Source organism: Picosynechococcus sp. PCC 7117, from assembly GCF_001693275.1.
GTDB lineage: Bacteria > Cyanobacteriota > Cyanobacteriia > Cyanobacteriales > MRBY01 > MRBY01.
In genome coordinates, this window is sequence record NZ_CP016477.1 from 1,605,362 (window position 1) to 1,661,995 (window position 56,634).

61 protein-coding genes and 1 pseudogene (2 of these 62 only partly in view) are annotated in these 56,634 nt (G+C 47.9%); 42 read left to right on the plus strand and 20 right to left on the minus strand.

The genetic code is table 11. From position 1 onward, the window contains the following. Positions 1-394, plus strand: partial view of a phosphoadenosine phosphosulfate reductase gene (gene cysH / locus AWQ22_RS07690; protein WP_198166549.1) — the 3' portion only. 356 nt of this gene lie to the left of the window's left edge; 394 of the gene's 750 nt are visible here — the last part of the coding sequence; the start codon falls outside the window, past its left edge; the stop codon is at positions 392-394. 157 nt (positions 395-551) lie between these two features. On the opposite strand, the gene rplI is transcribed toward cysH, so the two are convergent. The 4 genes from rplI to AWQ22_RS07710 all read right to left on the minus strand — a co-directional run bounded on the left by rplI (position 552) and on the right by AWQ22_RS07710 (position 6,688). Continuing rightward, entirely contained in the window at positions 552-1,010 is a 459-nt protein-coding gene (gene rplI / locus AWQ22_RS07695) for a 50S ribosomal protein L9 (protein WP_012307112.1), read from the minus strand. A 57-nt stretch (positions 1,011-1,067) separates the two neighbouring features. Next, a complete protein-coding gene (locus AWQ22_RS07700) occupies positions 1,068-2,627 on the minus strand; it encodes a diguanylate cyclase (RefSeq protein WP_065710700.1) in 1,560 nt (519 codons plus the stop codon). A gap of 354 nt (positions 2,628-2,981) precedes the next feature. Continuing rightward, positions 2,982-5,243: a polysaccharide biosynthesis tyrosine autokinase gene (locus AWQ22_RS07705; protein WP_065710701.1), complete on the minus strand. Its 2,262-nt coding sequence runs from the start codon at positions 5,241-5,243 to the stop codon at positions 2,982-2,984. A gap of 47 nt (positions 5,244-5,290) precedes the next feature. Then, positions 5,291-6,688 carry an SLBB domain-containing protein gene (locus AWQ22_RS07710; RefSeq protein ID WP_232321316.1) on the minus strand — a complete coding sequence of 466 codons (1,398 nt, stop codon included), beginning with the start codon at positions 6,686-6,688 and terminating at the stop codon, positions 5,291-5,293. Positions 6,689-7,134: 446 nt separating this feature from the next. Here AWQ22_RS07710 and AWQ22_RS07715 point away from each other — a divergent pair, with 446 nt between their 5' ends. The 27 genes from AWQ22_RS07715 to AWQ22_RS07835 all read left to right on the plus strand — a co-directional run bounded on the left by AWQ22_RS07715 (position 7,135) and on the right by AWQ22_RS07835 (position 29,200). Next, positions 7,135-7,626 (plus strand): hypothetical protein, encoded by a 492-nt coding sequence (locus AWQ22_RS07715; RefSeq protein ID WP_062434080.1) that lies wholly within the window; start codon positions 7,135-7,137, stop codon positions 7,624-7,626. A 416-nt stretch (positions 7,627-8,042) separates the two neighbouring features. Further along, on the plus strand, positions 8,043-9,350 hold the full coding sequence (locus AWQ22_RS07720; protein ID WP_065710702.1) for a glycosyltransferase family 4 protein: 1,308 nt from the start codon (positions 8,043-8,045) through the stop codon (positions 9,348-9,350). A gap of 234 nt (positions 9,351-9,584) precedes the next feature. Continuing rightward, the gene (locus AWQ22_RS07725; protein ID WP_315862406.1) at positions 9,585-9,890 is read left to right on the plus strand and encodes a hypothetical protein; all 306 of its coding nucleotides are present in this window, start codon (positions 9,585-9,587) and stop codon (positions 9,888-9,890) included. Positions 9,891-10,008: 118 nt separating this feature from the next. Continuing rightward, positions 10,009-10,440, plus strand: a complete 432-nt coding sequence (locus AWQ22_RS07730) for a DUF29 domain-containing protein (RefSeq protein WP_065710703.1) — start codon at positions 10,009-10,011, stop codon at positions 10,438-10,440. Positions 10,441-10,511: 71 nt separating this feature from the next. After that, positions 10,512-11,075 (plus strand): Uma2 family endonuclease, encoded by a 564-nt coding sequence (locus AWQ22_RS07735; RefSeq protein WP_065710704.1) that lies wholly within the window; start codon positions 10,512-10,514, stop codon positions 11,073-11,075. A 21-nt stretch (positions 11,076-11,096) separates the two neighbouring features. Beyond that, a complete protein-coding gene (locus AWQ22_RS17270) occupies positions 11,097-11,222 on the plus strand; it encodes a hypothetical protein (RefSeq protein WP_256376208.1) in 126 nt (41 codons plus the stop codon). Positions 11,223-11,327: 105 nt separating this feature from the next. Then, positions 11,328-13,211, plus strand: a complete 1,884-nt coding sequence (locus AWQ22_RS07740; protein WP_232321317.1) for an ABC transporter ATP-binding protein — start codon at positions 11,328-11,330, stop codon at positions 13,209-13,211. A gap of 98 nt (positions 13,212-13,309) precedes the next feature. Continuing rightward, positions 13,310-14,134 (plus strand): glycosyltransferase family 2 protein, encoded by an 825-nt coding sequence (locus AWQ22_RS07745; protein ID WP_065710705.1) that lies wholly within the window; start codon positions 13,310-13,312, stop codon positions 14,132-14,134. Positions 14,135-14,154: 20 nt separating this feature from the next. Next, entirely contained in the window at positions 14,155-14,808 is a 654-nt protein-coding gene (locus AWQ22_RS07750; RefSeq protein WP_157094596.1) for a sulfotransferase family protein, read from the plus strand. Positions 14,809-14,836: 28 nt separating this feature from the next. After that, positions 14,837-15,778: a glycosyltransferase family 8 protein gene (locus AWQ22_RS07755; protein ID WP_065710707.1), complete on the plus strand. Its 942-nt coding sequence runs from the start codon at positions 14,837-14,839 to the stop codon at positions 15,776-15,778. Positions 15,779-15,797: 19 nt separating this feature from the next. Next, complete coding sequence (locus AWQ22_RS07760; protein ID WP_065710708.1) at positions 15,798-16,565, plus strand: FkbM family methyltransferase; 768 nt, start codon at positions 15,798-15,800, stop codon at positions 16,563-16,565. Between the two features lie 13 nt (positions 16,566-16,578). Continuing rightward, positions 16,579-17,091, plus strand: a complete 513-nt coding sequence (locus AWQ22_RS16715) for a hypothetical protein (RefSeq protein ID WP_157094597.1) — start codon at positions 16,579-16,581, stop codon at positions 17,089-17,091. Further along, positions 17,079-17,666 carry a glycosyltransferase family 4 protein gene (locus AWQ22_RS07765; protein ID WP_065710709.1) on the plus strand — a complete coding sequence of 196 codons (588 nt, stop codon included), beginning with the start codon at positions 17,079-17,081 and terminating at the stop codon, positions 17,664-17,666. Before AWQ22_RS16715 ends, AWQ22_RS07765 begins: the two co-directional genes overlap by 13 nt. A gap of 8 nt (positions 17,667-17,674) precedes the next feature. Then, on the plus strand, positions 17,675-18,685 hold the full coding sequence (locus AWQ22_RS07770; RefSeq protein WP_065710710.1) for a hypothetical protein: 1,011 nt from the start codon (positions 17,675-17,677) through the stop codon (positions 18,683-18,685). Between the two features lie 55 nt (positions 18,686-18,740). Beyond that, the gene (locus AWQ22_RS07775; RefSeq protein WP_065710711.1) at positions 18,741-19,151 is read left to right on the plus strand and encodes a hypothetical protein; all 411 of its coding nucleotides are present in this window, start codon (positions 18,741-18,743) and stop codon (positions 19,149-19,151) included. Beyond that, positions 19,120-19,788 carry a polysaccharide pyruvyl transferase family protein gene (locus AWQ22_RS07780; protein ID WP_157094598.1) on the plus strand — a complete coding sequence of 223 codons (669 nt, stop codon included), beginning with the start codon at positions 19,120-19,122 and terminating at the stop codon, positions 19,786-19,788. The genes AWQ22_RS07775 and AWQ22_RS07780 overlap by 32 nt, the downstream gene beginning before the upstream one ends. Before the next feature lie 165 nt (positions 19,789-19,953). Next, positions 19,954-20,895 carry a hypothetical protein gene (locus AWQ22_RS07785; RefSeq protein ID WP_065710713.1) on the plus strand — a complete coding sequence of 314 codons (942 nt, stop codon included), beginning with the start codon at positions 19,954-19,956 and terminating at the stop codon, positions 20,893-20,895. Between the two features lie 13 nt (positions 20,896-20,908). Then, positions 20,909-22,036 carry a glycosyltransferase family 1 protein gene (locus AWQ22_RS07790; protein WP_065710714.1) on the plus strand — a complete coding sequence of 376 codons (1,128 nt, stop codon included), beginning with the start codon at positions 20,909-20,911 and terminating at the stop codon, positions 22,034-22,036. 62 nt (positions 22,037-22,098) lie between these two features. Next, on the plus strand, positions 22,099-23,157 hold the full coding sequence (locus AWQ22_RS07795; protein ID WP_232321318.1) for a glycosyltransferase family 4 protein: 1,059 nt from the start codon (positions 22,099-22,101) through the stop codon (positions 23,155-23,157). A gap of 13 nt (positions 23,158-23,170) precedes the next feature. After that, entirely contained in the window at positions 23,171-24,544 is a 1,374-nt protein-coding gene (locus tag AWQ22_RS07800; RefSeq protein WP_084448974.1) for an O-antigen ligase, read from the plus strand. 7 nt (positions 24,545-24,551) lie between these two features. Further along, entirely contained in the window at positions 24,552-25,748 is a 1,197-nt protein-coding gene (locus AWQ22_RS07805) for a glycosyltransferase (protein ID WP_065710717.1), read from the plus strand. After that, positions 25,741-26,532 (plus strand): glycosyltransferase family 2 protein, encoded by a 792-nt coding sequence (locus AWQ22_RS07810; RefSeq protein ID WP_065710718.1) that lies wholly within the window; start codon positions 25,741-25,743, stop codon positions 26,530-26,532. The genes AWQ22_RS07805 and AWQ22_RS07810 overlap by 8 nt, the downstream gene beginning before the upstream one ends. Before the next feature lie 36 nt (positions 26,533-26,568). After that, positions 26,569-27,210: a YdcF family protein gene (locus AWQ22_RS07815; protein WP_065710719.1), complete on the plus strand. Its 642-nt coding sequence runs from the start codon at positions 26,569-26,571 to the stop codon at positions 27,208-27,210. Further along, a complete protein-coding gene (locus AWQ22_RS07820; protein ID WP_065710720.1) occupies positions 27,204-27,593 on the plus strand; it encodes a hypothetical protein in 390 nt (129 codons plus the stop codon). The genes AWQ22_RS07815 and AWQ22_RS07820 overlap by 7 nt, the downstream gene beginning before the upstream one ends. A 33-nt stretch (positions 27,594-27,626) precedes the next feature. Next, entirely contained in the window at positions 27,627-28,079 is a 453-nt protein-coding gene (locus AWQ22_RS07825) for a hypothetical protein (protein WP_065710721.1), read from the plus strand. A 33-nt stretch (positions 28,080-28,112) separates the two neighbouring features. Further along, on the plus strand, positions 28,113-28,523 hold the full coding sequence (locus AWQ22_RS07830; RefSeq protein WP_065710722.1) for a hypothetical protein: 411 nt from the start codon (positions 28,113-28,115) through the stop codon (positions 28,521-28,523). 98 nt (positions 28,524-28,621) lie between these two features. Continuing rightward, on the plus strand, positions 28,622-29,200 hold the full coding sequence (locus AWQ22_RS07835; protein WP_084449042.1) for a putative colanic acid biosynthesis acetyltransferase: 579 nt from the start codon (positions 28,622-28,624) through the stop codon (positions 29,198-29,200). Here the strand turns inward: AWQ22_RS07835 and obgE are convergent. Beyond that, complete coding sequence (gene obgE, locus AWQ22_RS07840) at positions 29,163-30,227, minus strand: GTPase ObgE (RefSeq protein WP_065710723.1); 1,065 nt, start codon at positions 30,225-30,227, stop codon at positions 29,163-29,165. The two genes, AWQ22_RS07835 and obgE, sit on opposite strands and share 38 nt — an antisense overlap. Before the next feature lie 153 nt (positions 30,228-30,380). Between obgE and AWQ22_RS07845 the strand changes: the two genes are divergently transcribed. The 6 genes from AWQ22_RS07845 to mreD all read left to right on the plus strand — a co-directional run bounded on the left by AWQ22_RS07845 (position 30,381) and on the right by mreD (position 34,667). Beyond that, positions 30,381-30,839, plus strand: a complete 459-nt coding sequence (locus AWQ22_RS07845; protein ID WP_012307136.1) for a hypothetical protein — start codon at positions 30,381-30,383, stop codon at positions 30,837-30,839. After that, positions 30,829-31,704 carry an ABC transporter permease gene (locus AWQ22_RS07850; RefSeq protein ID WP_065710724.1) on the plus strand — a complete coding sequence of 292 codons (876 nt, stop codon included), beginning with the start codon at positions 30,829-30,831 and terminating at the stop codon, positions 31,702-31,704. Before AWQ22_RS07845 ends, AWQ22_RS07850 begins: the two co-directional genes overlap by 11 nt. Before the next feature lie 51 nt (positions 31,705-31,755). Beyond that, the gene (locus AWQ22_RS07855; protein ID WP_030008139.1) at positions 31,756-32,025 is read left to right on the plus strand and encodes a TIGR02450 family Trp-rich protein; all 270 of its coding nucleotides are present in this window, start codon (positions 31,756-31,758) and stop codon (positions 32,023-32,025) included. Between the two features lie 236 nt (positions 32,026-32,261). Further along, a complete protein-coding gene (locus AWQ22_RS07860; protein WP_012307139.1) occupies positions 32,262-33,311 on the plus strand; it encodes a rod shape-determining protein in 1,050 nt (349 codons plus the stop codon). A 32-nt stretch (positions 33,312-33,343) separates the two neighbouring features. After that, positions 33,344-34,144, plus strand: a complete 801-nt coding sequence (gene mreC, locus AWQ22_RS07865) for a rod shape-determining protein MreC (protein ID WP_062434141.1) — start codon at positions 33,344-33,346, stop codon at positions 34,142-34,144. Continuing rightward, complete coding sequence (gene mreD, locus AWQ22_RS07870; protein WP_065710725.1) at positions 34,125-34,667, plus strand: rod shape-determining protein MreD; 543 nt, start codon at positions 34,125-34,127, stop codon at positions 34,665-34,667. The genes mreC and mreD overlap by 20 nt, the downstream gene beginning before the upstream one ends. On the opposite strand, the gene AWQ22_RS07875 is transcribed toward mreD, so the two are convergent. Together AWQ22_RS07875 and AWQ22_RS17275 are read right to left on the minus strand one after the other, a co-directional pair. Beyond that, positions 34,640-35,470 (minus strand): HAD family hydrolase, encoded by an 831-nt coding sequence (locus AWQ22_RS07875; RefSeq protein WP_099237296.1) that lies wholly within the window; start codon positions 35,468-35,470, stop codon positions 34,640-34,642. The genes mreD and AWQ22_RS07875 overlap by 28 nt on opposite strands. 185 nt (positions 35,471-35,655) lie before the next feature. Next, on the minus strand, positions 35,656-35,778 hold the full coding sequence (locus tag AWQ22_RS17275) for a hypothetical protein (protein WP_257784295.1): 123 nt from the start codon (positions 35,776-35,778) through the stop codon (positions 35,656-35,658). Between AWQ22_RS17275 and AWQ22_RS07880 the strand changes: the two genes are divergently transcribed. Further along, a complete protein-coding gene (locus AWQ22_RS07880; RefSeq protein WP_065710726.1) occupies positions 35,777-36,184 on the plus strand; it encodes a hypothetical protein in 408 nt (135 codons plus the stop codon). The genes AWQ22_RS17275 and AWQ22_RS07880 overlap by 2 nt on opposite strands. Here AWQ22_RS07880 and AWQ22_RS07885 read toward each other — a convergent pair. Further along, positions 36,181-36,702 (minus strand): annotated as a pseudogene (locus AWQ22_RS07885) (Uma2 family endonuclease); the annotation flags it as partial. The gene AWQ22_RS07880 and the pseudogene AWQ22_RS07885 sit on opposite strands and share 4 nt — an antisense overlap. Positions 36,703-36,813: 111 nt before the next feature. Between AWQ22_RS07885 and menD the strand changes: the two are divergent. Then, positions 36,814-38,541: a 2-succinyl-5-enolpyruvyl-6-hydroxy-3-cyclohexene-1-carboxylic-acid synthase gene (gene menD, locus AWQ22_RS07890; RefSeq protein WP_065710727.1), complete on the plus strand. Its 1,728-nt coding sequence runs from the start codon at positions 36,814-36,816 to the stop codon at positions 38,539-38,541. A gap of 8 nt (positions 38,542-38,549) precedes the next feature. On the opposite strand, the gene glgA is transcribed toward menD, so the two are convergent. The 6 genes from glgA to AWQ22_RS07915 all read right to left on the minus strand — a co-directional run bounded on the left by glgA (position 38,550) and on the right by AWQ22_RS07915 (position 43,804). Further along, positions 38,550-39,986, minus strand: a complete 1,437-nt coding sequence (gene glgA, locus AWQ22_RS07895) for a glycogen synthase GlgA (RefSeq protein WP_030008132.1) — start codon at positions 39,984-39,986, stop codon at positions 38,550-38,552. A 71-nt stretch (positions 39,987-40,057) separates the two neighbouring features. Further along, positions 40,058-40,906, minus strand: coding sequence for an alpha/beta fold hydrolase (locus tag AWQ22_RS07900; RefSeq protein ID WP_065710728.1), 849 nt, complete (start codon positions 40,904-40,906; stop codon positions 40,058-40,060). 5 nt (positions 40,907-40,911) lie between these two features. Then, positions 40,912-42,243, minus strand: a complete 1,332-nt coding sequence (gene clpX / locus AWQ22_RS07905) for an ATP-dependent protease ATP-binding subunit ClpX (protein WP_012307148.1) — start codon at positions 42,241-42,243, stop codon at positions 40,912-40,914. Between the two features lie 41 nt (positions 42,244-42,284). Continuing rightward, complete coding sequence (gene clpP, locus AWQ22_RS07910; protein WP_030008130.1) at positions 42,285-42,941, minus strand: ATP-dependent Clp endopeptidase proteolytic subunit ClpP; 657 nt, start codon at positions 42,939-42,941, stop codon at positions 42,285-42,287. After that, the gene (locus AWQ22_RS16940) at positions 42,904-43,152 is read right to left on the minus strand and encodes a hypothetical protein (protein WP_198166477.1); all 249 of its coding nucleotides are present in this window, start codon (positions 43,150-43,152) and stop codon (positions 42,904-42,906) included. The genes clpP and AWQ22_RS16940 overlap by 38 nt, the downstream gene beginning before the upstream one ends. After that, positions 43,139-43,804, minus strand: a complete 666-nt coding sequence (locus AWQ22_RS07915) for an MBL fold metallo-hydrolase (RefSeq protein ID WP_065710729.1) — start codon at positions 43,802-43,804, stop codon at positions 43,139-43,141. The genes AWQ22_RS16940 and AWQ22_RS07915 overlap by 14 nt, the downstream gene beginning before the upstream one ends. Positions 43,805-43,965: 161 nt before the next feature. Here AWQ22_RS07915 and AWQ22_RS07920 point away from each other — a divergent pair, with 161 nt between their 5' ends. Beyond that, complete coding sequence (locus AWQ22_RS07920) at positions 43,966-45,480, plus strand: site-2 protease family protein (RefSeq protein WP_065710730.1); 1,515 nt, start codon at positions 43,966-43,968, stop codon at positions 45,478-45,480. On the opposite strand, the gene AWQ22_RS07925 is transcribed toward AWQ22_RS07920, so the two are convergent. After that, the gene (locus AWQ22_RS07925) at positions 45,477-47,990 is read right to left on the minus strand and encodes an O-antigen ligase family protein (protein ID WP_232321320.1); all 2,514 of its coding nucleotides are present in this window, start codon (positions 47,988-47,990) and stop codon (positions 45,477-45,479) included. The two genes, AWQ22_RS07920 and AWQ22_RS07925, sit on opposite strands and share 4 nt — an antisense overlap. A gap of 118 nt (positions 47,991-48,108) precedes the next feature. Here AWQ22_RS07925 and AWQ22_RS07930 point away from each other — a divergent pair, with 118 nt between their 5' ends. Genes AWQ22_RS07930 through AWQ22_RS07945 form a run of 4 tightly spaced genes read left to right on the plus strand, consistent with a single transcriptional unit; the run spans position 48,109 to position 50,446 of the window. Next, the gene (locus AWQ22_RS07930) at positions 48,109-48,561 is read left to right on the plus strand and encodes a M48 family metallopeptidase (RefSeq protein WP_065710732.1); all 453 of its coding nucleotides are present in this window, start codon (positions 48,109-48,111) and stop codon (positions 48,559-48,561) included. Positions 48,562-48,581: 20 nt separating this feature from the next. Further along, the gene (locus AWQ22_RS07935; RefSeq protein WP_065710733.1) at positions 48,582-49,250 is read left to right on the plus strand and encodes a hypothetical protein; all 669 of its coding nucleotides are present in this window, start codon (positions 48,582-48,584) and stop codon (positions 49,248-49,250) included. A 49-nt stretch (positions 49,251-49,299) separates the two neighbouring features. Continuing rightward, a complete protein-coding gene (locus AWQ22_RS07940; RefSeq protein ID WP_065710734.1) occupies positions 49,300-49,713 on the plus strand; it encodes a DUF1824 family protein in 414 nt (137 codons plus the stop codon). Positions 49,714-49,756: 43 nt separating this feature from the next. Next, a complete protein-coding gene (locus AWQ22_RS07945) occupies positions 49,757-50,446 on the plus strand; it encodes a hypothetical protein (protein ID WP_232321321.1) in 690 nt (229 codons plus the stop codon). 85 nt (positions 50,447-50,531) lie between these two features. Here AWQ22_RS07945 and AWQ22_RS07950 read toward each other — a convergent pair whose 3' ends face one another. Next, positions 50,532-52,805, minus strand: a complete 2,274-nt coding sequence (locus tag AWQ22_RS07950; protein ID WP_065710736.1) for a ribonuclease R family protein — start codon at positions 52,803-52,805, stop codon at positions 50,532-50,534. Between the two features lie 697 nt (positions 52,806-53,502). On the opposite strand from AWQ22_RS07950, the gene AWQ22_RS07955 reads away from it, so the two are divergent. Further along, positions 53,503-54,165, plus strand: coding sequence for a hypothetical protein (locus AWQ22_RS07955; protein ID WP_065710737.1), 663 nt, complete (start codon positions 53,503-53,505; stop codon positions 54,163-54,165). A gap of 86 nt (positions 54,166-54,251) precedes the next feature. On the opposite strand, the gene purQ is transcribed toward AWQ22_RS07955, so the two are convergent. The 4 genes from purQ to AWQ22_RS07975 all read right to left on the minus strand — a co-directional run. Continuing rightward, positions 54,252-54,944: a phosphoribosylformylglycinamidine synthase subunit PurQ gene (purQ, locus tag AWQ22_RS07960; protein WP_065710738.1), complete on the minus strand. Its 693-nt coding sequence runs from the start codon at positions 54,942-54,944 to the stop codon at positions 54,252-54,254. A 57-nt stretch (positions 54,945-55,001) separates the two neighbouring features. Continuing rightward, positions 55,002-55,256: a phosphoribosylformylglycinamidine synthase subunit PurS gene (purS, locus tag AWQ22_RS07965; protein WP_012307160.1), complete on the minus strand. Its 255-nt coding sequence runs from the start codon at positions 55,254-55,256 to the stop codon at positions 55,002-55,004. Positions 55,257-55,348: 92 nt separating this feature from the next. Then, complete coding sequence (locus tag AWQ22_RS07970; protein WP_030008153.1) at positions 55,349-56,368, minus strand: permease; 1,020 nt, start codon at positions 56,366-56,368, stop codon at positions 55,349-55,351. A 22-nt stretch (positions 56,369-56,390) separates the two neighbouring features. After that, positions 56,391-56,634 carry the final stretch of a response regulator gene (locus tag AWQ22_RS07975; RefSeq protein ID WP_198166478.1) on the minus strand. Its footprint extends 896 nt past the window's final position, so only the last 244 of its 1,140 coding nucleotides appear in the window; its start codon lies off the right edge, out of view — the gene reads right to left on this strand; the stop codon is at positions 56,391-56,393.

The following is a 56,634-nucleotide window of genomic DNA, read 5'->3' on the forward strand; positions in this document are numbered from 1 at the left end:
CCGCTACGATTACATCCGCAAAGTCGAACCCATGCAACGAGCCCTCAAGGAGTTAAACGCTAAAGCCTGGCTCGCCGGACTCCGCAAAGGCCAAACTGACCACCGCAAGACCCTCGGTTACGTCGCCAAACAAGGCAAGCAGTACAAAATTCACCCAATTTTGACCTGGACTTCTAAGGACGTTTATGAGTATCTAATAGCCCACGATCTCCCCTACCATCCCTATTTTGATAAAGGCTATGTCACCGTTGGGGATTGGCACTCTAGTCGGCCCTTGATGGCAGGCGATGAAAGCGAACGGGATACCCGTTTCCGGGGCCTAAAACAAGAATGTGGCTTACACCTTCCCAGCACCTCTGAAGAAGCCCAGAGTTTAGACTCCAGCGGCCTCTAGACGGTAGTCGAGTTTGCCATGGCAAGCCCTAGACAACAGAGCAATTGTCCATCCCAAAGACTAAAAAAAAGGCGAATCACTATTGATTCGCCCCTGGGGTTAACAATTTGATTGAATGACAAAAAATAAATGCCGCAATCCTTTGGTTTAAAGCTATCTAGAGGGGGATTACGTCGAATTGAACCGTTGCGGTCACTTCGGGGTGCAATTTAACCTGGGCTTCGTAGCTACCAGTTTTGCCAATTTCAGGGAGCGTAATGCCACGACGATCCACATCTTGGCCTGCTCTTTCTTTGATGGCGTCGGCCACATCCTGGGTGGTTACGGTACCGAAAATTTGATTTTCTTCACCAACTTGCTTGCGGATAATGAGTTTACCCACGGTTTTGAGGGCAACTTTACGCGCTTCGGCGTCCTGGAGTTCTGCAAGCAGACGTTGACGTTCTTTTTCGCGGCGCTGTTCAACTTGGCGAAGAATGCCGGGGGTGGCGAGGGAGGCAATGCCTTGGGGGAGGAGGTAGTTACGGGCATAGCCGGGGGCAACTTCAACGAGGTCACCATTGTTGCCTAGCTTGCGCACGTCCTGATTTAGGACTACCTGTAAACGCTTACTCATAATATTGACAGAATAATTTTTTCTATAGAAATCTGTTAGCTTCCAGAACTTTAAATTCTACAAGTTAAGGGATTGTTTAGGCAAATAGTCCGGATCTGTGTTCTGTTTTGTGGTATTGGGGCGGGGGTTGTCGTCACAGGCAGATTGTCGCCCTTGTTTCCGCTGCCGCTTATTCCGATACATTTTCTCGTCAGCCTGTTTCAACAGGGTGCGTAGGGAAGCATTGGCTGGAAATTCGGTATAACTGGTGTAACCAGTACTAATAGAAAGTTGGTAGGGGCGCTGTTGTTGTTGGTTGAAGTTGGCGATCGCCGTTTGGAGACGTTGGCAAATCAGATCCGCTTCTGCCTGGTTTACCGGCGCAAAACAGGTAAATTCATCGCCCCCCAGCCGGGCCAGAATATCTGCCCTCCGGAAGCTGTCCCGCAGAATCTGGGCTGCATCGACAATGACGCGATCGCCTACCCCATGGCCCAGGTGATCATTAATCATCTTTAGATTATCCACATCGAAGAAAAAGAGCGAAAAAGGCAACTTTTGGCGCTCCAGCAAGGATAATTCCTGTTCGACGAGCATAAAGAAACCCCGACGATTGTAAACGCCTGTCAATTCATCCGTAAGAGACAGTTGACGAATGCGATTTTCAGCTTTTTTCCGTTCCTGCACCTCTTGACGAAGTTTTTGATTGAGGCGGTCTAGTTCCTGGGTACGCTCTTTGATCTGCTGTTCTAAAAAACTCACAAGCCCGTACATCTCATTTTGGTTCATCGCCTCCAGCAAATTCGATTGGGTCACCAACCCCAGGAGCTCGTGGTGCTCCCCAACCACAATCAAGCGGTGGGTTTGGTGCCGTTCCATCAGTTGTTTAGCCTCGATCAAAGAACGGTGCACCGCAATTTTGGTCGGCCGGGTCATGGTCTGTTCCGCTGTGATTTTTTTCAAATCCACATCCAGGGAACGTAAATGTAAAATATCCTGTTCCGTGACAATTCCCAGGGGAAACCAAGCCTGTTCGAGGGTCGGATGGGGTTTAACAATGACAATTGAACCCACACGACATTCCATCATCACCTTAGCCAAGTGCCACATGGATTGTTGGGGGGCACCATAAACCACGCGACTCACCATCACTTCTGTGACAAATCGCAGGCGCAGCAAATGCACCGGTTCAATGACACCGCGCAGTAAGCGGTGGGTGATTAAACCAAATAGCTTACCTTCTGTGTCTAGAACTGGTAAGTGACGAATCCGATGTTTTTGCAACAGTTGAGAAATATGCAGAGGCGTTAAAGACTGATCCCAAGTTAGGGAGATGACAGAGGTCGTCATAATTTGCTTTAGGGTGATCTGCTGCCAATTTTGATCTAGGATGACCCATTTCAAGAGGTCGCGTTCGGTCACAATCCCCTGTAATTGTTGGCCTGCCATCACGAGAATACAACTGGCGCGGCTACTATTGACCTCTAGGGCATCGCTTGTTTTGTCTTGTAACTCACAGGTGCGCTTTAAACTCGCCATGGTGTTTGCCGCTTCAAGCAAGGTGGTCTCCGCCGCGAGCATAATTGGGTCTTTAATGAGGCATTTTTCAACGGATTTGTAGGAAGTGAGATCAAGCATAGGTAAAACGCGACAAAAGTTTGCCCTGAAGAAAAAATGACCTGTTGCAATGGGCCACAACGACTAAAGCAACTGGAATGAAGATGCCTAGAAGTATTTATGACTCTTTTGTCCATCATAGGCGGGCCATGGATCAGTTGGGGGTTTTCAGCAACGAATCTTGAGCGCTGTTGAGTAGTACCCTGTTTTGTGAATTGCTCTGCTTGGGTGTTGCTCAAGTGTAAGTGTAGAACTTTCCTCGGTCCAAACTGTTCCCTAGAAAAAAGCTGGAAATATAAATTTCCCTCCTGGTGCGAGAGGGTTAATGCAGAAATCAAACGATCAGTGGGCGATCGCCTACTAACCATTTAATAATTAACTGTTTTTGGACTTGTAGCCGTAGTAGGAGTAGGAATTACCGGACGTCCCTTTGGTTTGACTATTGGCAACGAGTCCTAAAATTGGAATATTGGCTTGCTTAAAGGTGGCGATCGCCTGGGAAACGGCTGAACGCGTAGTTTTATTCAAAGTGACCACTAAAATCACACCATCAGTATGTGAGGCCAACAGACTGGCATCCGCAAGTCCAAGCACTGGCGGCGTATCGTAGACAACGAGGTCGAAGGTGCGCTCAAAGTCCTTAACCAAATGCTGCATCTTTTGAGAGGCGAGTAATTTTGCCGGATCAGGAGGCAGATCTCCCGCTGGCAGCACCGAAAAATCCACCAAAGGCATCGGTTTCTGTAAATAGTTATCAATTTCAGTCTCGTTGCTATTGTTTGTAATTACAGTGCTGAGACCCCGCTTTTGATTTAAATTGAGACGTTGAGCAACCTGGGGACGCCGCATATCAGAATCAACGAGCAATACTTTCTGACCGAGAATCGCCGCCGTTGGTGCCAAGTTCAGGGCAATTGTTGATTTGCCATCCCCCGGCAAAGCCGAAGCAATAATCACCGAACGTAAAGGGCGATCGGCACTCAGTAATTTTAGATTGGTATGTAGCACCCGTAGGGATTCAGAAAAGGCAGACGCACCATAATAGCCATAGCCATAGGGCTGATCTCCACCGGTCATTTTTTGCCATGTCCGAGTCGTTGAAGCCGGAATCAAAGAAGCTAGCCAACGTTGGACACGCAGCATTGGTTGCAAAGATGATGCCGCTGTCCCGGCCATTCCATGTTGTTCTTCGTAGGGAATATTGGCTAAGAGTGGTAGCTTTGTTCGATTCTTCAGATCATCTGGAGAGTAATAAACATCAGTGAGCTTGTCGAGCAGCAAAGCAGCGCCAACACCCAAGACCGAACTAGCAATAAAGCCCAGCATCAAGCTCCGTTGAATATTGGGGGAGATCGGCAAGTTAGGACGGGTGGCATCTTCAATGACTTCCCATGGAATCTCCGTTTGTGCCGCTTGTACTTGTAGAGCTTGGCGTCTTGCTAGGAGCTCTGTCAGTGCTTCCGTTGAAATTCCGAGTCGCCGCTGGAGATCGGTATATAGCCGATTTAGGACAGCGAGATTCTGAAAAGATTGCTCGACTTCGGCTTGGGCTTGATTAAGGGATGGAATCCGAGCTTGTAAGATGCGGAGTTGATTGGCGGCATTTGTCACTTGGGTTGCCCCCACCCGTTCCGCCTCCTGTTGCAGAATCGGCAGTAAATTCTGGCGTTCTTCCCTCAACACTTGAATATTTAAGCTCCCCTCTTGGAAACGTGTCGATTCTTTGGCAATGTTCGCCTCGATCGACCGCAGTTGACCAAGAACCTGCTGATAGGCTGGTGAATCTTCTAGGGCCGCTAAAGCTCCACTGTCCCCTTGGAGGGATTGGAGGCGGGTTTGGGCCTGGGCCATCTCTTGTTGCAACTGGAAGCGCTGCTGCTCTAAGGTTGCTGCTTTCTGGGCAAGCTGATTGAAATGAATTTCCGGCTCGGTGAAATTGTAGTTTTGACGAAACTGTTGAAGCTCTGCCTGCAGAGTATCCACTTCCTGTTGGAGGTCGGGTAATTGTTCATCGATGAACTGCAGACCTTGTCTAACGTTGGTTTGGCGATCGGCCAAGCTGTACTCCAGGTACACCGAGCTAAGCTGTTCTAACACTGCTTCAATTTGATCAGGGTCTGGATTTTGATAGCTGACTTCGAGAATTTTTGTCTCTCCCGGTCGGGTAATACTGAGATTACTGAGTAGAGTATTGTAGTTAAGGTTAGGATATTGTTGCTGCAGTGGTTGAATCACTTTTTGCAGTAATTCGGGACTGCGTAAAACCTGAATTTGAGTGGCGTAGTCTAATTCACCGGATCCGCTACCAAAGTTTCCGGGCAGGCTCCGGGCTAGGTCAGAAACACTATTGTCGGAATTGACGGGTTCAACTAACAAACGAAACTTCGATAAGTAGATTTTTTCTTGGGAAAATGTGTTGAAGGTAACTGCCCCCATGCCAACGGTTATCACCCCCAGAATTAACCAAGCTCGCCGCCGCATCACGGATAAAAATTGGCGGAAATCGAAGTCATCGCCGTAGTCTACTGGTTGCAATAGAGGAGAGACAGGATACGGTATTGGGGCGACTGCGCCATTTTTTTTATGGCCGTTATTTTGATATTCGAGAACAGCGTTATTGGTATCTTGTTTATCCATGGTAGTTTCGCGCTTAATTTATAAATTTAATTCTTAAAAATTCATCCTTAAAATAAGAAACCGAAAGGCAGAAGATTACGCAGTGGACTTAAAATGCGTGAGAGTCCATCTGTAAAGCTAGCCGTTGCATTACGATCCACGATGATGACATCGTTGTTCCAAAGAATTGGGTTGGATTCGGCATTGACGTTTTGAGAAAAATCAATTTCAAACTGCTGCTGGACAATGGTGCCATTGGGATTGAGACGGATTAATTCCACATCGTTGCGGGCGCGATCTGTCAGTCCTCCAGCGGCCAGCACGGCTTGGTTTAATGTTGTATTTGCAGGAACGCGAACAGCACCAGGACTCTCGATTTCACCGACCACATTAACGAGAATTTGATCGGGGGACAAGTTAGTGGCCACAATTTGGGCCGCCTCGGCATCGGATGGGGCCGCAGCGGTGGCGATAGAAATGGTATCCCCCTGTTGGAGGGCTAAGTCTTGGGTCAAATCCCCCGATTGAAACAGTTCCCAAAAATCAATGTCAATGGTTTGGGATGTGCCACTGCGGGTCAGACGTCGCACTTGAATTTGACGAATATCAGCGGAGGGCTTGATCCCACCCGCTTCCCGAATGGCTTGGGAGACGGTGGGGTTGGTTTGGGATGCGCCGCCCGTTAATCGATAGATACCTGGACGAAATACTTCGCCAACAACACCAATGTCTAAGGTTTCAGGGGTACCAATTAGATTTGAGGCTGCTAGTTGAGCCGACTCGGTTAAGTTCACCGTTTCTACTGCGGGTACAAAAACTGCATCCCCATCTCGCAGGGCGATGTTTTGGCTTGCATCGCCGTTTTGTAACAGTTCCCAGAGGTCAACGGCGACGGTCTGCCTTGCGCCAGATGGGTTGAGGCGACGAATTTGCACTTGTCGTAAATTGGCGGCATAGGTGAGCCCTCCCGAAGCCTGAATGGCTTGCACCAGGGTGGGAAACTGGCCTCCGTCTAGGGTATAGGCACCGGGACTATTGACTTCTCCGGAGAGGGTCACTTGGAAAGAACGGGGTTGCTGCAGGACAAGGGTAATTCTGGGATAGCGTAATTCTGACTGGTAGCGGGTGGCGATCGCCGTTTCTGCTGCTTCGATGGTTAAACCCGCAACCGGCACCTTACCAATGGCCGGGAGATTAAGGGAGCCATCGGCCAGCACCCGTTGACTACCGCTATATTCAGGCACATTAAAGACTTCAACCTCTAACTGATCGCCCACACCGAGAATGTAGTTTCGATCAACGCCCATTGCCGGCAAAGCACTCGACAATAGGTTGATCCGTTGTGGAGTTTGCGCTTGCATCGCCCCATCTTCTGAAAAATCAGACCTGTCGGCAGCAACGGCAGCGCTGAAACTACCAGGAATTAGGATGAAGACTGACGTACAAAACAGGATAAAAAATTGCATTGAGCAAGGCTCCTGGAATTTATATTCTGACCCAAGGATTCAGAACCTACTAACAACACAGCTATCTACAGACGACCCCAAATTAGGGGCAGGCTAATGCTGATCGATTCAAAAGGGAGAAAATTTATTTAAATCCTATTGTAAAGTTACCGTAAAGTGTCACTACCATAGGGCACAGGTTTAAAAGTGAGCAACCGATGACAAAAAGAAAGCAAATTCAATCCAGACGCCAGACATTATAGGTGCTTATTCTAAAATTGTCAGTATAACAGTTAGATGAGCCAGGCTAATGTTAATGGTTGAGACTGATACCAATCTCTAAATTAGACACTTAGGAATAGTGTCGATGAGTAGTATGTGTTAAGTGGCAAGCAATCACTATCCTTTTAGCGTTTTGTTTACCAATCAAGTTGTCTCGGCAATTGGGTCTACATTCATTCTGCGTCATGAAACCAATCAACCGGAATTCTCATCCTGTCTCCCCAGACAATAGAAGTTCAGGCAAACAATCATCGACCAAGCGCCGCGATCGCCACCGTAAGCGTTCCAAGCGCCGTGCTATCTTTTGCCCCATTCACCAGTGCTACTTAGATAGTGTGAGTCAGAAACACCGAATTTACGCCGACCAACCGGATCATCTCCAGAGCCGGGGGCTAAGTCGGCGCAAGGCACTTTTACTCGTTGCAACAAAAACGACTGTGCCCTTAGATGGGGAGTGGCTAGAAGCCTTTTGGTGTAAGTGTTGTCAAGAAACGAAATGGTACCATGTCCGCAAATGCGATCGCGAATATCAGTTATCGTTGGCCTCCCCTGAACTGTGGCAACAGGCAACTGGCGTAATTTCTGTTCAAGGCAATCCTTCTGTCAGCGAGTTTACGCGCCGTCAATCGCAATGTCAGGGTTCTACCACAATCAAAGATTTCCGCTTCGTAAATTGACCTCGACCAATTAGCGTAGATAGGATACAGTTTGAAGAAATTATGAAGAAAGCATGAGGGAGCGATGAAGGCTTCCCACCGTAGAGTGAGCTTCGATGGTCTATTTGATCTCAGTTTCTCTACCCTGCTTCTACTACTAGCAATGCCATCAGTTCGGCATCCAGGGTAGAACAGTCCCAGGATTCGTCTGTCTATTTTTTTCACAACCCAAGCTTGCTGCATTGCCGCGCAACGATCTCCCAGCTACAAGGGGATCACTAAAAGCGTTGCCTAGAAAGCTTTGCGTGTAGGGCGATCGCCTTTTTGGTTAACGGTTCAGCGATCACCGAATGGTGAAGATGAAGCAAAAGTGCATGGGTTCATTGCTTCGCCGATCCAAATCTTTAGCTTTATCTCCCCTTTAAAAAAGTTTATCTATGTTGTTTGTTCATTACCTCAAGCGCTTGGTTTCTAGCCGTTCCCAGCCAACTATTGATCAGTCTTCTGGGGCTACGAATGAACCGCAACTCCGCTTAATGGTGCTTACCCAGTTTTTCCCCCCTGATTTTGCCCCGACAGGTCAGCTCATCGAGGAATTGACGCGGCACCTAAGCCAGCAAGGTTTAGATGTTGATATCTTTACGGGGCAACCCGGATACGCCTTTCAAGCGACAGATGCTCCACGCCTTGAGCAAGTAGATAGTCTGAAAGTCAGGCGATCGCGGACAGCCCAGCTCTGGCCCCAGCGGATTCGCGGCAAAGCGATCAATGGCATTTTGTTCCTATTGCGGACAGTGCTCCATCTCGTCGGATGTGGGCGCAAAACAGAACTGCTGTTGATTACGACGGCCCCTCCCTTTTTACCCGTCGTGGGTTACTTTGCGAACCTGATTTTCCGAGTGCCCTATGTTTGTCTGCTTTATGATCTCTACCCCGATATTGCCGTTAAGCTTGGCGTGATCCCAGAACAGCACTGGTTAGCGCGATTTTGGCAAAATATGAACCTCAGGGTGTGGCGACGGGCGAAGGGCATTGTGGTATTAAGTCCGGCGAAAAAACAACACATTACCCAACTCTGCCCGGGGATCGAATCAAAGGTCAGCGTGATCCACAGTTGGGCAAATCCGGACTTAATCGTGCCGATCCCCAAACAAGAGAATTGGTTTGCCCTGCGGTACGGACTGATTCAGCCATTTACGGTGCTCTATTCTGGCAATCTGGGCCGTTGCCATGACGTTGAAACCTTCCTCGAAGCGGCCATTTTACTCAAGGATGAACCGATTAAGTTTGTCTGTATTGGCAATGGTGCCAAGCGGCAGGTGTTAATGGAAAAGCGCGAACAGTTGGGGTTATCGAACCTGCTGCTGCTGCCTTACCAAGATAAAGAAGTGCTGCCCTACTCTTTGACGGCCTGTGATTTGTCGTTGGTGAGTTTGAGTCCGGGGATGGAACGCCTGTTAGCACCGAGCAAGCTCTACTCAGCCTTGGCAGCGGGTCGGCCGATCGCTGTGGTCTGTCCGCCTAAGAGCTATTTAAAGGATCTAGTGCAGAAAACAAATTGTGGCCGGGCGATCGCCAATGGGGATGGCCAAGGGCTAGCAGATTTCATTCGGCAGTTGGCAGGCGATCGCCCCTTGGCAGAGGGTATGGGCCAAGCAGGACGCCGATATTTAGAAGAGAACTTCACACCGCAGCGAATTGCAGCGCAATATTTAGAGGTGTTGCAAAATTCCGTCAAACGGTAATAGACAAAGACTTAAAGGGGATCTTTTGATAGTGGCGATCGCCCAGGGCTCTACCCCTTAAAGTGAAATCATTCTTCACTAATTCTTCTGATGGTTTGATGAAAGGCGATCGCCAAATGAACTATTAAAATAAAATTATCTTCCCCTAGCCTTAGATGTGGTTAAATTTCCTGGCATTATTGCCCTCAACCGTCTTAACGGTGTTATTGATCGCGATCGCCTTTTTGAGGTTCTATGACCAAACCGACTTTGAATTCCTCGGACTCATTGCCAACCCCAGACAGTGGAGCAATGGATTCACTGTGGCAGCCCTCCTGGCTACATTGGCTAATTTCGGCGTTGAGTGGAACCGTCGAAATCGAGAAACAAACCGCTTGGCTGAAGAAAAGCAACGAAGAAGCGAGGATCGCGCACGAGCAGAGACTGAAAACGCTCAGAGAAGAGAACGCGAGGCTCGCCGAGCTAGAATCGAAACTCGATGCCGTATTGCCGAAATACAGTTCCAGCTCGACTCGACCGACCGAAACCGACGCGCCCTAAGGGAAGCGTTGGCTCTGCTGGCGGAATATGGCGACCTGTTCTCCTAAGGGCAATCGCCTTGCTTATCATCCTCAACATCCGGCTAGACTTAGATTAAAACAAAAAAACTTACACTCCCATGGAACAACTTTACGAAAGAGACTTTAGTCAATGGGCAGAAACGATGGCCGATCTTCTTGCCGCTGGGGATTTTATGGCCCTTGATATTGAAAACTTGGTAGAAGAGGTGCGGGATTTGTCCAAGCGAGAACGCGATCACCTCCTTAGCAGTATCCGGCTGATTTTACACTACCTATTAAAGTGGGATCATCAGCCCCAAAAACGGTCTCGCAGTTGGCGAAATACGATTGATCGAGAACGAAGTAATATTGAACTATATCTTGAGGACAGTCCGAGTCTGCGGCGCTATCTTAATGATGAGGTATCCCTAGCAAAAATATATCGGCTTGCCCGTGCTGACGCGATCCGGGAAACGGATTTAGATTTTCCTAAAGATTGCCCCTACGATATCGAAGATGTGTTAAGTCGCGTTATTTCCCTTGGTGAGTGATCCTCTAGAGGGCGATCGCCTCAATGAGAACAAGTTGTTAAAATTAGCTTACTCCTCTAATCTGCATCATTATGGCTACCGTTTTAGACCTTCAGCCAATTGTTTCGTTAAATCGAGGGCAATTTTATCAGCTCTGCCAAAACAATCCTGACCTCAACTTAGAAAGAGACCCCCGAGGAAAGCTCATTATTATGTCTCCAGTTGGGGGTGAAAGCGGTGCCCAAGAAGCGAATCTTATTTTCAAAGTTTCTCTCTGGAATGATCAGAGTCAACTCGGAATTGTTTTTAGTTCTTCAACAATATTTAGCTTGCCCCAGGGTGGCGATCGCTCCCCTGATGTGGCTTGGGTCTCCCGATGCAACTGGGAAAAACTAACCCACGCAGAACGAGAAGGATTTCCGCCAGTTTGCCCGGATTTTGTCATTGAGCTGAGGTCAAAAAGTGATCGCTTAAAACCCTTACAGAATAAAATGCAGGAATACCTAGGCTCTGGTTTAAGGCTAGGTTGGTTGATTAATCCACAACAAAAACAGGTAGAAATCTATCGCCCAAATCAAACCATACAAATCGTCAATTTACCGGCGACCTTATCTGGAGAAGAGGTTTTACCTGGACTAAGCATCAGCCTAGACTGAACAAGTTCGAGATGTTAATTATTGGCCTTAGTTTTTCACTTAGCGATCGCTGTGATCGCCCAAAAATTTCTCCCTGAAAATGAACTTATCCTCTACTGCCCTGCTGCTGGTGTGATAGAAGGCGATCGCCTTTTTGAGGTGCTATGACCAAGCCAACTTTGCATGCCTCGAAGTCTCCTGTGGGCGACCGCCATTTTTTACACAACGACAGTAGTTTAAGATAACCTATTGCAAAGGTGACTTGTCCTGTCGATGCAACTAAAAATGACATGGGTCATGAACTTGACTCACTTTTGTATTTTTAAGAATCTATATTTAATTGTGAAAAAAATTTTGCGTAACTTGCGATCACCTGCTTATCAGTTAGTGTTCGAAACTGCACAGAAGAATTGGGGACTAATTGCCGTTAATTTGACGACGAATCTATTGAATGCCCTGCTAGAAGGAAGCACAGTAGGGGTGATTTATCTGGCGGTGTCATATCTCTCGACGCCAAGTGAGGCCCAAGCTGATTCGCAAATTATGCAGACTCTTACGACGCTATTGCCGCTGCCTCCAGAGCAGATGTTTTTAGTGTTAATCGGTGCTGCAGTAGGATTACAAATTCTGCTTAGTTTGAGCAACTATACTAATAAGGTATCGGCGGCGTCGCTATCAGCAAAGGCTCAGCCCTACGTGACAGGTAAGGTATTTGAACGAACAATGGCCTTTAGTTATGGTTGTGTCAGTCGTTATAAAGTAGGCGATCTAGTGCTATTTGCAAATGATGCAGCCCTAGCGGTCGATCAACAAATTACACAATTCAATAATATTGCAGTGAGCTTATCATTCGCCGTCATGTATTTGATTGTGATTGTGCGCCTTTCGCCTGTGTTGGCTTTGGCTGCAGCTCTCTTGACATTGGCCGTTGCTCTGGTGCAATACAAGTTAATTCCACGACTAAGGTATGTAGTACATCGGGTAACGGAAACACAGGTGGAGTCAGCAAAATATATTACGGAGAGTATTCAGGCATTGCGGCTGCTGCATACATTTGGCATGCAGCGAAAAATAGTTGAAATAGCAAGCCATCTGCTAGATAAAACGCAGGAACAGCTCCAAAAACGTGCCTATATTTTCTATTTACCCGAACCAATTATGGATGCAGTCCCCATGATTGCCATTGGCGTTCTAGCGATTTTAGCAGTGCTATTTCAGGGAACTGAGATGAATATTTTACCTATGTTGCTAACGTTTCTATTGGTATTGCAGCGACTATCAGCTCGACTTAAAGCAACGGTTAGTAGCATCACTATGTTTGTTGATAATAGTGCTCGCATGTTTCGATTAGATACTATTTTGAGTCGTCGAGACAAGGAGTTTGAGCAGTCGGGGAATGAGCCGTTTGTAGGGCTGAAGAATGATATTGAGTTTCAGTCGGTGAGTTTGTCCTATCTCAATGATGGGGCGTTTGCGCTGAAGGATTTGACATTTACCATTCCCCGTAATCGAGTGCTTGCGCTGGTGGGAGAGTCGGGAGCAGGGAAGTCATCGATTGTAGATGTGTTGATGGGGCTGTATCGGCCTACTGCTGGAACGATATTAGTGAATGGTAAACCATTGGATGACTACCGACTAGAAGACTGGCGGCAACACATTGGGGTGGTCAGTCAAGATACATTCATTTTCAATGACAGCATTTTGGAAAATTTGCGCTTTGGCTGTCAGGAGGCGTCGCTAGATGAGGTGATGGAGGCGGCGCAGGCGGCTCAAGCTCATGAGTTTATTATAGCGCTGCCGGATGGATATAAAACGGTGGTGGGTGAGCGGGGCTATCGATTGTCGGGGGGGCAGCGGCAGCGGTTAGCGTTGGCGCGGGCGCTGATTAAGCAGCCAGGGATTTTGGTGTTGGATGAGGCGACGAGTGCGCTCGATAGTGAGTCGGAGCGGTTGATTCAGCGGGCGCTAGAGCAGTTTCAAAAAGATCGAACGGTGATTGTGGTGGCGCATCGACTTTCGACAATTATAAGAGCGGATGAGATTTTGGTGTTAGATCAAGGGCAGATTGTAGAGCGGGGATGCCATTCTGTACTGTTGAGACAGGACGGGCGTTATGCACGGTACTGGAAGATACAAAGCAATACTGTTACTGCTTAGAGGGTTTGTCAATCTTAAACGATAACACTGATGAAATGAAACGTAGGGTGCTGTTAGGAGAAATTGTAACGCGCCCAATCACGAGGATTTAAAAGCAAATGCCTAGAAGTTTGCCAAAGGTTACGGTCGTCACCGTCGTTAGAAATGCTGAGTTACTGATTGGGGCAACAATTCAAAGTATTCTTAATCAAGACTATCCCAATATTGAATATGTTGTTGTCGATGGCAACTCTATTGACAGAACTAAGCAGATTATTCAATCCTATCAAGATCAAATTGATTGTTATGTAAGTGAATCTGATCAAGGAATTTATGATGCGATGAATAAGGGCTCAAGGCTAGCCTCTGGAGATTGGATCTTATATATGAATGCAGGAGATTATTTCTATGATAATCAATCCCTAAGCAGTATAGAAAATCTTTTAAATAGTGATGCGGATGTAATTTTGGCGGGGGTGGAGGAAGTGTTGGTGGATGAGCTACAAACTAGGCGGTTTCAACGAATGCCTAAGCCTATATCAGAAATTTGGCGTTATATGCCTACCTCCCATCAAGCAATCCTTGTGAGGTTATCTTGTCAACAGGAATATGGTTTTGATACTAACTACCGTTGGTGTGGAGATCATGATTTACTAGCGAGAATGTATCGAGACGGCAAAAAATTCGTGACTCAAAATACCTTATTCTGTGTTTTTGACTGCAATAGTGACAATTCAAGGGATATTATGCTTTTTATTAAAGAACGTTATCGACTGAGTAAGAGATTAGTTCCTTTTTATCTTCGCCTATGGCATTACGGTGGGGAGTGGGTACATTGTCGTATTTGGGGTAAGATTGTCGTTTTAATCAAGTTTTTTCTTCCTTCCCAAACTATTTTACAATTGAGAAAATGGAGGGGAACACAGGGATTAAAATCAATCTAAGAAATTATCATAAATTAAGTATGCGCTTTAATAAAATCTTTGGCATTGGTTTACCCCGTACAGGTACAACTTCTCTATATATGGCTTTGAACGAGTTGGGAATTCATACCGTTCATTTTCCTTTCAGCCTTTATGAAACTGATGACTTATCAATACTAGACCAATATCAAGGATTTGTTGATACCCCCATCCCAATGCTTTATCAGAAGCTAGATAAAATGTGTCCTAATGCTGGTTTTGTTTTGACGACTAGACCTGTAGATGGATGGTTAAAAAGTATGGATTGGCTATTAAAGGAGGGGCGTTATATTTGGCAGTGGAAATCTAGTTATGATCAATTTAATCAGGAATTTTTCGGTTCTTCTGATTTTGATTTAGAGCTATATCAATCCCGTTACCATACTTTTCATCAAGAGGTTTTTAACCATTTTAAGGATCGAAATAATCTGTTAATCCTAGATTTAAAGATAGGCTATGGTTATAGAGAACTTTGTCAATTTTTAGATATTCCCATATTGTCCAAAGAATACCCGAAAGGTAATGAATCTCGCCAAGCAAGATGGCTACAAAAATTAGCTTATCGTAGTGGCAAATACCATCCATCTTTGGAAGAGCTAATTCGCAAGGGAGACTACTATTGGCAAAGAGTTCAGCAAAAATTAGGATTCATGTAATTAATTTTTTAATAAGGATTTATCAAAAGTGTTAGAACAAATACCAATCTTCCTTTCTGCTGACGATAACTATGCCCGTTATTGTGCAGTTACTATACTTTCCATTCTTAAAAATACACAAAAACCCGAAGAATTACACTTTTATATTTTCTCTCCAGATATAACTAATGAAAATACAAGAAAAATAGATCAATTATGTTCTTCTTTTAACTCGAATTTATCTATAATCAAAATCGATCTCAACTTGTTCAAATCTTTACCTGAAATTGAACATGTAAACTTAAATACATACACACGATTAATAACTCCTGAACTATCCAAAATAAATTGTAATATTATTTTACTGGATTGCGATATTATAGTTTTGAGTGAAATTGCTGATTTTTATAAATACAATTTGAAAACATTTTCTCTTGGTGCAATTCCTCATGTTCAATTTCCTTATCAAGAGATTTTTCTAAAAAAATTTGAGATACAAAATGAAGATTTTTATTTTAATGCTGGAGTAATGTTAATTAATGGTGATACATGGCAGAAAAATGATTATAGTGATAAAACTTTTGTTTTTGCTTCTGACAATGCAGATAAACTTCAATTTCAAGAACAGGATGCTTTAAATGCCGTTTTCTGGTGTAATTACTGCCATTTACCGGGGGAATGGAATGTAGAAGCTAGACTGTATAAGGAGAAGTTGTTAGGACTTCCTCAAACGGAAGAGATAACCCATCGGATGAAAAATGCTAAGATTATCCACTATACAGGACCAGATAAACCGTGGAAGTCAAAAAATTATGTGCCAATGCGTCATCTTTATCTATATTATAGTGAGATGTTGTCAGAGGAGTTTGGATGGCTTCCTAGTAAACCCGAACCTAAATCCTGTTCTCCTTTGGCGATGATTAAGTTTATTTGGTCTTGTATTTACTTTCGAACTAGTTATATTTTTAAAAAAATATTTAAGTTTATTTAGTTATTATTATGTACTTGATATGGCTTCAATGATTAATAGTTTAATTAAAAAAACCTTTCGTTCATGGGGTTTTGATATTCGCCGAATTGGAACAATGCCTTTTGGAGTAGATTATTGTGCAGATATAAGGTATTGTCTCGATGGAAAAACATTAGATATAGTTTTTGATGTTGGTGCTAATAATGGACAAACTGCGTTGCACATTGCTAGAGAATTTCCCCAATCGCAAATCTATGCTTTTGAGCCTGTACCAGATACATATCAACAACTGCAAAAAAATACATCAGAGCTCTCTAATATTAATCTTGTGAATCAAGCACTGAGTGACTTTGTTGGTGAGTCAACCTTTTATATCTCATCTAATTCTTTGCTATCTTCCCTTTGTCCAGAGGAAACTAATTCTATAAAGGCAAATGCAAAAGTATCCGTGAACACAGTTGATAATTTTTGCGAAGTTAATAACATCAATAAAATTAGTTTACTTAAAACCGATACGGAAGGCTTTGACTTGAAAGTTGTTCAGGGGGCAAAAAACAATATCAAAAATAAGTGTATTGATTTTATTTACACAGAGTGTCGTTTTTTCAACAGAAATATTTCTAGCGACTTTATCGATATGATTTACTATTTGAATGAGAATGACTATGCTTTAGTCTGTATTTATACAGAGGCAGTGGATAATTTTGGATTTGTGTTTGGAAATGCTCTTTTTAAAGTTATAGATAAAGATCAAAAACCCTCGCGATTTTCTTGGTCTCCATTTGGTAAACCTGTAAACTGGACTTAAGCAAAAAGGTATAATGAGAGTATTTATAAACTATATTGCAAATTACGGCTTTACGACAGATACAGATATTTTGTATCCAAAGCATCTACTAAAACTAAAAGAATATTTTGATATTAACTCAGAGGTAAATAAAACTTTTTTTCAACCTTATTTGCTAAAATTTACAAGAAGAATAAAACGGACTCGTTTTAATAAATATCTTCAAAAAATCCCTTCTGATATAGTATTTATACCTACTCTTAGCGTTTCAAAATATGATTTAGTTTATAGTTCTTATATTTATCCAAAATATATAGGCTTTGGAAAGATTCCTCCTAATATTTTGCGCATTAATTGGCAGACAGATCATGTATTAAACTATAGGGGAATAAAAGATATTGTTAATACAAGATCACAAATGGTTTCAAGATGGTCTTTTTTTAATGCAATAGTAACTACTACTAAGTTTTCTGTGCCTTTAATTGAAAATCTCTTTGAAGACAAGGCAAAATTGGTTTATTATTCTCCTTTTTTTTGCCAGACTTAATTGAGATTCCGTCAAATAAATTTGAGAAAAAAATCAATGAAAAAACGATTAAAATTTTATTTGTAGGTCGTGATGGTGTTCGCAAAGGTTTACTGGAATTCGTTTTAGCCTTATCTAAGTTAAATGTAGACACCAACGATATAGAAGTAGTGATAGTATCAGAAACTGATTTTGATCATAGTTTACTATCCAAAATAAAGCATCAAGTTTTTAAATCTTTATCCAATGTAGAAGTGTTAAAGCTAATGGAAGATTGTCAAGTATTTTGTCTTCCGACGAAAGAAGAAGCCTATGGAATTGTTTTTGTAGAGGCAATGAGTAAAGGATGTGCAATTTTGGCGGATCATGATTTACCGAGGCTTGAATTAATCCGAGATAACCAAACAGGGATTTGCGTAAACCCAGCAAGTGTCGAGGATATAAAAGAAGGTTTAAAAAAGCTTATTCTTGATTCAGAGTTTAGAAAGAAATGTATGATTAATGCCAAAAATACTTATCTTGGAGAGTTTGCTCCTGAAGTGGTGGCTAAAAAGCATGAGCTTATATTTAATCAAGTAATTAACTATTCAAAGTAGGAACTTTCATGTCTTGCGAAATAGGAGTTTATTTTTCAGCCAATGATATTGTTTGCGATTGGGCGATCGCATTTTTGAATAGCTACCGTACCTTTAACCCTGATCTACGCCTCATCCTCATTCCTTTTAATGACCAGTGCGATCGCCTGCTGAAACTCCAGAACACCTATAACTTTGAGATTTATACCGACTCTTCCTTTGAACGATTGGAAGCCATTGGTAAAGCCTTTGAGTTGGGACATACGCCCACAGGCCCCTACTGGTTCCGTCGCTATGCTGCCTTTTGGGGTGAGTGCGATCGCTTTATGTATCTCGATGCCCGCCAGGTGGTGTTGGCTGATCTCAAACCAATCATTCAGGCCCTGGATGACTACGATTTTGAGCTGCTCCATTTTGACTGTGCGATTAACCAAGTTTATGAACCGGGGGAACTGTGTCGAGTGTTACTACGGCAGGGAAAAGCCAGAGGATTTAATTCGGGTCGCTGGGCTGCCCGCAAGAAACTGTTTTCTCTCAAAGAATTTGAGCAGTTTGCGACTGATGCTCTTAAGGTGCGTGATCAGCTTAATCCCCGCAACACGGATCAGGCCTTTATCAACTACTGTTGTGATATGAAGCCTGTGCGCTATGGTCATGTTGCCGAAGTCCTAGGCGGCATTTGTCAAAGCAGTTGGGCTAGACAATCTGGTAAGGTTTACCAAAATAATGGAAGATATCATCTCTGGGATTATGGAGGATTAGACCACAAAAAACAGCTTATTTTACTCCATTGGGCAGGATATCAGCAAAATAAACCTAAACCTCACAGTTACCTATATTTCTACTATAAAAATCAAAGAACTAAATTACTTTTAAAATATCTTGATTTTTTTAAATACAAAATATTGTATTTTGAGAGGGTTTTAATCCGCTTAATTCTATCCAATAGGAAAATCAATACAACCTATCACCAAATAAAAAATGATAAAAATAAAACCCGGTCATTTATTTCGATTTTTTTTACAAAAACAACAGATTAGAATCTTAAATTGGCTAAATAGTTTCTGGGAAAATAAATCTATTGATATTTACGTTATGGGTGCTTACCATGGCTTGAATGTTGGAGATATGTCCATGGGTATTTCAGTAAAAAAAATTGCCCATAGATTAGGACTAAAAGTCCAGTTAAAAAAAGTGGTTTCTTGTTCCTCCAAAAAACATAAATTTATCCTAGGTGGAGGAGCTATTTTTTCTCCTAAAAACCTAGAAATCATAATGCTCAATACAGATAATAATCCAAGCAGAATTGCTATTTTAGGAGTAGACTTTCATCCAAATCATAATGATTTGACAATTCAGTATTTGCGTGGGGCAACTTTTTTAGGTTCGAGATCATTCTCTACAGAAAAAGATAAAAAGATAATTTTCTCAAAGTTTCAAAGGCATGACATTGTATGGCATCCAGATCTAACTTTTGCTTTCTATCCTCTATTACCCCCCCCCTAGAAAACAAAAGTTAAATCACGAGAAAACTATTGGCTTAAATGTTTTTCCTTGGTTTTATAAAAGATTGGGATACTCTTGGGACTTCAATCTCTACAGTGATAGGAATCCGTATGATCCTTCAGTAAAATTATCAACACATGACCAAACAAAAATTGCGCAACAGTATGTAGACCTAGTAAGATATATTGCTCAAACATATATTGATCTTGGTTTTTACATTTCTCATATTCCCTTTGCTCTAGAAGATGATTTGTTTGCCAAATCTTGCTTATCAGATCTGCCAATAAAATTTTATAAATTCACAAACAATCCATATCAGGTATTTGATAATCTACAAAGTCTGGAAGGCTTTATTCCCACTCGTCTACATGCACACATTTTTTCGGCTATTGCTAGGATTCCATTTTTCTCAATTAGTTATGGTGCTAAAACCAAAAATATTTTAAGACTCCTCCAAGTTCCAAGGTCTAGCTCCGTTGACTATAATCTATTGCTGGAAATTCATAATTTTAGCCAAGATTTAGAATTGCCAAAACCACCAAATTTTGTTTGCAAAGAAAAGCACCTCTTATCCCTTTCAACAGAATCAAAAGTTGCTATAGAGAAGTGTCTTTTACGTCTAGCCAATGCAGATTAGAACCTTTGGTTTTCCTGGAATTCCAAAAAAATCTGAAATTTTAAGTGCAGGGGAACAATACTTTGAAGACTTTGATGTTAGAATTCATTTAGATCAAATTCTTTTGATTAGGAAATAATTTTTTCTTAGTCATTGTCTTCTAATTGCTAGAGAAATTACGGTAAGATGCATTCACTAAAATATCTGGTATATCCCAAGCTTCCAAGAGCTGGTTTAGGCAATATGCTTTTTGTTTGGGCTAATGCATTAGTGTTTGCCGAAATCAATCAGCTTCCTATTGTGGCCCCAAATTGGGGAATGAATTCTATTCATTTAGGTTCATATTTAAGAAATGAAAAGTACAAGAGATTTTATGGTAGTTACTTTTCTAATCAAGAATATGTATCTCGATCGATTCTGTTGTTACAGCGTATGAAAGGTGCAAAAATCTATTTCAACCCTGATATATTATCAAGGTTTTCATCTCAACCCAATACCAAGAAAAGCCATATCTTTGTATTTGATAAAATTTTGCGCTACCAAAACTGTTTTGCCGACATAAAAAGCCATCAAGAGTTAATAAAGGAAAAATTAATTTCTAACATCAAGGAAGAGTTACTCAAAGAAATTTTTACCAGAGAAATACCACGAATTGGCATTCATGTTAGATTGTCCGACTTTCAAAAACAAAAGATTGATATCAATAATTTAGAGCCCATACCTGGACTCACTCGAACACCAGTTCATTGGTTTGCTGATGTTTTAAACATTATCCGAGATATTGCTGGTTATTCAATACCTGCTATCATTTTTTCAGATGGCTCTCAGCAAGAATTACAACCCCTCTTGAAACTAGATAGGGTTTTACTTGCACCAAAAGCATCAGCTATAGAAGACCTAATAATTTTGTCAAAAAGCCAGTTGCTAATTGCCTCTTCAGGTAGTACTTTCAGTTCGTGGGCTTCATTCCTCGGTCAATGTCCTACAATTTGGTATCCTGCTAGAAATCTGCCTGCTAATACAATACTTGAAGAGTCTAAACTGGCTATATTTGAAGGAGCTTATAATCCTAAAGTTATGGAGGTTCCAGAATTATTAGCATGCAACGTATCAACTATTTTTAATTAATTAAGTTTCTTTTGTGCAAATTTCTTCTTATATTCATCCAGTCCGGACTTATCTTCCCTGTACGGGAGTGGGGCGACATATTAATGCAGTAGTTCAAGAATTGAGTTGCCAAAAGACGATTTCCCTTAATCTCCTCGTTTCTAAACAATTGCTAGGAGCCGATCAAAAACTCGATCACCGATGCCCCTTACGGGACTTACCCACCCAGACCTTCCCCACACCCGAAAACCCTACTGAACGCAGTTGGAAACTCCTCGGCTTGCCTAAACTGGATCGCCATATTCCTGATGGTACTGATTGGGTTTATGCCCCGATGGAAACCTATCTCCCTGTTTCCAAATGTCCCGTTGCCATTACCCTCCACGACATCCAAGCCTTTGAGTCACAGTTGCCCTGGTCCCAGAGCTGGCAGCATCGCTGGTTTCGCTACAAGTGGGGGCGGTGGGTAAGGCGATCGCTGAACGATAGTCGAGTTGTCTTCACCGTGTCAGAATTTTCAAAACAGCGTATGGTGGCATTGTTAGGTGCAGACCCCAGAAAAATTGTGGTGATTGGCAATGGAATCGATCAACCTTTTTTCGATATTGCTACTACCCCACCTGACACCCTTCCTTCCCCAGTGGAAGCTCCCTACGTCTTTATGATTGGCGGACTGCGCAAAAAGAAAGGCGGTGATTCTTTCCTCGAAGTTGCCAAGCACCTGCGCCAGCGAAAAAGCGATATTCACATCGTCATCGCAGGCAGATCCGACCCCGACTACATCGAAGCCGCGAAAGATCATCCCAACATAACCTTGCTTGGCGTTGTCTCCGACGAAGACCTACCCCTCTTACTTCGCCGCTCCCTAGGACTGTTATTTCTCTCTCTCTACGAAGGCTTTGGCATTCCTGCCTTGGAAGCAATGGCTGCTGGAGTACCCGCTGTAGTTGCTAATCGTGCCTCTCTCCCCGAAGTTGTTGGTGATGCAGGGATCATCGTTGACCCGGATAAGCCTGATAACATTGTGGATATTTTAATAACACTGGAAAACAATACTCGCTTCCGACAAGACTATATCCAACGCGGGCAGCAGCACGCTGCTGCCCACACCTGGTCTGCCTGTGCTGACCGAGTTATTGAGGCATTTCAAACCTTTGCATAACAATAATTAATTTGATTGTGAGTTTAAACATTGTTTTTTGTTGGTCAGACATTTCTGGCTATATGGCTGCCTGTTGGCGAGAACTGCAAAAAATTCCTGAAGTTGACTCCTTTGTCCTCGCATTTCAAGCCAAAACCCAAACTGCCTTTAACGACCAACTCGTGGAGGGCATTCCCCATCGACTGCTCGACCTAGAAGAACGCCAGCAAACAAGCTTAATTCAGCAAATTGTCAGCGAACAAAAGCCAGACGTGATTTTTATCGGTGGGTGGTTCCATCCCCCCTATCGTCAATTGGCCTTTACCCCAGACCTGAAATCCAGTCAATTTATTATGGGTATGGATACCCCTTGGTGGGGCACCTGGAAACAACGGTGTGCTCCCTGGGTACTGCGTCCCTACCTGAATCGCTTTTCCCATGTGGTTGTTACCGGAGAACGCAGTTGGCAGTATGCCCGCCGGTTAGGCATTGCCCCAGACCACATTAGTACCGGCCTCTATGGCATTGACTACCAAACCCTCTCTCCTCTCCTTAATGTCCGTTGCCAATCTTCCTGGCCCCGGTCGTTTCTGTTTGTGGGGCGCTACAGTGAAGAAAAAGGTCTCCAAGAGCTGGTGGCCGCCTATCAACAATATCGCCAACAGGTAACAAATCCATGGCAGTTGGTCTGTTGTGGCAAGGGTGAATTAGAACATCTCTTAACAAATCAAGCTGGCATCATCAACCGAGGCTTTGTTCAACCCGATGCCATGACAAAAATGTGGAGTCAGGCAGGTGCCTTTGTCCTCCCCAGTCGCTTTGACCCCTGGCCCCTAGCCCTAGTGGAGGCCGCCGCCGCTGGTTTGCCAATTGTTTGTACTGATGTTTGTGGTTCTGCCGTTGAAGTAGTCCGCTCCTGGTATAACGGTCTAGTGGTTACACAAGAGAATGTTGAGGCTCTGGTGACTGCCTTGCTGAGTATTCATAAAGCCTATGATAAACTCTCGGCCTGGGGCAGGCGATCGCAGCAACTTGCCGCCCCCTATGCTGCCGATGTTTGGGCAACGCGATGGGTTGCATTGTTGAATGAGTTAGTGCCCGCCCATCAGTCAAATTCCCCGTCACTCATAAGCAATAAATAGTAAGGACTCCTTTATGGGCTCAGCATTTCTTAGCCAATTTATTAATCTTCTCAGCAGCCCCCTGGGCATGGTGTGTGCAGTTATTGGCGTTATTTTGGCTTATCAAGCCCGGCGATCGCCTCGTATGGCCTGGTTGCTAGTTGCTCTTTGCTGTTTTGCTGCATCTCTCAGTGAGTTCCGAGACCAATACGTTCTCGATCCCCCAGATCTCGTCTTTCCTCTGGAGCAACTCCGCGCCGCCGGTCGGCCCCTGAGTCTTCTTCTGGTTGGTTTGTTGCTTTGGCTTGGCGTTGAAACTCCCAATAAACAGAGCTGGCGACAACGTTTTATGCCTTCAGCTGTATGGTGTTTGATGGCGATCCAAGGACTGATTTTCTTCAAAACTTTTGCCTCTGGTAGTCTTTCCTTCGCCTTACTAGCATTCATGACCTTTGCGAGTACTGTGTTGATGGTCTGGCTCGGCCCATCCCGTTGGCTCCAGGACGATGGACAATTCTATTTGGCGATTTGGGCGATCGCTAGTGTGGGAGTTTTATTCGTGATTGCCAATGGCTATCAGGCATTCTTTGACCTCTATCCCATCACTTTCGTCCATGGGGCCTTACTCGGTACCACTGGCAACCCCCAACATGCGGCAACTCTCTTGGCAACCACAGTGCCTTGCTTGCTCTTCTTGATGCAGGCTCAAAGACAACAGCGACAGCAAATCTTTTGGGTGATCGCTCTGGTACTGGTTCTCATTGCCCTATTTCTAACTGCCTCGCGTACGGGAGCACTCATGGGATGTTTGGCTGTTCTACTCTTTTTTCGCCGGGGCAAGAACCAATTTATTCGCGTTGCATTTTTCATTGGTTTATTTGTGGCAGTGCTTGTTCCGATCTTAAGCACATTGGATACAAATAGTGTGGCTAACCAGTTGCTTGATACTGAGCTGGAAAATTCCCGACTCCGCGTCTGGCGAGCCATGTGGAATGCTTTTAGCTCCCATCCATTTTTTGGCGCTCCCCTCCAAAGCGATCGCCTTGGCTATGGCGAAAACTCGTGGTTAGCCATTGCTGCTAACCTAGGCATCGTTGGGCTGATTCCTCTCTTTTTTTTCGGGGTCAGTTGTATTCGTCTGATTCTCAAACTAGATCAGATTGCAACCCGTAGCCCTATGTATTCGCTCCATAGCAATACTATTATTGCCGGATTAGCTGCCCTGCTAGTAGGTAGTATCTTCGAAGCATTTCTACTTGGTACGATCACTTTCCCATCACTGGCATTGTTGCTATATCTATCGCTCGGGCAATATCTTATCGAGTTACATCAAGCTATGAATTCCAGGCTTCCATCCGGAGAAGCGCCAGGTTCCTATTATCCTGAACAGCTTTACCCCAATATCTAAAAGTGAAATGCGTATTCTTCACGTTATTGCCTCTATCTCAAAAGTTAAAGGCGGTACTAGTCAAGCAGTTTTAGAAATGGTCAGAGCCTTACAAAGCTCTGGTGTTACGGCTGAAATTGCCACCATCAATGACTCTGGCCGCAATTTGCTTGATGTACCGTTAGCCCAAAAGGTACTGTACTGCCAAGTCCCCATTTACTTTTTTCCACGGTTTTCTCCTCCACTGCGAGCAATACGAGAGTTTGCAATTTCACCACCCTTTATCACCTGGCTGTCGCAAAATCTACATCGCTACGATCTTGTCCATGTCCATGCCCTCTTTTCTTTGCCTTGTACTTTAACAATGGCTCTAGCCCAATTCAGGGATATTCCTTATGTTGTTTCTCTGCATGGATTACTGTGCCAGTGGTCGCTACAACAAAGTGCTCTAAAAAAGCAAATATATCTCCATTTAATCGAACGTTGGAATTTGAATGGTAGTTCAGGATTGCATCTCAATTCCTACCTTGAGCAGAGTGAAATATCTAAGTTGGGATTAGCTGCACCTTCATTTATCCTGCCTCATGGTCTACAGATTTCCTCAAAATATCCTGATGCTCACCAAAAGTTACGCTATTGGCTAAATCTACCTAGTGACGAACCCATTATCCTATTTCTTTCGCGTCTCCATCCAAAAAAAGGCATAGAAATACTAATTCAGGCTCTAGCGCAACTGGTAGATCAACGATTTACCTTCCTTATCGCAGGCAGTGGTGATCCCAATTATGAAAATGAAATTTATACTTGCCTTCAACAATCAGGAATAGGCGATCGCACCCGGATGTTGGGCTTCATCGAAGGAGAAAAGAAAGATCTCCTTTTGCAAGGTGCCGATCTGTTTGCTCTCACGTCTTACTCCGAAAACTTTGGTATCGCCGTCCTGGAAGCTCTCGCCGCAGGACTTCCCTGTGTTGTCACGCCTGGAGTGGCTCTTTCGGAAGTTATTAAACAGCAGGATCTAGGAATGGTTCCAGAGATGAATGAAGCGGCGATCGCCAATGCAATCCGCACCTGTTTGCTTCAACCTGAAGTCACGAAAGAAAAAGGCGATCGCGCGCGACAGTTTATTGTTGAAAACTACACCTGGGACAAAATCGCCGCGAATTTAGTCGAAATATACGACGCCATCATCCAGAATCAACCCTTGCCCCATCGCCATGCTTGAGTCAATCACACCACTGATCCTGACCTATAACGAAGCCCCAAATATCGAGCGTACCCTGCAACAACTCCAGTGGGCAAGCCGCATTGTGGTCATTGATAGCTTCAGCACAGATGCTACCCTTGAGATTCTTAAGCGCTATCCCCAAGTAGAAATATTCCAGCGAAAATTCGATACCCACGCCAAGCAATGGAACTTTGGCCTTGAACAGATTCAATCCGAATGGGGACTTTCCCTCGATGCTGATTATGCCCTCACTGATGCCCTCATTGATAAACTCAAAATCTTGTCTCCCTCTCCAGAGATCGATGGTTATTTTATTCCCTTTAAATATTGCGTTTTTGGAAAACCACTGCGCGGCACCATTCTTCCTCCTCGTCAGGCTCTCTTCCGTAAAGGGCGATCACATTACATTGACGATGGACATACCCAGCTTTTAGTGGTTCAAGGGCAGTCTGAGTCCTTATCAAACCCTATTCTTCATGATGATCGTAAATCCCTTAGTCGCTGGCTCTGGGCACAGGATCGCTATATGGTGCTCGAAGTTAAAAAGCTTCAGAAAACTCCCCTATCAGAATTAGGTTGGGGCGATCGCCTCCGCAAACAAAAGATCCTTGCGCCTATCATCATCTTTTTCTATTGCCTCATCCTTAAGGGCGGCATTTTTGACGGTTGGCACGGCTGGTACTATGCCTTTCAGCGCGTCTTTGCTGAAACCCTCCTTAGCCTACGCCTTATCGAAGCTGACCTTTCTACAACGACTCGACCCCCACAAAAACTAAACTAGAGAAGCACGCTGACCATCTTTATTAGCCGAAATTCGATGCTGCGTTGCGCAAAAAACTACCGCAAACCGTGGGTAATCTTTACTACCACGAGCCTCATTTTTCTTATTGGGTTTATTCCCGTCCGCTTAATTTTCGCACAGATTCAAGCTCCTACACCTCAAGCCATCCTAGCCCTTGGAGGTGGTTTAGGTCGGGAAGAATTTGCCGCAAGCTTTGCCCAGCAGCACCCAACCCTCGACATTTGGGTGTCCTCCGGTGTGCCTACCCTCCAGGCCAAAGCCATTTTCCAACAAGCCGCCATTCCTGAGAACCGTCTTCATATCGATCGCCGCGCCGTGGATACTGTCACCAATTTCACTTCCCTCGTTAAAGACTTTGGCGATCGCCACATGCAGCACGTTTACCTAATCACCTCTGATTTTCACATGCGCCGCGCCCAGGCGATCGCCTTCTTTGTTTTCGGCAGTCGCGGCATTATCACCACCCCCATCCCCATTCCCTCCAACCAACCTAACGAAACCCTCTGGCATGTCTCCCATGATATCGGGCGAGCAATCCTCTGGATCATCACCGGCCGTACCGGAGCCAGCCTACATCCCCAGTTGGGAGCAGCATTTCCTTCAAGCAGCCTGTACATATTTCACCAAGTCAGAAAGGTTAAAATGGGATCATGGTAAGCTTTTTAGCCCTGTTACCCCGTGCCCTCACCACCTTTCTCTATGCCGTTGCCGCCCTCCTGAGGTTTTATGCCGACACCGACACCACCCCAATCCAACTCTTCCCCCTCACCATTCTCCAGTGGAGTTTCCTGGCGTTCGCGTTGGGCACAGCGGCTCTCCTGGCTAATCTCGGCCTTGAGTGGCACGCTGGAAATCAAAGCCGATACCGAGAGATTGAAAAACGAGACCGAGCAGCTCAAGAAAGAGAACGAGCGGCTCGCCGTGCTCGAATCCAAAATCGAGGCTTTATTCTCCAAACACGGTATCAACTTACCCCTGGCCGAGAAACCGGAGCAGCCCTAACCGATTTTCTCAGTTTTCTTCAGGAATATGGGGAGTAAAGAAGGCGATCGCCTTTTGGCTAAACTAAAACCATGGTTAGTTTTCTCGCTCTACTGCCCCGTGCCCTCACCACCTTTCTCTATGCTGTTGCCGCCCTCCTGAGGTTCTATGCCGACACCGACACCACCCCAATCCAACTCTTCCCCCTCACCATCCTCCAGTGGAGTTTCCTGGCGTTCGCGTTGGGGACAGCGGCTCTCCTGGCTAATCTCGGCCTTGAGTGGCACGCTGGAAATCGAAGCCGATACCGAGAGGCTGAAGAAAGAGAACGCGAAACTCGACGCGATGCTCTTGCGGACGAAGAACGACGTAAAGCAGATCGAGAAAGAGACCAAGCAGCTCAAGAAAGAGAACGAGCGGCTCGCCGTGCTCGAATCCAAAATCGAGGCTTTATTCTCCAAACACGGTATCAACTTACCCCTGGCCGAGAAACCGGAGCAGCCCTAGCAGACTTTCTCAGTTTTCTTCAGGAATATGGGGAGTAAAGAAGGCGATCGCCTTTTGGCTAAACTAAAACCATGGTTAGTTTTCTCGCTCTACTGCCCCGTGCCCTCACCACCTTTCTCTATGCCGTTGCTGCCCTCCTGAGGTTCTATGCCGACACCGATACAATCCCAATCCAACTCTTCCCCCTCACCATCCTCCAGTGGAGTTTCCTGGCGTTCACGTTGGGGACAACGGCTCTCCTGGCTAATCTCGGCCTTGAGTGGCACGCTGGAAATCGAGCAAAGAACGAGAGAACACGAGCAGAGGACGAAGCAAATCGAGAACGAGATCGAGCAAATCAAGAAAGAGAACGAGCGGCTCGCCGTGCTCGAATCCAAAATCGAGGCTTTATTCTCCAAACACGGTATCAACTTACCCCTGGCCGAGAAACCGGAGCAGCCCTAGCAGACTTTCTCAGTTTTCTTCAAGAATATGGGGAGTAAAAAAGGCGATCGCCTTTTTTGTCTTCGGCCATTAAGACATTATCACCATCCCTGCCTTTGAATTTTCGCTCAATTTGCTCAATTTAAAGATTGCTGTTGTGAGTTTTATCCATCTCGACCGCTATACCACCGGAGACTACACTCCCGGCGCTTCCTTTCTAAGGCAACTCTTGTGGTTTTTTATCGGTGATCCTGTGGTGCGAACTCGGTTGATCCCCCCATCCTCTTTTAAAGTTTGGGTATTGAGACGCTTTGGCGCCACCATCGGTCAAGGGGCGAGGCTTAAACCCGGCGTGCGCATTAAATTTCCCTGGCGACTGACCATCGGCGATCATTGCTGGATTGGCGAAAACACTTGGTTTGATAACTTGGCACCAATTACCCTTGCTGACCATGTTTGTATTTCCCAGGATGTCTATCTCTGCACCGGTAACCACGACTGGAGCGACCCCACCTTTAAACTAATCACCCGTGCCATCCACATTGAACGGGGCAGTTGGCTGGGGGCCCGCAGTAGCATTGCCCCCGGTGTCACCATCGGCGAAGGGGCGGTGCTTTGTTTAGGGAGTGTTGCCTTGCGATCGCTCGACCCGATGACGATCTATGGTGGCAATCCGGCGATCGCCTTAAAACCCCGCATCATTCATCTGCAATGCGAAGACTGTCAAGATCCATGACTGAGGTTTCGGGTGCTTCATTTCGGCTGATCTCTTTGAGGTGGTCTAAGACGTCCCAAATCTCTTGTAGCAACTGTTCTAGACCGGTTCTGGATACCGCTGAAACGGTCAGAATTTTGGCGTCGGTCAGCTGCCGTAATTCCTCCGTGATGAAATCTGCAAATTCGCGATCGCCTGCATCGAGTTTATTGAGGGCAATGATCTGGGGGAGTTCTGGCAAACCGCGACCATAAGCTTCTAGTTCTCCTTGGATCGTTTTGTAATTTTTAATTGGATCTTCTGCATTGAGATCCACTAAATGCACCAAAACCTTCGTGCGCTCAATGTGACGTAAAAATTCATGGCCCAAGCCCACCCCCTGGTGTGCCCCCTCAATTAAGCCTGGAATATCCGCAAATACCGTGCCGTCCCCTGTGGGCCGTTTCACCACCCCTAAATTAGGGATTAAAGTTGTAAACGGATAAGCGCCGATTTTGGGCCGAGCCGCCGACAACGCAGAGATTAGGGTCGATTTCCCGGCATTGGGGAGGCCGATAATGCCCACTTCTGCCAGTAATTTCAGCTCTAGGCGCAGTTGCTTGATTTCCCCTTCTAAGCCGGGGAGAGCATATTCTGGGGCGCGGTTTTTATTACTGAGAAAATGCTTGTTTCCCAGGCCTCCCTTACCGCCTTTGGCGACGCAGAAGGTTTGTCCGTGGAAAACTAAATCACCAATTTCTTCGTCGGTTTCCCGGTCGTAAATCACCGTGCCGCAGGGCACATCCACAATCAGATCCTCCCCAGATGCCCCGGTGCAATTGTTGGGGCCACCCCGTTCGCCGTCCGGTGCTTTGAAGGTGCGGGCATAACGAAAATCGAGGAGGGTTTGCAGGTTTTCTTCTGCCCGAAAGATCACTGAACCTCCCCAGCCGCCATTGCCCCCCGCCGGGCCACCAGCAGGCACGTATTTTTCACGACGAAAGGCAACGATTCCATCTCCCCCTTTTCCGGCGATAACTTCAATTTCAGCGTGGTCAATAAATTGCATGGGAAATAGAATCTGGTGATTTTGGGCAATCAATTATTATACTCTGCTTTTCCGCCATCGGATGCGCCAGATGGGAACTGTAATCTAGCGGAAGTCTTGGGAAAAAAATAGAATTGTTATGCTAGAGGAAATTTTCGACATTGAGGGAAATCCATGGAACGACGCAGCATCATCGTAAGCTTTCTCGCGGGATGTTTATGGCTTTGTTTGGGGTTATTTCCCTTCAGCCAGGCCTTGGCCCTCACGCCGATTCAGTTGTCTGACTTGAGCTATGAGCGCTGTCCCGCAGAGATGCAGGGAATTGTGACCAGCGGCTCCAATGAAGATGCAAACTGTTTCATGATTAAAGGCAAAGCGAAAAACACATCGGGTAAATATATTGTTGATGCGGATGTGTTTGGGCGAATTTATGATGCCAATGGTTCGCCGACCTTTGAGAATCGTGGTCGTGTGGGCACCATTTTAGAAGTACCACCGGGCATTAGTGAGTTTCAGATCCCGGTATCGGTCGCCGCCAATCAGCCGGAACCCCTCCAACTGAAAAAATTTAAGGCGTCTGGGTTCACGTCCCGGGTGCGTCCTTTCTATTACGATAACGAGGATGTGGAATAAGACGCGCAGTTGGCAACGGTTTTGCCGCAATCGTTTGGCGGTACTTGGGGGGATTGTCCTGGGGGCGATCGCCTTGTTGGTTTTTGGCCTACCGCTGATTTACCAGACCCCCATTGATGGTATTGACTTTGCCAGAAGTGCCCTTGCACCAAGCTGGGAACACCCCTTTGGCACCGATGACCTCGGACAGGATCAATTGGCGCGGGTGTTGTTTGGGGGCAAAGTTTCTCTGACGGTCGGGCTGGCTGCGATGGCCGTAGCGATTAGTTTAGGGACTGTGATTGGGGCGATCGCCGGCTTTTATGGTGGCTGGCTCGATCAATTGTTGATGCGTTTGACGGATCTATTTCTATCCCTCCCCCAACTGCCGGTGTTACTCCTGGTGGTCTATCTGTTTCGGGAATCCCTCCGGGCGATCGCCGGGGCAGAATGGGGCACTTTTCTCCTGGTAGTGTTGGTGATCGGCAGTCTGAATTGGATGGCGATCGCCCGGTTAGTCCGCGCCCAATGCTTAACCCTCAAAAACCGAGAATTTGTGACCGCGGCCCAGGCCATGGGGGCCAATCCCCTCCGCACCCTCAGGACACATCTTTTGCCGAATCTGGTCAGTCTCATTGCCGTCGCCGCTACCCTATCCGTGAGTAACGCGATCATCACCGAATCAACCCTCAGCTTTCTTGGTTTGGGTTTTCCACCGGATATTCCGACTTGGGGACGGATGCTGTATGATGCCCAAAATTTCGTGACCACAGCTCCCCACATGGCGCTATTTCCAGGCTTAGCGATTTTTTTGACGGTGCTCAGTTTAAATTACCTTGGCGATGGCCTCCGAGACGCCTTTGATCCGAAAAGCGCGTCCCACTAAGCTAGAATAAACGACCCCGATTTTAGGGTGTGATCGAGCATCAATTCAGCCATGGCGAAGAAACAAAAACAACGCTTTCCCCATCTCCTTGGGTCTAAATGGACCGCCACCCAAAAGACTTTCGGTTGGCGACATTTCCAGGTGATGAACCGCCGCAATGAAGGGAAATGGGTGTTTGCCGAATTAGTATCCTCCTGTGACCCTGACACCCGATTTTGGATCAATGCCAAACAACTCAAAGATCAACGACTATGGGAAGCGGGCTGGAAAACCCTCGAAGAGATGAATCAGCCCCCCGAAGTCCCCTTCTGGCAAGATTAGTCATGGCGAATAAAATGCCCTGTAAAATTGGCGACAAATAGGCGATCGCCTTGATCTCTTGATCCCCACGGGAGCTATCCATAGACGCTAGACGCCGGTGAACAAACATAATAAAATCCAAAAGTTATAATTTTTCGCTAAAGATCCGCCGACACAATACATCGATGTAAATCATGTAAATGTGTTCAAGGTTCAAAACCAGCTCAACACACAGCAGATAAGGGGTCAGCGTACAAGTGGGTTTATTTAGTCGCTTTTCATTTTCACGGGACATGGGTATCGATCTCGGTACCGCCAACACCCTTGTATACGTCTCTGGTAAAGGGATTGTCCTCCAGGAACCGTCTGTTGTGGCCATCAACAAAAATAACCAAGAAGTCCTGGCGGTTGGCCTAGAAGCAAAGCGAATGTTAGGGCGCACCCCTGACAATGTGATTGCCATTCGCCCCCTTCGGGATGGGGTGATTGCAGACTTTGACACCGCTGAGGCAATGCTGAAGCATTTCATTAAACGCGTTCACGATAACCGCAATCCCCTGATTCGGCCCCGGATGGTGATCGGGATTCCCAGTGGGGTTACAGGGGTAGAACGGCGGGCCGTCGAAGAAGCAGCCAAAGAAGCCGGGGCCAGCGATGTTTATCTCATCGATGAACCCGTTGCCGCTGCCATTGGCGCAGGGCTACCCGTTTCTGAACCCACCGGTAACATGATTATTGATATTGGTGGCGGCACCACAGAAGTGGCCGTTTTAAGTTTACAGGGCACTGTTCTGAGCGAATCGGTACGGGTTGCGGGGGATGAACTCAGCGACTCGATTATGCTCTACATGAAAAAAGTCCACAATTTGGTCATTGGGGAACGCACCGCCGAGGATATCAAAATTCAACTGGGATCTGCCTATCCCACCGACGAAGAAGAGCCGATCATGGAAGTGCGTGGCTTACATTTACTTTCCGGATTACCCCGCACCGTCACCATCAAGGCCCCTGAAATCCGTGAAAGTATGTCTGAACCGCTTTCGATCATCGTTGAAGCCGTGAAGCGCACCCTAGAACGAATTCCACCGGAATTGGCTGCTGATATTATTGACCGGGGAATTATGCTGGCCGGGGGGGGCGCCCTGCTCAAGGGACTCGATACCCTGATTAGCCACGAAACAGGCATCGTTACCCACGTGGCGGCCAATGCTGAAAGCTGTGTTGCTTTGGGTACAGGTCGTGTTTTGGAAAACTTTAAAGATAAGGATATGGAGCGGGTCTTTAAGAGCCATACTCGCTACGAATAGCCTAGGATGGATTACATCGTTTTCTTGAGTGAATGTTAATGTTCCGCCGTTGGTGGCAACGCTATGGGATGACCTTAATTTTTATTGGGGTTGGCCTTTCGGCTGCTTTATTTTTGCGCCAGACCCAGGGGGGCGCAATTCAGGAATTTTATGGGCTTTTCTTCCGGCGTCAGGGCAATCTCACCGCCGCTGAAACGGAAATTTTGCTCCAGAATAGTAAGCTGCGGGAACTGCAAAATCGAGTCGAGGAACTCGAAGCCCAGAACCAACAGCTACAAGATTTATTGGATTATCGACAAACGCTCCAGACAGAGGCGATCGCCGCTCCGGTCATTGGTCGAAGTGCCGATGCTTGGTGGCAGCAAATTATTATCGGCCAGGGGAGCCAAGCCGGGATCAAGGTCGGAGACACTGTGACCGGCATCGGTGGACTTGTGGGCAGGGTGGTACAAGTTACCCCCCACAGTAGTCGCGTTGCTTTGGTGAGTGACCTCAACCAACAAGTGGGTGTGATGTTGTCCCGGAGTCGTTTCCAGGGCTATCTCCGGGGCCAAAATGATCCCCAACAGGCCCAGATGGTCTTCTATGAGAAAGTTCCAGACGTCAAGGTGGGCGATATGGTCACCACCTCAAACCTGAGCACCCTGTACGCCCCAGGTCTCCCCATTGGTCGCATTGCCGCAATTGATTTTAATGCGGGGCCAGCCCCCATCGCGACGGTGGAGTTGACGGTACCGCTGGGGTCGTTGGAATGGGTATTGGTGGCACCTTTTGAGCAGAAGCCCTTAAATTTTGAGCTGCAACCGGAGCAAGATGTTTCGCAAACTCCCTAGAGGGGCACTGCCCTGGATGAATGGTTTGGTGAGCATTGGCTCGCTGCTGCTGTGTAGCCAGCTTTTGTTACTCCGCATTCCTGGGATGACAATCCTCGGTTTCAGTCCCCAGTGGCTTTTGATGTGGGTGATTGCTTGGAGTGTGAAGCGGGAGATGATTTACGCACTCCTGGGGGCGATCGCCGCTGCTTGGATCCATGACAGCTTAATGGTGAGTGCTTTGCCCTCCCACCTTCCAGGCTTTGTGCTGGTCGCCTATTTTGTTTCCCGCTGGCGACAACAACGCTATCTCCAGGAAGACTCTATTATTCTGGCGCTACTGGTCTTCGTGATGACCCTAGCCGCAGAAGTGATTATGGCATTTCAATATCTGCTGTGGGGGTTGGGTTCCCCAGGGATGCTCTGGGGTGAACTGCAACGGATCGGTCTCGCAACGGCAATTTTAAGTAGCCTCTGGGCACCGCTCCTTTGTACGCCTCTGGTGCGTTGGTGGGATTACGTGAGAATGCTCGATAGGCAGTAGTGATGGCCCTGGGGCTTGGGAGAGTGACCATAGCGCTCCGCCAGAAAATGGGCCACAGAGAGAAGATCATTGCAATAATGATCGGGCTGATAGGTTTTGAGGTAGGCCGTATCGCGAATGCCACAGGTCACGGCGATCGCCGGAATGTTCATATTTTTTGCGGCGATAATATCTGCTTCGGTATCGCCCACCATGAGCCATTGATCGCTTAGTTCTCCTTGTTCGGCGATCGCCTCCTTAAGGAGGGCAGTTTTCACATCCACATTATTCACATAGGCCGTGTGGCGATCGTCGCTACCGTAAATCCCACTAAATAGACGTTTTAGGCCATATTGATCGAGCATTTTCCGCACCTGCTGTTCTTCCCGGAGCGTCACCAGTACCAATTTCACCCCGTAGGAATGGAGTAAGGCCAAAGACCAGTTCACGCCCCCCTGCATTTTGTCGAGGTGGAGTAGGGCTTCATCGTTGACGATGGTGCGGACATGGTCGAGGAAAAAGGCAATTTGCTCTTCCTGGAGTCCGGACTGCATTGCAATTTCGATATCACTGACCCGTTGGCGCTTCATTTGCCAAAATTGGTCCTTGCCGAGGTATTTGAGGGGAATGGCGATGCCCTGTTGGGCGTAAATCTGTTGCGTATGCTGGAGAGCGGCTTGGTACGTACCATAGTATCGCTCCGAAACATCGACCAATGGCCCATCGAAGTCACAAAATAGCGTCAAACGGAGACGTCTTGCGGTGGGAGAGTTCATAGTTTGAAAACGGGCAGCGGTTCTCTGGAACAAGCCTGGGATACTCATGGTGCTTTTCGGTCAATGCTCTATCTTTAGCATGATTTACTTTTGTGGTTTTGTTGTCTGCGTCACACATTTATTGGTGATTTGTAGACTTGTTTATAAATTTGGATAACTTACTTAAACTTTCTTTACAATAGCAAATTTTTATCGAAACAGCGGTAGAAAAAACCGTCGGAATGATGAAAAAATTAGGGGTTGATGATAAACGAAGCTGAATAGTAACGGCGATCGCCTTTTGGGGGCCGGGGAGAAAATCCCAGGGAATGCCACAATAAACAGAGATTTTTAAAGAGAGAGGCCCAAAGCACCATGGCTCAGCTAGAGAAATTGATTCAGATGGCGGAAAATGAACTGACAGAATACAGTACCGACGCCCGCAAGATTGAAAAGTTGCGCCGCAAATTTGCGTTTATGTTGAATCCTCGACAACAGCAGCAAATTAAGGATGAACTCTTGGCCCAGATGCCCCAGGGATTTTTCGGAAAAATGGTACTGGAAAATCGACAGACAGTCGCTTTACCTTTTTGGGGCATTGCGGGTTTGGGTTTACTGTTCGGCATTTCTCTCCAGCAGCCCCTCGATTTCCTCGCCCCGGCGATCGCCCTACCCGCTGCCATCCAAATTCAACGCTGGGGCTGGCAACTAGAAGCAAAGCGGTTGGTTTTGCAAACCCTCGAAGATCTCGAAGCCCGCGCCAAAAATCCGACGGCATCTTAAATGCGGCTTTCGAGACTGGTGCCCCGATACAGTTCTGATATAGGCATTTCAAGGTTGATGCTGGTGAGCTTGACCGGATCAATCGTCCGGTAAATTTGACTCGTCCAACCCTGGGGTGATCGCCGCCAGACCTCTACTTCCTGTTGCGTTTGGGAAATCAAAACATACTCTTCTAAGGTCGTAATCCGTTGATAATCTTGGAATTTTTCTGCGCGGTCAAAGTTCTCTGTGGCTAGAGATAAAACCTCAAGGATTAACTTGGGAAATTGTTTTACATAGCGATTTTGTTGATCCCTGGGGTCGCAGGTGACAAAAGCATCAGGATAATAAAAAAACTGGTCTCGATAATTAACTTTTACGTCCCCCGCAAAAAATCGGCATGGGCCATCCCGGAGATGCAAATTAAGCGCCGTTAAAAAATTAATGGCAATGCGACTATGGTCATCACTACCACCGGCCATCGCATAAACCAATCCCTGGCGATACTCATGGCGAATTGTGCTTTCGGACTCAAGTTCGAGGTATGCCTGGGGAGAAAAACCAGAGGGTAAAAATCATGCCAAAAGACTGAAAATCAGTGCTTTAATTGTACCCTGGTTGATCTGGGAGCATAATTCAACACGAAAGGTATGGGTCTAGATTTTAGTAATCTTAATAGTCTCTGGGCGGGTGTGATGGTAGAAACCCTCGCGCGCCTAGGTTTGCAATCGGCAGTGATTTGTCCTGGATCCCGCTCTACGCCCCTCACCGTTGCCCTGGCCCGTCACCCCCAGATTAAAGCGATCCCGATTTTAGATGAACGCTCGGCGGCGTTTTTTGCCCTGGGTTTAGCGAAAAGTTCTGGTTTACCGACGGTGCTGGTCTGTACGTCGGGGACAGCGGGAGCCAATTTCTATCCGGCGGTGATCGAAGCCTACCAGAGTGCGGTGCCTTTAATTATCCTCACAGGCGATCGCCCCCCAGAATTGCGGGATTGCCATTCAGGGCAAACCATTGACCAGATCAAGTTATTTGGAAATTTTGCCCAGTGGTTTAGTGAAATGGCGACGCCCCTGGGCACCGTTGAAATGTTGCGCTATGCCCGGCAAACTATGGTGCAAGCTTGGCGGCGATCGCAGTTTCCCCAGAAAGGAGTCGTGCATCTCAATTGTCCGTTTCGAGATCCCCTTGCCCCCATTGCCGATGGCTCAGTGACGCACCTCAAAGATGTGATCAAAGCGGATTTTTTTGCCGGGATTCAGCCCCTGGAAAAGGCAGAATTTTCTGCGGATATTTTGCCCACGGAAGCTTGGAAAAATTATGCCCGGGGGCTAATTATTGCTGGGGTGAATCAGCCCGATGATCCCGATGTATATTGTCAGGCGATCGCCCAGTTGTCGGGTTATTTGAGTTTTCCAGTTTTAACCGAAGCCCTCTCCCCCGTGCGGAATTATGCCCATTATTTTCCCCAGGGTTTAGTCATCACCTACGATTTTATTTTGCGGGATCAAAACCTAGCAGAAACCCTCAAACCAGAAATTGTGATTCAAATTGGCGCTTTACCCACCAGTAAAATTTTGCGGGCCTGGCTCGAAAAGCAGCAGATTCAAACCTATATCTTGAGTGAGCGGGCCGATAATTTTGACCCCCTCCATCGTCCCCACCAATATCTCGCCGTTAATCTTCGTACCATGAAGTATTTGGGGATCTTTCCCGACAACGAAAAAGGTTTGCCCTACTTGGATCTATGGCAGACCCAAGATGCAAAAATTCGCGCCAAATTAGCCGCAGTTTTCCAGGCAGAACAAAATCTCAACGAAGCGGCGATCGCCTACTGTTTAGCCAGAGCGTTACCAGAGGAAACAGCTATTTTCTTTGCCAATAGCATGGTGGTGCGCTATGCCGAATTTTTCTGGCAGTTGAATGATCAACAAATTTTGCCTTACTTTAACCGGGGGGCCAATGGCATTGATGGTACCCTGTCAACGGCTTTAGGCATTGCAGAGAATCATTCGCCTGCTGTGCTACTCACGGGGGATCTCGCTCTCCTCCACGATATCAATGGCTTTTTGATATTATCAAAATTTACCGGCTCCCTGACGATTATTGTGATCAATAACCAAGGCGGCGGCATCTTTGCAATGTTACCCATCGCCGAAGAAAAAGATATTTTTGAGGATTATTTTGCGACGCCCCAAACCGTTGAATTTTCTAAAGTATGCGATTTATATGGCATTGCATATCAGGCGATCCAAACCAAAGCTGACCTGATGCAAACCTGTGCTACTTTGCCACCCAGGGGAGTAAGGTTATTAGAAGTAAAAATAAACCGTAACCAAGCGATGACTTGGCTGAAAGATTTATTCCAAGGTTTTTAAAGTCATTTTTAAATGGCGTGTTTTTTCACTAAATAGGTGATTTTTTCGGCTTCATCGGTCGTTAATTCCGGAGCTTCTTTAATGCTTTGGCGATACATCTTGAGATACTCCCCGGCGGATTTGTACCAACTAAAGTCATGGCTCATGCCTCGTCTTTGTAGTTCAGCCCAGTCTTTTTTGTAGCGGAAACTTTCCCAGGCCCGCACCATGCAGGTGTACATATCCAGCGGTTCGTAGCGGTCAAAACTAAAGCCTGTCCCGGTTTGGTGAATCGGATCATGGAAAGAAACCGTATCCACCAAGCCCCCAGTACGGCGCACAATGGGCACAGAACCGTAGCGCATCGCCATCATTTGACTAATGCCACAGGGCTCAAAGCGTGACGGCATCAAAAAGACATCAGATCCAGCATAGATGCGGCGGGAGAGGGCATCGTTATAGAGCAGTTGCACAGACATCCGCCCCTTAAAGCGGTAGGCAGTCTGCCAGAGTTGGGTTTCGTAGTGGCGATCGCCAGTGCCGAGAATAATGAGCTGGGCGTCGGTGTAGGCCATAAACTGCTCCAGGATATTCAGCAGCAGATCAATTCCCTTTTGTTCCACTAAGCGGGTGACCATTGCCATCAAAAAAGCCTTGGAGTTGACCTCTAGCCCCGTTTCTTCTTGGATGATCACTTTGTTGGCGGCCCGATCTTCAAGATTGGTGGTAGAAAATTGTTTTACCAGGGCTTGGTCGTTAGAAGGGTTATATAGTTCCACATCAATACCATTCACAATGCCGCGACTTTTGCCACTGATCCAAGACAATAAACCCTCTAATTTTTCACCATAGACTTTGGTTTGGATCTGTCGGGCATAGGTGGGAGATACGGTGTTCACTTGATCGGCGAACATCAGCGCCGAGGCCATTACATTATCACCGTCCATGTACCAAGGGCACCAAGTGTTGCGCTCCAAGAAACCCCGCCAAGGCCCCTGGTAAGCCAAGTTGTGGATCGTAAATACCGTACTGATATCCGGCGATTGGTGCATCCACACCGGAATCATACCCGTGTGCCAGTCGTGACAGTGGGCAATCTGCGGTTTCCAGTGGTTCCACATAAATTCAGCGGCCCCATTGGCAAAAAAGGTAAAGCGCCAAAATTCGTCCTGCCCACCATAGATATGTCGTCCATCGAAGGCGGGATGGCCAAACAGATAAAGGGGGACATCGGTATTGGGTAATACGGTTTCATACACGGCAAACGTATTGAACATTGCACTGCCCCACCACACGGGTTCCGCAGGGATGTCCAGTTTGTCGTTGAGAAAGCCGTAATAGGGTAAGAAAATTCTCGCGTCATGTCCTAACTGCCGTAAAACTTTGGGCAGTGATCCCACCACATCTCCCATACCTCCAGCTTTAGCGATGGGAGCAGCCTCGGCAGAAACAAACAAAATACGCATCAGAATTTTCTCGTCAATTTTTGAGGTTCTGTTAGAGCGTATCATTCTTTGAGGGATCCCAAGAATAAATACTATCCGGGAAATTTGTCCCTGAGAAATTGCTGGATTTCGGCCTGGTAGAGGTGGGGATTTTCGAGCATGGGGAAGTGTCCCACCTGGGGAATTTCAATGTATCGAAAGTTTGGGTTTAAGGCGATCGCCCTTTTGGCCATGGCCGCCGGAATGATTTGATCTTTTTCCCCGGCGAGGAACAGGGTCGGACATTGGATATTGCGAAATGCCTGGGGCAAGCGGGTCACCATCATTTCATTCACCGAGGCCAGCAGGGTGCCAGCGGCAGCGCGATTATCAGCGCTCAAAAAATCCTCCAGGAATTGCCGCCGCTCTGTGGGCGCAATTGGTTGCTGTAAAAAACGGGCGATCGCCAACCGATCCAGCCCCGGTACCTGACGCAACCACGGAAACCGTAAGCGCACAATGGTGCCAGCAATTTTCTGAAACGTCCCAAAGGCGCGGGCATCATATTCAAAAATCCCGTTGCAGTTCAAAATGGCCCGGTCTAGGCGTTGGGGAAACTGCGCCGCAAAAATTGCCCCGATGGAAGCCCCCATGGAATGGGCATTGAGAATAATTGGGCTGTTGATGTCTAACTGCCGCAGCAGTACTTCTAGATCCAGAGCATAATCGTCTAGGGCATAGTCACCACTGTAATCGACAGGGAGCTCAGAACGACCAAAGCCCCGCAGGTCATAGATCAGACAGTGGAAAGATTCACTGAAGGCCGTGGCAGTGCTGCGCCAATAATGGCTCGACCCGCCCCAACCGTGGACAAATAACATCACTGGTTTGGGAAGATCGCAGCCCCCGCGACAAATCCATTCGTAATAGTGGGGGACTCCCTGCACCTGGGCGATCGCCATTGGCCCTAAGCAGATTCTGGTTTGGGTAAGGAGGACGGATGGAGTAGGAGTTCAGCCGTAGAACGTTTTTCGACCATTTCCGGTGTAATCGTGCAGCGGTTGACATCCTTACGGGAAGGCAGTTCGTACATCACATCGAGCATTAATTCTTCGACAATGCCCCGTAGCGCCCTGGCCCCGGTTTTGCGGCGGTAAGCTTCCTGGGCGATCGCCCGGATGGCCGTGGGTTCAAACTCCAACTGCACACTGTCCATCTTCAGGAGTTTTTTGTATTGCTTGACGAGGGCATTTTTCGGCTGGGTCAAAATTTCAACTAGCGCTTCCTCATCGAGGGGACTGAGGGACGCAATCACCGGAATCCGCCCGATAAACTCTGGAATCATCCCGTACTTAACGAGATCCTCCGGAGAAAGATGCTGGAGCAATTCAGCGGTACGTTGTTCCTTGGCACTGCCCTCTTCCCCGGGCCGCACAAAGCCCATACTTTTTTTGCCGACCCGCCGCTCAATCACCTTATCGAGACCGACAAAGGCTCCACCACAAATAAATAAAATATTGCGGGTATCAATTTGAATGCAATCTTGGTACGGGTGCTTTCGGCCTCCCTGGGGGGGCACGTTGGCGACGGTACCCTCCAGCATTTTCAACAGGGCCTGTTGTACCCCTTCCCCGGACACATCACGGGTAATGGAGGGGTTTTCACTTTTGCGGGCAATTTTATCGATTTCGTCAATGTAGATAATCCCCCGCTGGGCTTCGGCCACATCGAGATCGGCCACCTGCAAGAGGCGCAGCAAAATATTTTCGACATCTTCGCCCACATAGCCCGCCTCGGTGAGGGTCGTGGCATCGGCGACGGCAAAGGGCACATCAAGGATCTTCGCGAGGGTCTGGGCGAGGAGGGTTTTACCACAGCCCGTTGGCCCGATCAAAAGAATATTGGATTTGTGAAGTTCGATGCCATCGGCGACGGGATCAGCGTCGTCATCTTCCATCAAACTCAGGCGCTTGTAATGGTTGTAGACAGCCACGGAAAGGACTTTTTTCGCTTCATCCTGGCCGATGACATGTTCATCGAGGTAATGCTTAATTTCCCTGGGTTTGGGAATGTCTTCAAAGTTGATTTTTTCGGGGGGAGCCTTGGGGGGATTTTTTTCAGGCGATCGCCCCATCCCCATGCCCGCTGCATTTTCCATCAGCTCCTCATCGAGGATTTCATTACACAGCTCGACACATTCGTCACAAATATAGACCCCTGGCCCAGCAATGAGCTTTCTAACCTGTTCTTGGGACTTACCACAAAAGGAACATTTGAGATGGGAGTCGTATTTAGACATGGGTTTTGGAGTAGGGCCTCTGGATAACGTGAGCGATGGGGTTAAGCGGCGTTCGGGGCGATCACTTGGTCGATCAAACCATACTGGCAAGCCTCTTCGGCGGACATATAGAAGTCCCGCTCGGTATCTTCTGCCACCTTATCAAAGGGTTGACCCGTATGATCGGCGATCAACGTATTTAATTTATCTTTGATGTAGAGGATTTCCTTAGCTTGAATCTCGATATCCACCGCTTGGCCTTGGGCACCACCGAGGGGTTGGTGAATCATAATCCGAGAACTGGGCAGGGCCATCCGCTTACCCTTGGTGCCCCCTGATAGGAGAAAAGCGCCCATACTGGCAGCGATGCCGTAGCAAATGGTCACCACATTGGGGCGAATCTGTTGCATGGTGTCGTAAATCGCCATTCCTGCGTAAACAGAACCACCGGGGGAGTTGATGTAGAGTTGGATGTCTTTGTCGGCATCCTCAGCGTCTAAAAAGAGCAACTGGGCCACCACAGAGTCAGCAACGGTGTCATCAATGGCGGTACCGAGGAACACAATCCGTTCCCGCAGGAGACGGGAGTAAATATCGAAGGCCCGTTCTCCCATGCCAGATTGTTCGACAACCATCGGCACCACCGTCCCACCCATGGAATAGCTGTAGGGGACGGCTTGGCTAGAAAGGTGTTGATAGGAGGTAGTTGATTGAACCATGGAAGCTCGATGCTAATGTTTTGGGGGATGAACAGGAAAAAAACTGGGGAAAAATCAGGGGCAGACCTTGATGACCGTTGGGTGAGGCCGAGCAATGATTTCCCACATAGCCTTTATTATATAGTCGCATTGCCTGAGATGGGAGCCACCAGCAGAGGGCGATCGCCCCTTGGTCGATTTCACTGAGATCGTCCGCTTTAGAGATGGACAAGGGGTTGGGCCTGGGATAGGGCGATCGCCTGTTGTAACTTGGGGTAGGCCCCCGCTAGATAACCTGTCCCCCGGAGAAAACCCGTATTCGCAGCGGGCAGCAGATATTCTAGGGGCTGATTTTTAAACGTTTCGATTAACTTTTCGATGCCTTTGAGTTGGCGGCCCCAGTGGAAGGTTTTGGCGGTGCGCAGGGCGAGAATTTCACCCTTTTGGTTGGGGAGGAGATGCCGCCCCGTGAACAGACAGCCTCCCCATTGGCCATAATAGAGACAGGAAGCACCAGGGGAAAATCCGGGGGTCCAAATGCCGCGAAAATCACCACCCTGCCAATCATCCCGAAAGGGCGTCACGTCGGCTTCTGGCATCAGGTAGGCTTCTTGCTCTTGGATCACAATCGCACAACCGAGGGCCTGTTGAATTTTCGCGACTTGGTTACTGATGGCGGCCCGCTGGGTGATGTAGAGGGTTTTGACGCCGCCCTGGGCCTGCAAAAAGTTGAGGGTCTCTGGGTGCCAAGGGGGACAATCAACCAACAGACCACCACCGGCTTTTGCGATAAAGTAGGCTGTGCCACCGAGGGTTTCTCGATTGGGGGCAAAGGCGTAGATGTCTTCAAAAAGTTTGCGGGGCGGTTTGGGGGGAGTCTGCACGGGGGGAGTCCCTACTCATGTTGAAATTTTAAACAGTCGCTACCATTGTTGCATTGGGGTGAGGTTTCGACAATTTTCTCTCTAGGGGCGATCGCCACAAAGCAGGGGCAATTATTTTGCTTGTGCCACACATTTTCTAGTAAGGATTCAATTGAAAGTTCATGGAAGTTTGGCTGCTTTTCTTCGTTATGGGGGTGTTGACCTACGCCCTCATCCGCCGCACTGTACCACCAGAAAATAAAGCACCATTAAGCTTACTCTGGCTGGTGATGATGTTGCCTGCTTCCGCCTGGCTAGTCTGGATTTTAATTTTTGGGGCAACCCAGCCGATGCCCTTGTTGCTGATGTTGCCACTGTTGATCCTTTCGCCGTTTATGTATTGGAGTTTGTTGGACTGGGGTAAACCTAAACCGGACGAATCTGCTGATCCCAGCCCTCCACCGGCCACGCCCCAGACCCCAAGCCTAGATTTAGAAAAATTAGACCAAGCTGCTGCCCTGAAAAAGGAAGGCTCTAAGCTCCGCCCGATCAGTACCAAGGAGGAAAAAGCACTCCGGGATTGTTTTCCCTGGGGAGTTTATTATCTTCAGAATATTGACTACTATCCCCAGGCGATCCTCTGTCGGGGCAAACTGCGGGCGGTCCCCCAGGAAGCCTACCAAACGATTCGGGATAATATCGAACAGCTCTTTGGCGATCGCTTTATTGTGGTCTTCCAAGAAAGTCTGCGGGGGCAACCGTTTTTTGCCCTTGTTCCCAACCCTTGGAAAGCAGCCCAACAATCCCAAACCAAAGAGGAACCCCTAACGCGCCCAGATTTGGCGATCGCCTTGGTGTTAATTACTTTATTTACCACCACCGTGATGGGTTTGGAATTGCAGGGAGTGGCTCCGGAGGTGATCCAACAGAACCCGAGCATGCTTTGGCAGGGCTTACCCTATGGTCTGCTGTTAGTCGCAATTCTCGGTTGCCATGAACTGGGCCATTACGGTGCGGCGGCCTATTACAAAATTAAAACGACGCTCCCCTATTTCGTCCCGATTCCCTTTTTTATCGGTACCCTGGGGGCCTATACCCAGCGGAAATCACCCATTCCCCATCGCCAAGCCCTATTTGATTTTGCGGTGGCAGGCTCTTGGGTGGGGATGCTCCTGACCCTGCCGTGTTTGTGGGTGGGCCTGGGTCTGTCCCAAGTGGTGCCCTTGCCAGAGGAATCAACGCTGTTGGCCTTTAATGAGTTTAATCCAAGGTTTTCCCTCCTCCTAGGACTGATGAGCCGTTTGGCCCTAGGAAATCAGTTCACCCCGGATATGGCCCTGGATTTACACCCGGTGGCGATCGCCGGTTATATGGCCCTGATGTTGGGGGGCTTGCAACTCTTGCCCATCGGTCAATTGGATGGTGGTTTGATGACCCACGCCGTTTTCGGTCAACGGACGGCGAGCATTATTGCTCAGGTGACAAGGATTTGTATGATTGCGATCGCCTTTGTGCAGCCGAATTTTCTCTTTCTGGCGATTTTCGCCCTGCTGATGCCCATCGCGAACCAGCCCGCCCTTAACGATGTGACGGATTTGGACAATCGTCGCGACCTGTTGGGGATGTTTACCCTGGTTTTTGTGGCGTTGATTTTCTTGCCGTTGCCCGCTGGCCTGAGTAATTGGCTCAATTTTTAGGGGTTAGCGTTTGTTTCAAAAGCGGCATAAAGACTGTCCCTGAGGGGTTGTAATTGCAAGTCAAAACTAGGTTCATAGACAACGGACGGGAAAAATTCGCCGAACCAGGTGTTAATTGCGAGGTTTTCGCTCACCGTCCAAAAATCCGTGGGATTGTCCCCATCAATGTGGCGACTGTTCACATTAAATCCACTGCGCTGGCGACGGTACTGGAGAACTGGGGCACCGACGCGGATCCAAGTGGCAAAATCTGGACTATTGGCCATGGTGGCTAAAAATTCTTGCCGTTGTTGGTCGGTGAGGGGCTGTTGGGGCGAAACCTTAGCCCAGGCTTCCTCTAGGAGTTCTAGGCGTTTTTCTGGGTTTTCCCAGGTGGCTTGCAACAGGGCGATCGCCGCTTCCTGACCTAGGGCTTCCCGACCGGGGAGTAAACTGAGGGCCGTGGCGTCGAAATACTGGCGAAATTCCGTTTCGGCCAGGGCAAAATCCCCAATCCACCAGGCGATGCCACCCCGACAGCGATGTAACAACGGATCATCGGGATATTGCGCCAGTAGCTGTTCGTAGTGACCCATCACCCGCGCCACCACCGCTGGATAAAGCTCTCCCAAGCCCCCGTCTCGCCAAATGGGACTGGTGATAAATGGGGGATCCCGGAGAATTTCTAAGGCGATCGCCTCGACCGCAAGATCTGTTTTGTCCTGGGCCAACAAACTTAACCCCAACCCGTAGAAAATGCCTCGTTTCGCGGGCACAAGCTGGGCCGATTGGTAAAATTCCGCCGTTGCTAGATTGGGTTCATTGTTGGCGATGTGGAGCCAGGCCACGTTGCTGCGGCCAAATTCCCGGTAGGGAGATGCTTGGTTGCCCTGGTCAAACCATTGGATCGCCTCCTGGAGATAGCGTTGCCGTTGTTCTAAGTCTGTGGTCTGGAGAGCTAATTCACCGAGATTCCAGCCCAACTGATAGGAATAGTAAGGCTCCCAGGGAGCGAGGTCATGGGCGGCGGTCAAATTTTCCACAAAACGGTCATAATCGGGGGTTTCCTGGCGCAATGCTAAAAATCCGGTGCTGGATCGCTCCCAGGCGGCTTGGATCGGCGCTAACCAGATGGCAACGGCACCGTAAATCCCCACTAGACCAAGGGCGACGAGACGGGGTTTTCCTAAAAATTTTTCTGGGTTTGGTTGGGACGGGAGAGATATTTGGGGTTGATCTTGACGGGCGATCGCCGCGAGCAGGGCAACCAGAATTGTAATAATGCCGCTAATGGCCACATTATCCAGTTGATAATCGCTCCAACTCAAGGCCCAATAGCCAACTAGCCCAGTGTAAATGCTGCCCAATAAAATACGATCTTCCCGTGCCATCGCTTTAACACGGCCCCGCAGTCGCCAGAGGATTCCCCCCAGAAAAACAATGGAGCCAAAGAATAGGCCCAAGCCCCAGATGCCCATTTCGGCCCAGAGTTGCACCGGGGTACTGTGGAGTTGGTAGATAATTTCCGAGAGGCGACCCGCTGTGATTGGGCGGTAGTTTTGATACAACAGGAATGCATTTCCTAAACCAGCCCCCGTCCACCAATGGTCGAGGCCCGTGGCCCCACCCACCTGGGCATTGACCCAACGGTAATTTAATTCCCCAAATTCTCCCTGCAAAATCGGCACCACGAGATTGTAGAGGCGGTTATTGGTCAGCACAAAAATCCCTAAAACTCCCGTGGAAATAATCCCCGCTAGCAGTAAATAAAATTTGCGAATCTGACTAAATCCCCAGGCAAACCCAAAGGCCACCACCGAGGCGATCGCCAACCCAAGCCACCCCCCCCGAGAGCTCGTGGTATAGAGATCTACCGCCCCAATCACCACCCCCGTCAGCCAAAGCCAGCGCCGCCAATCCCGATGTAAAATCGCCAAGCCCAGGAGGGTCGGTAAACAAAGAATGAGATAACCGGCCACATAATTTTGGTGACCCAAGGGAGCCCAGTTACGCAGTTCCAGCAACGAAAAATCAAACTGTTGCACCGCCCCATCAACGCCCAAATCCCGGAGCCGCTCAATTTCCGGCAAAAATGTCCGACTCAGCCACAGCGCCAAACTAAAAGCAACGAAGGCCAAACTTAAATATCCTTGTCCCAAAAATAATCGATAACGACCAGTCACACTATTCAGCCAACGACTAATGGGGTAGAGCGCGGCGATAAACCCTAAACAGGCCCAGGCTTGCCAGCGGGCTTGCTGGGGAAATTCTGCCCCCAGGGTGGAAATCCCCAAGCTGATTAAAATTGCAATTAGACCCTGATCAAACCCGTTGCCCAACAGATAGAGGCGGCGGTTATCCCATAGCTGCACCAAAAACCACAACAAAGGACAGAACAGACCCACCTGCCACACAAACACCCATGACCAGGCCACCATCATGCTATGGCTATCGGGAATGAGGCTAAAGAGAATGTAAAAAAAAGCGGTGAAGTAGGCCAATAAAGGGGCTGGAGACTTAGAAGCAGACATAGAACAAGGGTTAAAAAACTTCGGGAAATGGCAGCCTTTCCCATTAAATCCCATTTTCTAGAACTCCCATGGCCATGGGCTAAAATAGATAGGATTTTTAAGTCATCCCCCTCAACCCATGCCTCTTTTCTCTGATAAGGCCACCACAGGCAAACAAAAGAAACAGAAATTTTGGACAAAAGTGATCCTGATTATTGGTGCGGGCTCCTTTGCGGGAACTGCGATGGTGCCAGTGATCGGGGGCATCATTAATAGCGTGCGACAACCAACAACCGAAGTGGCTCGGAATCCCCAGGCGGATCAAGAAGCTCAACTGAAGCAACAAGAAGCCGGATTTCTAGCCGTTTTAGAACGGGAGCCAGACAATACAAATGCGCTGCAAGGTTTGGTACAAGCCCGTTTAGCCCTGGGGGATTTAGCAGGGGCGCGTCCCCATCTGCAACGGTTAGTGGAGTTATATCCAGATGAACAGGTGCTTAAAGATCTCTTAGCCCAAGTGGACGAGGCTTTAGCACGCACTGGCACGACAACTCCGGCCCAGTCTCCCACCGAAAATCCGGAAACGCCCTAGGCGATCGCCGTTGCTTGTTTATGGAGTCTAGGTCGCCACTGTTATTGTTGTTGCTACTCTGCTTTGGGGGTGGAGCAGTTCTGCTGCTGCAAAATAGTCAAGCGCTGGGTCTTGTTTTATTTAATCGCACCGTTCCCTGGCAGTTGCCCCTCAGCATTTGGTTTATCGCAGCGGTCTTGCTTGGATTGCTCCTGAGTTTGCTCTTGCAGCTTTTTTTAAAAGGGACAAATCCTAGTCCTAATAATCGGGGCGATCGCCCGAATCCTCGCCTTGAACGCCTGAAACAACGTCCCCCTCGCCAGCCCGATCGCCGCACTGGTCGTTCCGATTGGGAACGGAGCCGCGCTAATTATGACTGGACTGACAAGGAACTAGAAACCCAGGATGAAGAAACTTGGGACATTGAATCACCCCCCAAACAGTCGACCCGTCCCCAGCCGCCCCAGGCGGGTGAAGGAGGACCCCAGATTCGCCCCCAACCGAAACCCCAGCGTCCCCGTCCTAGTCCCGGCCCAGAGGCTGCGATGCCAAAGCCACCGGCCCCAAAACCGTCTGCAAAGCCTGCCAAAGCGTCAGATGAAACGGGTACTGTCTATGATGCTGACTATCGAATTTTGACGCCCCCCTACACTTCCGAAGAGGAAGCTTCCCCTAGGGTAGACCCCGACGAAGATGGAGAATGGATCTAGCCCCAGGGAGTCTGCTAGGCTAAACCGAGCCTATTTTGTGACATAACCGATGAGTATCTCCCCAGAGTTGACGGCGGTGATCGCCCTTTTGCAGCAAAAAAGCTGTGTGACTACCCCCGTCCGAGAATCAGAAGCCGAACGAGAAACCCTCCGGCAAAATTTGCGTTTGGCTTGTCAGGCGGCGGACTGGGAAAATATTGGCATCTGCGCAGATAACGTTGCCGTCGCCACAACAACGGTGCAGCAGTATCTCCGGGGTTTAGGCTACGATGGAACGATCGCCATTGATCCAGGCGAATGGGGCGATCACCCAGTGTATTTAAAATTCAATACCCAAAAAATGAGCCATTACCTCGATGACTATGTGGGGCAGTATCGGGGCGTTTTAGTGGCATTGCAATCCCCTGAACCGGAACTCGCTGGTACCTATGGCCATTTCCCCCTCGATCTGTTTGCGGGATAGTCTAGGATAGGAAAAATATTTGTTGCGGTGGGGAGCATTAACCTTGAGAAACGGATTACAGAACGTTGTGCTGGCCAGTAGTTTGGCGATCGCCTTTGCCCCTTTAGGTCTAGCCCAAACCCTCACCCCAGAGCAACTTGATTTGCCCCCAGAAACCTTTGACAATAGCCCCGTACTGCAACGGTGGAGCGAAGCAGGGATCCCCGATGTGCTCCATAGCATTCGCCACGAACCGAGTTTTCAGACCCGCTGGCGGCTTGGGTACGCCCAATTTCCCAGCAATGATCGCCAGGGGGGCATCAGTGTCGGCGTTGAAGATATTTTTGTAAAACCCGATTTTCCGCTGACCCTCAGTGCCGAAGGTCATACCCTGTTTAGTGGCGATCGCACCCAGGTGGCCGCCCGTGCCAACTATTACTTACTCCCCCTCGGCAACCGCTTTAATATTGCCCCTAGTCTCGGCTATCAATCCTTTTCTGGCCCAGATTACGAACGGGAAGGCCTAGAGGTGGGCGCCAAGTTGCAGCTTAATTTGTCGCGCTCTGGGGCCTCGACCATTAGCCTGAGTCAACAGTTTGTTAACTTAGCGACCCCAGAGGAAATGGGGATCACGACCCTAGGGGCCGGCTATGCCTTCACATCCCACTGGCGGGCGGCGACGGAAATTCAAAAACATAATTCGAGTGCGGCAAAGGAAAGTAAGGTGGGTTTTTTCCTGGAGTGGATGCCCTAGGCCTAGGCCACCGGGGGCCGTATCGTCACAAAAAAAGAGGGAAGCATTTAACGCTTCCCCCATCAGCTGAGTCATAGACGGGTGATTATTCTTCTTCCCAATTTTCCGCAGCCGCGCCATCTGGGTCTGAATTGGTATTTTTGGCGATCGCCAGATCAATCTGTTGCCGATAATAATCGACACTCTTCACTTCCACATCGACGGTATTGCCGAGGCGATAGGCAGTGCGATTTTTCCGACCCACCAGACAACTGTGTCGGGCGCGATATTCGTACCAGTCATCCTTGAGGGAGCTGACATGGACAAGACCTTCCACGAGCAGATCCTCGATTTCCACAAAGAAACCATAGGACTGCACCCCGGTGATCAATCCCTTAAAAGTGTGCCCCGTGTGGGCTTTCATCTTTTCAGCCTTTTGGAGTCCCTGAAGATCTTTTTCGGCGTCATCGGCCACCTTCTCTTGGTCGTTGAGTTGCAAAATTAGGCTGGCAATGGTTTCTTCTAATTCCGTTTGGATCGGCGTTGGTAGCACTTTCCAGTTCACCTGGTTATGACAAGTGCTGCTGCCGAGGTTAACCCCAACCTTGACGCGACTCGAACGGCGATCGCGCCCCTCAGAGAAAATGAGTTTTAAAATGCGCTGCATTACCAAATCACCATAGCGTTGTCCCGGCGCACAGACACGGCTATAACCGTCCCGGTAGGCCAAGCCAAAATGGGGGTGGGGATGGGCACCATAGCGGGGAACATCCAGGGTTTCCTGAAGCAGATAGTTCAGGATCTTTGTCATATCCGTCTGGCTGAACTCTTGGATAAAGTGCTGATAATCGTGGGGTAACAGCTCTTCTTCCGATTCGAGCTTGAGCTTCAGGTTCAGATTATTGCCCAACTTAATTAGATTTTCGAGGCTCTCAAAATCAGGATTCGCTTGGTAGCAATAGATGGCTGGCAGTTCTAGGGCCAGCATATGTTGGGCTACGGCTCGACCCGCCAGGATCATCACCTCTGCCAAGAGAGACCGCACCGGCAAACTTGGTGAAACAATCATCGTCCCAAAACGCCCTTCATCCTTAAAGGCAGAAGTTACTTCGGGTAGAGAAATCTGGAAACCGCCCCGTTGCAGGCGCTGGGCTTTGACTAAAGGACTGAGGTTAAAAATTAAATCATTCAGCAGGGTTGCCACATCGGCCAACTCAGCCTCTGCAGTTTCTCCGCTACTGAGGAGATGCTGAATCTTTTGGTAACTCAGGCTCTGGTCAACGCGGATCACACTGGGGGTAATTTCAAATTCTGCCACGTTCCCCTGATCATCAAAGGTGAGGAGAATGGACATTGTCAGGCGATCTGCCCCAGGACGAAGCTCTACTTTCTCCTTAAATTCTGGCGGAAATAGCGGAATGGTCATTTGACCGAGAAATACTGCCGTGCCGTGTTTTTTCGCCCACCGATCCAAAACACCCTGGGCCGGAACGAATTCTGCCACATCCGCCAAATGAATGCCCAGTTGCCACTGGCCAGCTTCGGTTTTTTGGAGCGTAAATGCATTTTCAATAAAGGCTTGACTCTCCGGGGTGAGGTGAATTTCATCCTCGATGGTGATGGTTAATTGGTCGCGAAAATCCCGCCGCTTGGCGAGCATTTTTTTGGTTAGTTTTGTGGGAATGTCTTTAACGGCAGCCAAAACCTCCTCGGGAAATTGGCGCAGTAAATCATGTTTACAACAGACAATATCGGTGTCAGCGGCAGCCTCGGCATCACTCCCCAACACCTTGGTGACAGACCCCTGGGGGAGGTACTGGGCAATGGGATATTGCACCACCGAAACATGGACGAGGTGATCAATGGCCTGCTGGAGCCGATCTGTTTCGTCCTGGAGTTCAAGTTCAAACAAAAGGCGATCGTCAAGGGGCACTGCCCGGAAGCCTTCGTCTTTTTGGACCACCCGCGCTAGGAGGGAAGGATTGGCCCGTTCTAAAATTAAACGGACTACTCCCTCTGGCGATCGCCGCCGCGTTCCTTCTTTGATGATTTTGACTAAAACGCGATCGCCATTCCAAGCATTGCTGAGATAACTTTCCCGGATATAAATATCATCAGCATCCTCAGAATCCTGGATCGCAAAACAAAAACCCTTACTCGAACACCGTAGCTTTGCCTCGACCACATCCGCTTCCGGCACCCGGCGGTATTTGCCCCGTTCCTTCACCAAAATATTCGAGCGCTCCAGGGCATCAAGAATAATCTGGAGTTGTTCTGTATCTTCCTCAGAGCGACACTCTAATTTCTTTTCGAGGAATTTACCGGCAACCAATTTGTCATCTGTAAAGAAAGACAGCAGTGTGGCGATTGAAAAATCCATGCAAAACTATCCTTTTCGTTAGAAAGTAAAGTGAAACGACAACAGTCCACCAGAAAAGCAGTATCAGTCTGTTGTTTGTCGCTATCATTAAACCTAGACAGTCAACAGACCTGTATTTCTGATGGGAAACGCCACAAATTCCCCAGGAACCCCAAGGTTGACTGATCAAAACAATGCCCTTTCCGAAAGGATGGCCCGTTTCACAAAAGAAACAAAGCCTAATGGGGGCGAGGCCGATAACACCTCAGGAAATGACAAGTTCGCAAGTACACAGTCGAAAAACTTGAGCAAACATCGAACAGGGGAGCTCCCACACCAACCCTTCTAGAGGTCATTACGTTTAGGAAACGGCTATGGCGGGGACTTGGTTCTGAAACTGACCCAAAAAGACGTGTTTCAGGAAAAGAGCAGGGACTGCCTGTGGCTAAGCAAACCCGACGGAAAAACAAGCAATGTGATTAAAGGAGGATCGTCCGATACAATCGCGGCTGGGACAAGGGCAAAATCTGAATGACCAAGCCACTAGACGTATGTGTTGACTATCTTGTCACAATGCTTTTTCGATATTGTACCCTGTCAAGGGAATTCTCTCCATGGCCTCCAGGGAATTCACCAGCAAATTGCCCTGAATTAGGAAGAATAAGGGTACAATTGCACTCAACTAATAAATTGAGTCAAATTTTTCCTATTGCGTTCCATGACACCAGAGATTTTTCGGCAGCGTTATCCCTACGGGGGCTTAATCAGTGAACTGGCAGCCATTGAACATGGCCAGTTTATTGTGCGGGTTGTGGTGGAATTGGAAGGGAAAAAACTCGCCAGTGGTTTGGCGGCAGCCCCCTCTGTGGAACAGGCGGAGGATCAAGCAAGAATCCGGGCGTTAAATCTTTTGGGATCTGGGGCAATTCCGGCACCAGCCCCCACGAAGCAGACCATGCCCGTTCAATCTCCTCCAGCAGCTCCGGTCGTCTCTGCAAAACCAGTACCTGTCATGGCTACCTCCACACCAACGGTTGCAACCCCGACAAATCCAGTCTCAATACCGAGCCATCAAAATGATTTGCCCTTGCCATCTCCGGCTCAGGTCGTAGACCAGACTCCCCAAATCCCCCTAGAGCAACCCCAAGCGACACCTGATACGAGCTTAGATTTAGGGTCAGCAGGCAGCTCGACAAATGCGTTAGATTTTTCTGAGATTATTGCCCGCACTGATGTGGAGCTCAAGCGTTTGCGCTGGTCTAGTGAGCAGGGCCGCACTTATTTGCTAGAAACCTATGGCAAGCGATCGCGCCAATTGTTATCCGATGATGAGTTGCTAGAATTTCTACGCTACCTGGAGTCTCAACCGACGCCCTCTTAATTTTTGGGATTGAGCGGTTAGATACTCGTTTCGCACCTTAATGGTCGTCTAGAGCGGCTTTTTGCTGCTTTCGCCTAATCCTTAAGCTATCCGGCAACGAGGTTTAAGAGCCCTTCAAACAAGCCTTTCCCGTCTACTAAACCGAGACTGCCATCGGCGGCCCGTTCTGGGTGGGGCATCATCCCTAAAACATTGCCAGCTTGGTTGGTAATACCGGCGATGTTATTGAGAGAACCGTTGGGATTGGCAGCCTCATTTACATTGCCTTGGGCATCGCAGTAACGGAAGAGAACTTGACCTTTATCTTCGATCGCCTTGAGGGTGTCGGGGTCGGCATGGTAGCGTCCTTCTCCGTGGGCGATGGGAATATTGATCACCTGGTTTTGGCGATAACCCCTTGTCCACACCTGGTCGTTGTTTTCAACCCGGAGATATTGGCGATCGCAAATGAAGTGCAGATTTCGGTTGCGCACCAAAGCCCCAGGCAGCAGACCCACTTCCGTCAACACCTGGAAGCCATTACAAACCCCCAACACGTATTTTCCTTGGTTGGCGTGATCGATGACGCTCTGCATTACCGGAGAAAAGCGGGCGATCGCCCCACAACGGAGATAATCCCCGTAGCTAAAGCCCCCAGGCACCGCAATCACATCGATGTCCGTAATATCTGTTTCCTGGTGCCAGACCATCCGTGTCGGCTGCCCAAAAATCCCTTCCGTCACCATTGCCATGTCACGGTCACAGTTTGAGCCAGGGAAAACAATTACACCAAATTTCATCGTGTCGTTACCAATTAATTGAAGGATTGCAAGGGAAGATCGGGCGGAAACTTATCGTTATTTCAGGGGGGTGAGGTCGAAGCGATAATTTTCAATCACTGGGTTGGTAAGCAGTTGATCACACATTTGATCCACTTTCGCCTTGGCTTCTGCTTCGTCAGCGGCGGCAAGATTTAATTCGATATATTTCCCAATGCGTACCCCAGAGACGCCCCCATGGCCCAATTGACTTAGACCTGATTCGACAGCGGCACCAGCCGGATCAAGAACAGAGGGACGGAGAGTAACATAAACTTGTGCGTGGTACTGCATAGAACTCAAACTGTGAAGACGGTTTTTATTGTACGTTGCGGCGGACTTCTGGAAAACTGAAACGCGTCTCCCCGCAAAAATTCCCTGGCCCCCTAAAGGAAATAGCTATAGCCGAGGGCAAAAAGAAAGGTGAGCTGACCCGCCAAGAGGAAAAAATACAGGATAAAGCGGGGTTTAAAAATTGAGAGCATCAGGCCGACTGCTTTGATATCGATCATTGGCCCGAAAATCAAAAAGGCTAGTAGGGAACCCGTCGTGAAGGTGGAAGCAAAGGACAGGGCAAAGAAAGAATCCACCGTCGAACAGATGGAAACAATCGCCGCCAACAGCATCATCGCCACAATGGAGGTAATCGTCCCTTGGCCGAGGCTCAAGACGACTTCCCTGGGCACAAAGACTTGGATCAACGCGGCGATCGCACTGCCGAAAATCAATACCGCCCCCAGTTCCCGCAATTCCACAGAAATATTGTTAATCAAGGCCCCAAAGAGGGTTTTAAAGCTCCGATCTTGGGTCGTCGCTGGTGCTGGCATTTGGGTCGCCACTGTTTCGAGGGGGACTGTCTGCTGGGCACCGAGGAAAAATGTCCCCGATTGGAGCAGAGGACTGGTGTTCGCTGCCTGGGCCTGGTTTTCGTTGACCTGCTGGACAAATTTTAAGCGTTGGGCCAGTTTCGGTTGGAGCAGCTTTTTGGGATCTGATTCGACGCTAAACACTGTCCCGACGATGGTGGCGATCGCCAAGGAACCCAGCACCCGATAGAGGACAATTTCCGGTTGGCCCCGAAAGGCGATCCAAGTCGACCAAATTACCACCGGATTTAGGGTGGGGGCCGACAACAAAAAACCTACCGCCACAGAAGTGGGAATTCCCTGGAGCATAAAGCGACGGGCCACGGGCACATTGCCGCATTCACACACCGGAAACAAAAACCCGATGCAACTGCCCATAAAAGCCCCTAAAACCGGATTTTTCGGTAAACGCTGGATCAGTTGGCGTTCATCTACACACACCAACAGCACACTCGAAAGGATTACCCCCAGTAGCAGAAAGGGCATCGCCTCCACCAACAGGCTGACAAACAGGGTAAAGGCATTGTGTAATTGACTCATGGAGAAAAAGTAACAGCGGGCACTAACTGAGGCGGTTTTCTGTCGGAATTTGTTCCGAAGTCGCAGTCGGAAATGTGACAATCACCGTGGTTCCTGTCCCTACAGTACTCTTAATCGTCACCGTCCCATTATAAATTTTTGCGATCCGTTCGGCGATCGCCAATCCGAGACCAGATCCCTGCTGCTCATACTGTTGACGGTCAAACTGCATATAGGCACCTAAGGCCCGAATCTGCTCTGGGCTCATGCCACGACCATGGTCTTTG

Excerpts from the sequence above, each read along its gene's own strand:
- clpP (WP_030008130.1), bottom strand. The coding sequence starts at position 42,941 with ATGGTTCAATCAACTACCTCCTATCAACACCTTTCTAGCCAAGCCGTC.
- AWQ22_RS07710 (WP_232321316.1), bottom strand. The coding sequence starts at position 6,688 with ATGCAATTTTTTATCCTGTTTTGTACGTCAGTCTTCATCCTAATTCCT.
- AWQ22_RS07930 (WP_065710732.1), top strand. The coding sequence starts at position 48,109 with ATGCCTCTTTTCTCTGATAAGGCCACCACAGGCAAACAAAAGAAACAG.
- AWQ22_RS07820 (WP_065710720.1), top strand. The coding sequence starts at position 27,204 with ATGGTAAGCTTTTTAGCCCTGTTACCCCGTGCCCTCACCACCTTTCTC.
- AWQ22_RS07725 (WP_315862406.1), top strand. The coding sequence starts at position 9,585 with ATGACCAAACCGACTTTGAATTCCTCGGACTCATTGCCAACCCCAGAC.
- AWQ22_RS07740 (WP_232321317.1), top strand. The coding sequence starts at position 11,328 with ATGCAACTAAAAATGACATGGGTCATGAACTTGACTCACTTTTGTATT.
- AWQ22_RS07785 (WP_065710713.1), top strand. The coding sequence starts at position 19,954 with ATGCATTCACTAAAATATCTGGTATATCCCAAGCTTCCAAGAGCTGGT.
- AWQ22_RS07800 (WP_084448974.1), top strand. The coding sequence starts at position 23,171 with ATGGGCTCAGCATTTCTTAGCCAATTTATTAATCTTCTCAGCAGCCCC.
- AWQ22_RS07750 (WP_157094596.1), top strand. The coding sequence starts at position 14,155 with ATGCGCTTTAATAAAATCTTTGGCATTGGTTTACCCCGTACAGGTACA.
- mreD (WP_065710725.1), top strand. The coding sequence starts at position 34,125 with ATGTTTCGCAAACTCCCTAGAGGGGCACTGCCCTGGATGAATGGTTTG.
- mreC (WP_062434141.1), top strand. The coding sequence starts at position 33,344 with ATGTTAATGTTCCGCCGTTGGTGGCAACGCTATGGGATGACCTTAATT.
- AWQ22_RS07880 (WP_065710726.1), top strand. The coding sequence starts at position 35,777 with ATGGCTCAGCTAGAGAAATTGATTCAGATGGCGGAAAATGAACTGACA.
- AWQ22_RS07950 (WP_065710736.1), bottom strand. The coding sequence starts at position 52,805 with ATGGATTTTTCAATCGCCACACTGCTGTCTTTCTTTACAGATGACAAA.
- menD (WP_065710727.1), top strand. The coding sequence starts at position 36,814 with ATGGGTCTAGATTTTAGTAATCTTAATAGTCTCTGGGCGGGTGTGATG.
- AWQ22_RS07770 (WP_065710710.1), top strand. The coding sequence starts at position 17,675 with ATGTCTTGCGAAATAGGAGTTTATTTTTCAGCCAATGATATTGTTTGC.
- AWQ22_RS07705 (WP_065710701.1), bottom strand. The coding sequence starts at position 5,243 with ATGGATAAACAAGATACCAATAACGCTGTTCTCGAATATCAAAATAAC.
- AWQ22_RS07830 (WP_065710722.1), top strand. The coding sequence starts at position 28,113 with ATGGTTAGTTTTCTCGCTCTACTGCCCCGTGCCCTCACCACCTTTCTC.
- AWQ22_RS07900 (WP_065710728.1), bottom strand. The coding sequence starts at position 40,906 with ATGGCGATCGCCCAGGTGCAGGGAGTCCCCCACTATTACGAATGGATT.
- clpX (WP_012307148.1), bottom strand. The coding sequence starts at position 42,243 with ATGTCTAAATACGACTCCCATCTCAAATGTTCCTTTTGTGGTAAGTCC.
- AWQ22_RS07745 (WP_065710705.1), top strand. The coding sequence starts at position 13,310 with ATGCCTAGAAGTTTGCCAAAGGTTACGGTCGTCACCGTCGTTAGAAAT.
- rplI (WP_012307112.1), bottom strand. The coding sequence starts at position 1,010 with ATGAGTAAGCGTTTACAGGTAGTCCTAAATCAGGACGTGCGCAAGCTA.
- AWQ22_RS07775 (WP_065710711.1), top strand. The coding sequence starts at position 18,741 with ATGGGTGCTTACCATGGCTTGAATGTTGGAGATATGTCCATGGGTATT.
- AWQ22_RS07815 (WP_065710719.1), top strand. The coding sequence starts at position 26,569 with ATGCTGCGTTGCGCAAAAAACTACCGCAAACCGTGGGTAATCTTTACT.
- AWQ22_RS16715 (WP_157094597.1), top strand. The coding sequence starts at position 16,579 with ATGAGAGTATTTATAAACTATATTGCAAATTACGGCTTTACGACAGAT.
- AWQ22_RS07850 (WP_065710724.1), top strand. The coding sequence starts at position 30,829 with ATGTGGAATAAGACGCGCAGTTGGCAACGGTTTTGCCGCAATCGTTTG.
- AWQ22_RS07760 (WP_065710708.1), top strand. The coding sequence starts at position 15,798 with ATGGCTTCAATGATTAATAGTTTAATTAAAAAAACCTTTCGTTCATGG.
- AWQ22_RS07700 (WP_065710700.1), bottom strand. The coding sequence starts at position 2,627 with ATGCTTGATCTCACTTCCTACAAATCCGTTGAAAAATGCCTCATTAAA.
- AWQ22_RS07735 (WP_065710704.1), top strand. The coding sequence starts at position 10,512 with ATGGCTACCGTTTTAGACCTTCAGCCAATTGTTTCGTTAAATCGAGGG.
- AWQ22_RS07920 (WP_065710730.1), top strand. The coding sequence starts at position 43,966 with ATGGAAGTTTGGCTGCTTTTCTTCGTTATGGGGGTGTTGACCTACGCC.
- AWQ22_RS07730 (WP_065710703.1), top strand. The coding sequence starts at position 10,009 with ATGGAACAACTTTACGAAAGAGACTTTAGTCAATGGGCAGAAACGATG.
- glgA (WP_030008132.1), bottom strand. The coding sequence starts at position 39,986 with ATGCGTATTTTGTTTGTTTCTGCCGAGGCTGCTCCCATCGCTAAAGCT.
- AWQ22_RS07795 (WP_232321318.1), top strand. The coding sequence starts at position 22,099 with ATGGCTGCCTGTTGGCGAGAACTGCAAAAAATTCCTGAAGTTGACTCC.
- AWQ22_RS07825 (WP_065710721.1), top strand. The coding sequence starts at position 27,627 with ATGGTTAGTTTTCTCGCTCTACTGCCCCGTGCCCTCACCACCTTTCTC.
- AWQ22_RS07805 (WP_065710717.1), top strand. The coding sequence starts at position 24,552 with ATGCGTATTCTTCACGTTATTGCCTCTATCTCAAAAGTTAAAGGCGGT.
- obgE (WP_065710723.1), bottom strand. The coding sequence starts at position 30,227 with ATGCAATTTATTGACCACGCTGAAATTGAAGTTATCGCCGGAAAAGGG.
- purS (WP_012307160.1), bottom strand. The coding sequence starts at position 55,256 with ATGCAGTACCACGCACAAGTTTATGTTACTCTCCGTCCCTCTGTTCTT.
- AWQ22_RS07925 (WP_232321320.1), bottom strand. The coding sequence starts at position 47,990 with ATGTCTGCTTCTAAGTCTCCAGCCCCTTTATTGGCCTACTTCACCGCT.
- AWQ22_RS07845 (WP_012307136.1), top strand. The coding sequence starts at position 30,381 with ATGGAACGACGCAGCATCATCGTAAGCTTTCTCGCGGGATGTTTATGG.
- purQ (WP_065710738.1), bottom strand. The coding sequence starts at position 54,944 with ATGAAATTTGGTGTAATTGTTTTCCCTGGCTCAAACTGTGACCGTGAC.
- AWQ22_RS17275 (WP_257784295.1), bottom strand. The coding sequence starts at position 35,778 with ATGGTGCTTTGGGCCTCTCTCTTTAAAAATCTCTGTTTATTGTGGCAT.
- AWQ22_RS07955 (WP_065710737.1), top strand. The coding sequence starts at position 53,503 with ATGACACCAGAGATTTTTCGGCAGCGTTATCCCTACGGGGGCTTAATC.
- AWQ22_RS07855 (WP_030008139.1), top strand. The coding sequence starts at position 31,756 with ATGGCGAAGAAACAAAAACAACGCTTTCCCCATCTCCTTGGGTCTAAA.
- AWQ22_RS07715 (WP_062434080.1), top strand. The coding sequence starts at position 7,135 with ATGAAACCAATCAACCGGAATTCTCATCCTGTCTCCCCAGACAATAGA.
- AWQ22_RS07970 (WP_030008153.1), bottom strand. The coding sequence starts at position 56,368 with ATGAGTCAATTACACAATGCCTTTACCCTGTTTGTCAGCCTGTTGGTG.
- AWQ22_RS07935 (WP_065710733.1), top strand. The coding sequence starts at position 48,582 with ATGGAGTCTAGGTCGCCACTGTTATTGTTGTTGCTACTCTGCTTTGGG.
- AWQ22_RS07875 (WP_099237296.1), bottom strand. The coding sequence starts at position 35,470 with ATGAGTATCCCAGGCTTGTTCCAGAGAACCGCTGCCCGTTTTCAAACT.
- AWQ22_RS07810 (WP_065710718.1), top strand. The coding sequence starts at position 25,741 with ATGCTTGAGTCAATCACACCACTGATCCTGACCTATAACGAAGCCCCA.
- AWQ22_RS07720 (WP_065710702.1), top strand. The coding sequence starts at position 8,043 with ATGTTGTTTGTTCATTACCTCAAGCGCTTGGTTTCTAGCCGTTCCCAG.
- AWQ22_RS07940 (WP_065710734.1), top strand. The coding sequence starts at position 49,300 with ATGAGTATCTCCCCAGAGTTGACGGCGGTGATCGCCCTTTTGCAGCAA.